This window comes from Thermosphaera aggregans (assembly GCF_014962245.1).
Lineage (GTDB): Archaea > Thermoproteota > Thermoprotei_A > Sulfolobales > Desulfurococcaceae > Thermosphaera > Thermosphaera chiliense.
This window is the reverse complement of the sequence record NZ_CP063144.1, coordinates 283828-341060: the sequence shown is the minus strand read 5'-3', so window position 1 is coordinate 341060 and position 57233 is coordinate 283828. Positions and strand designations below refer to the sequence as shown.

Genomic DNA, 57233 nt, shown 5'->3' with positions numbered 1-57233 from the left:
TTTGAGCAGGACGCCGAGGTAGTATGAGAGTACTGAGAGGTAGAAGGCTGCTACGAGAAAGTCCATGGGCAACCCGTTGCCATAGCGCTAGGTTAAACCGTGGGGGGCGGGGGCATCGGCTGGTAGACCACTGATACCACGTACGATATGGCAGCGAACACTGTAGTGCCCATTGCAAGCCAGAATGCAGCCCACACAGTATCCTCTATTATCCTCGCACCAGTCTTCTTAACCCTTATAAACGGTAGTGGAAGGCCTTTCAAAACCCAGCCGACAGCCCAGGAAAGCATGAAAACCACCCATGCTAACCCAACAATCGCCAGGGTAAGGTTTCTCACAAACTCCAGCATGTCCAAGCCTGACACCGTATGTATCGCATTTAGATTACGAGGCGGGTTGGGTGAAACTTACGGGATAAAATACTGTTTTCCAATCAAAGCTCTCAGGGAGATAGGTGTTGCTGATTGAGGATGTGGCCTAGGGTTGCGAGAATATACTGGGATCCATGGCGGAACATACCTGTTGTCAAGCCGAGGCAGGAGGAGATAGACCTTTACTACGTGGTGAGGCTGTCGGAGCCCGGGGACGCGCGCCCAGCCTTCCAGGGGGATCTTGAGAAGCTGGAGAAGGCTGTAACCCATGAGTACGGGAGCCCCGAGCTATACCGCAGGTTTTTCGAAAACCAGTTCGTGCTTTTAAACAAAACCCCTCACTGGGACCATATGTGGGAAGTGGTTGCCTCAGGCAACGTCCTCGGCCAGCTGTACTACGACCCGTTCCGGGAGAAGTGGAGGTTCAGGCTAACCTACTCGGGAGCCGTGCTCGCCCTCGAGGAGAAGCTTGTCAAGGATCAAAGGGTTGACGGCCCAGTCTACACGGGCAGGGTGGTGGAGGCCTCCGGGGTTAGCGACAACCAGGTCGTGGTGGTGGATTCCAGGAACAGGATTAGAGGCCTTGCTGAGAAGTACGGTGACAAGCTCGTGATCGTTAAAACATTCCACGACAAGTCAAGGCCAGTGGAGACCAGCGGGAGGGCGGCTAGCATTCAAGACGTGTTGAAGCATAACGAGGAGGGGTTGAAAACCCTCGAGGAATCTTCTAAGAGGTTTCTCGAAAAGCTTCACGCAAGGTACAGCCTGCCCGTGATAATATCTTACAGCGGCGGGAAGGACAGCCTGATAGCGCTGGACCTGACCGTTAAAGCCCTGGGCGGGGGTGAAATGGTTTTCAACGACACCGGGCTCGAGCTCCCGGAAACCATCAGTAATGTCGAGGAAGTCTCGGAGAGGTATGGGCTAAAGCTTCACGTAGCGTCCGCAGGGGACGTGTTCTGGCGGGGCGTTGAGGTCTTCGGCCCCCCGGGGAAGGATTACAGGTGGTGCTGCAAGATCGCGAAGCTGGTTCCAATAGCGAGGTTGACAAGGGCCCTGTGGCCTAATGGAGCGTTCAACATTGTCGGCCAGAGAGCTTACGAATCGCTCGACAGGGCTAAGAGCCCCAGGGTGTGGAGGAATAAGTGGATACCACACCTGGTGACAACATCCCCTATACAGTACTGGGGGCAGCTTTCCGGCTGGCTCTACATTTTCAAGTACAACCTCCCCTTCAACAAGCTCTACTTGAAGGGTTTCGACAGGCTGGGATGCTTCCTATGCCCCTCGAGCACTCTCGCAGAGTTCAAGGATGTTGAGGAAACATACCCCGAGCTCTGGGAGAGGTGGAGGAGGCTTCTCGAGTACTGGAGGAGGAGCTTGAACCAGCCTGAGGAGTGGGTTAAGCTTGGATTGTGGAGGTGGCTGACGCCTGCTTCAGCTAAGAAGAGGATTGCACGGCATGTTCAAGGATACAGTATTGACTGGAGGGATGAGTATAGGAGGAGGCTTCTCGCAAGCAGCGTCAACCTTGCACCCGTCTCGAAAACCCAGGGGGAGGAAGGGTTGAAACTATTTTTCAACAGGAAGGTTGTCAGCGACGGGTACAGGAGTGTTCTGAAAGCTAATACGGAGGGAATCGGCTTCTCATACGGGGAGGGAGATGGCGTGGTCGAGATCTCAACCCCTAACACTAATATTATTATAAAGGAAGATATGGTTGAGGCTAAGCCCTTCGCCCCTGGCGAAAGCCTTGAAGACCTTGTCGATGTTTTAAAAATAATCTACAGGATGTACGGCTGTGTTAAATGCGGGAGCTGCATACTGTGGGCTCCGAGAGGGGTTGCAAGGCTCACTCCCCAGGGACCAGTGCTCGAGAGCAGGGTTGACGAGAAGGTTAGGAGGCAGTATCTTGAATCCTGCCCTATAAGCGATCAGCTGGTTGAGAAGGTTGTTGTCCCGCTTATACTGGACAGCCCGAAAGCTTTCAAGAGGCCTTCGAGGAAGCGGTTGAAGTTCAGCTAAGGGCTATGCTGGCGGGGCGGGTAGGCCTGGCTCCTGCTTTAGGACTGCTTCTTCGCGTCAATGTACTTCTTCGCTTTCAAATACTTCTTCTCGCTCTCATAGATCTCGCTGAGAAGGTCGCCGCCGCTGCTGACCTTGGAGAGTATTCTAGCAGCCTCGGAGGCGCCGACGCCTCTTGCTGAGAGAGCTAGCAACGCTGTCTTCCCGTGCTTGTAGAGTATTATGGCTCTCTTGGCAAGGTCTTCGAGAAGGGCTTGCTCACTACTGGTCAACCTCTCACCTCTCCTAGCCTTGGCGATAACCTTTTTCTCCTCCTCCCCATCAGTCTTGACAAGGGCTAGCGTAGCGGTTTTGCACTTGGGGCAGACGTACTTCTCCATCTTTGCCAGCTCCCTAACCGTCCCGGATACCTCGTACCCGCATCTTATGCAGAGGAGTCTGGCACGCCTGTTGAAAAGCCTCTCAGCATACTGCTCCCTGTCTAGGGTTATGATGGAGGATGCGACCGGGATCTCGATGTATCCTAGGAGCTCCAGGTGTCCCTGCCCAAGCTTCTCGAAATACCTTGCCTCAACCCTTACATCCCCCCTCGCAATCCTCTCAGCCAGCTCTGCTGCTGAATCAATATCGTAGTCTTTAACCAGCACCTCCCTGAAGGCTTCATCACCTATCACGGTGTCTACAAAGGCTTCGAGCATTGTCTTGGAAACCCTTGTTTCACCAGGGGTTATCGCGCCGAACCTCTGCCCAACCTGGAATATCCTCCAGTAGAGAGCCTTCCCGTTCCTCGCAACCTGTTTGAGGAAGTCTCTATCAAGATAGCTCCCCAGCCTTGCCAGCGCCTCCTGGACAATCCCGGTCACCTCTCTCGGCGTGTGGTATCCTTTTATCCTTAAAACCAGCGTGTAGGGTGATGAGTATGATTCAACATCCACGTGTGGGAGCCGGTTCTTGAGAACGGTTGCCAGGATTTCCCTTAAAAGGTTGTTAACCTTGCTTCCACCGTAAACAGTGACGAGTACTGACCGCAACTCCTCCACGTAGTCCACGCATATCTTCTCCCAGCCGCAGAGGTCTTCGGCAACCTCAACCCTTGTCCTCCCCGGGGCGGAGGCCGCATAGTCGCCGGGTATTTCCCCATGGGTTTTCAAGTAAGTGATAAGCCTGCCCACCTCCTCGGCGACGTCGTATTCAACCGGTATGTTCTCCCCTTCCCAGTGGGGTATTAGGGCTTCCTCAATGCTTGCAGCTGTTTTCTCAACGTACAGCTTGGCCTCGGCGTCATCGTAGCCTACAACCCTCCACGCGTTGCCCCCGATTATGATGGTGTCGCCGGGGTTCACGTTTAAAACCACGTACTCCTCGTTTAAACTCCCAATCCTCCTGTTGCTCGCAGCCTCGACGACCATTACATCCCTGCTGGAGGGGATCATGGAGGTTTTGTAGAGGTAAATCCTTGTCTTCCTGGTGTGCCTGAGGATCCCGGCTTCTTCTCGGAGTATCCTCGTGTAAACCATGTAATCCACCAGCTTCTCATACTCCTCAGTTGTCAAATCCTTGTAGAGAGGGTGTTGCTTTATCTCGGTGTAGAAGCCCTCCTTGCTGAAGCCTTCTTTGAAGAGGAGTGATTCAACAGCCATGGCGTAGGCTAGGACGTCGAGAGGGGAATATATTATCTCTTCCTTCTCAATCGCTTTCTCAACCGTTCTCTTAGCGAGCACTAGGGATTCGAGGAAGTGTATGGTGTTATCCATGCTTAGGACAACGCCCTTGGACTCCCCCGTGAGCCTGTGCCCGCTTCTGCCAACTCTCTGCGTGAGCCTGGTAGCCTGCCTGGGCGACAGGTACTGGATTACGAGGTCTACGTGGCCTACGTCTATGCCGAGCTCCATGCTCGAGGTTGAAACCAGTGCTTTAACTTCACGCTTCTTAAAGGATGATTCAACGCTCTCTCTGTGGCTTCTCGAGAGGCTACCGTGGTGTACTTCAACCCTTAGCCCGGGGAGCCCGAGCTTCTCAGGGATGGTTTTCAACAGGGAGCCAAGCCTCTCCGCCAGGGATCTCGTGTTTACGAAGATTAACACTCCCGCGTGCTTCTCAACGAGCTCTATTATTCTCGCAATCCTCGCAGCCTGTTTCTCATCGCCGATAATATTTTTCACCTGGAAGCACAGGTCGCTGTTGCACTCTGGCACCTCTACTGTGATGCTCATCTTCTTAACCGTTGAGTCCTCTACAAGGCTTGGCTTCTCCCCCCATGCAAGGATCTCCCCGGCTCTCTCAGGGTTTGAAAGGGTTGCTGACAAGGCTATTTTCACAAGTCTCCTCCCAAGCTTCTTCTCGAGCAGGAAGCTTGTCGTGAAGGCGAGCAACCCTCTCTTGCTCTCGAGGAGCTCGTGGAACTCGTCGAAAACTATGAACCTGAGGTTTGCGAGGCTGGGGGCGAGCTTCTCGTTAACCATGATGTAGTTGAAGTTCTCCGGGGTTGTGACGAGTATGTGGGGCGGGTTTTCAAGAATGGCTTTCCTAACTGTTTCAGGGGTGTCGCCGTGTTTAAGCGAGATCTCGAGGCCGAAGCATTCTGCAAGCTTTTTCAAACGCTTCTCAATATCCCTGTTAAGCGCTCTAAGCGGGGTGATATATATGCATGCAATAGGCTTCAACCCCTGCTTAAGGATCGAGTACATCACAGGGATTACAGCAGCCTCGGTCTTACCGCTCCCGGTCGGGGCAACTATGAGCGTTGAAGAATTCCTGAGAGCAATGCTTTCAAAACTCCTCCTCTGAAGCTCGGTGAATCTCTCATAGCCAAGGCTTTTCAAGCACTCAGCAATCTTCCCAGGCATTTCAACATCCAAGCATACATATCCATATAACCCTTTTATCCTAATAAGGGCGAAGTTGGTGGCGGAAAAGCTCTCAGGCAGATCTCAGCAAAGTCAAAGCGTTTCCTGACTCCCACCCTACTCTTACTTGGGTTCCTCCATTCAATGGGATTTGAGCAACAATTTACTGGAATGAATGCGTGCCATGGAGTAGGATTAGGGTTGAGTATGAAAGCGTTAAACTGCCAGGGATATATGTTGACGAGCTTGCCGAAATTTGCGTGTTGCTAGGTATGTCCCTGCCTCAGCGCCTCTCGCTAATAGTACATGAAACCTACCTAGCCGTGAAGCAGGCAGATGAAAACGTGGACAGGAAAGCCGCCGAGAAGATTAAGGAGGAGGTTAAGTTGCAACCTAGCCCTTGGCAGTCCGGCCTCTACAGCACGTTCGAGCGGGGATGGAGAGGGGGGATAAGACCGCCTCCGTAACGGATGCATTAGGGTTCCCCCTAAACCATGCTATTAGCGGAAACCTCGGTTTTTCGGGAAAACCCATAGCGAAGCTCTTAAACCCACAGCGACAGAACAACAAGTAGAAGCAATTAGAAAAGACTAAAAGAATTGCGAATCCCTCCACCTGGAGCACTACGTAAAGTGCATTAACCTCTTCGCTGGTCATCCGCTGATGAAGGCAGGGACGAGTGCGGTAGATTACAGCGGGAAGTGCATGTTAACAGTAAGCGGGTTGAAATACATTTTAGCGAAATTTGACATGCCGATGGACTGGGCTTCACGCACAACGCTATATTCGACTACGTGCACGATCCTGTACCCTCGTTCCCAGGTGCGTGACGCGGAAGTACTACCAATCACCTTCTTTCACGCTTCTGCACTGGGTAGAGATTGTAAGGGCATGACCACCCTCTACGCTATAATAAGACACTACGACATCCACTACAGCGGAGAAGTCAGCGTTGCCTGGCTCCTGGACGGGTCGTTTTGGAGCGACAACTCCGGGCACATAGCGGTCGTAGTCCTCTTGGGAAACAAATACATCGGCATTCTAGATCCGGCCGGCAGGGTCATGCTCAAAGGCACACCTAGGGAATCGTTTACACGGTACAGTGAGGAACGGGAAGAACACGGCGGGATAAAAACGGCCAGGCTCTTCTATGTAGACCTGAACGGAAACATTAGAATAGACGTTGGGGACTTGCTGGAAAACATAATAGCTTTCATCGAAGCGAACTACTAAGCCTGGTGTGAATCACTTTTTATCGAAAAAGTGATTACTAATGGTCAGGGGGGATGCTTGGAGAATCAAGCCTGCGTGAAGACTACCCGTGAATGTATTGTGGCAATATTGTTTATCTCCTTTATCTTCCTCATGGGAGAGATATCGTTGTGGAGTGAGAACAACAAGCTGCAAAAAACTCTATATGATATTACACAGACATATGAAGACTACACCAGCTTCGATAGAGCACTGCAGAGGTTTTTAACACTTGAGGAAGTCCAAGCCACGAAGCAGTATGTAGAAGTGGCAGGTGTTTCAACCTATAGTGGTTGGGAGTCCTATGAGAGGCTCTACGAATGGGTTGTCTCAAATATTAAGTACGCTTACGACCCGGAAATCCCCGTTCCAGTATGTGAAAAGAGCTCGGAGTGCTACTTTGTCTATAGACAAAATTATGTTCAGCCACCCTCTTTTACACTGCGCCGTGGGCAGGGCGATTGTGAAGACATGGCCCTACTGTTATACGCAATGATGAAATACTATGATATTTACTATCTTGGGAAAGAATATCGCATCTGGCTAGCCGATATAGATTTTAAAAACTTCAAGAGCGGGCACGTCGCCGTAATAGTGCCAATGAAGGGAGGATATGTCGGAATATTAGACCCTGCAGGCAAGTTCGTAGACGTTGGCCCCGTAAAATATGTTCTCGAAAAATATGATGACTGGTGGAGTGATGAAGGAGGAATTAAAACAATTACTCTCTACAGAGTAGAAGTCTTGAGAGGAGAATATTACGAGGATGCCAGTGGATCGTTTGGAGACATAGTAGCATATATTATCAAGTCAGTTACATAGGTGTGGACGGGCCACTAGGAGAAGTATTAGCTTTCATCAGCGGACTATTAGAGTCGGTGCGGGGTGTTTTCACGTACTTAATGTCTTCCTCGTGCTGATAAAGGTTGAAAACCCTTTTACACATATGTGAGTCGCGGATGCCGCCACGTACATGACGGAACTTCATGGGAGTATACGTGTTGAAGTAGTGGGATTGTTCAACAAGCTTTTGAAAAGGTTCTAAAGCATTCGAAGAGGGTGAACTTAGGCGTTTTCCTACTGCATGGTTTCAAGTTTCTATAGGCTTCCTATTACTAATACCCCACGAAGTATTGACGCATGCTCAAATTGAAAAACGAAGTATCCAGCTGGTGTTCTAATTAGTATTCTGGGAGATCGTGAGGCGCTACTTGAAGAGGGTGGAGAGTCCGCGCCTATTCACATTAATCAACAGACAGGTATGGAACGTGATATATGCCTTCATAGAGCGTTATCTAAAAAAGAAAACGAGTCCAGATAACATAAGGCACTCCTACGCCTGACAGCTCTCCAAGATCAAAACCTTAAGGTGCTTAGGAGCCTGCTGGGTCACGGCGACTACAAACCCTTCAGGTATTACCTAGAGGAGAATCAAGAAGTGTTATCTCGGGTCCAGCACCCATGAGTACGTTGCGAATCTTAACTACTCGAGGGTTTCGAGCTCTGAGGAATCATCGATAACGAGGCCGGCCTGTACGAATACGCTGGATCTATAACTAAGATCTGACCGATGAAAGAGAGAATCACGCACCGAGGAAACACTTATACTAAAAACTCTATCACCATAAATTCGTCATGCAATCACTAGAGGTCTTGCTTTAAGGAAGCGATCACAGCATGGTTAACCTTCGGTGGTGTAGTCGATTTCCACCCGTCCCCTCTCAATGAAGCCCTCTATAACGGCTGCTACCACATCTTAAGTTCTTCGCTTCTTAGATAATACCACTCCTTTCTTCTTCAACCACGCGAGTACCTCAGGGAAGGTGGCGGGGCCTGCGGTCTTGGGTTCTTTCCACTCATTAGACACGAAGGTTATTACGAACCTTCTAATACCGCCTTAAGTATCCTCATACACCTTGATCTTGACTGGCACCACATCAATGTACTTCCTTACCCTAAAAATCCTGCAGCCCTTGTGCTTAAAACTCACAAAAGCATACTTCTTAGCATAGTTGAGAATGCTCTCCACATCACACTGATCATTCGCTCCCATACCTTATCACTCATTAAAACTAGAAGGATGGATAAAAGTTATCAATCCCAAGCATATATTATCCTGAACAATTACAATGTTTTAAACAGAACGGTTGTGCACGTGATTCAAGGGTTGAAAGGGATTAGGCTTTGAACACGAGGCTTGCATACGCTCTAATACTCGCCAACACCTTGTTCCCTATTATTCTTGAGCTCGCAAGCACCGCCAACCCTCTCCGCTTCTACGCTTCCCTGGCGAGAATACTTGTCTTAGCAACATACTTCACCATCCTTCTTCTAGCGTCCAGGAGGGTTTACGCAACCGTCCTGAACACTTTTTTACTTTCCCTGTTAACATATGATGGTTTTAAAACTCCCCTGGAACTCTTCTACGCGATCCCCTTGTCAATAGCTATTCTCTACTTCTCATGGTCTAAGAGGCTAGTGGTTTTAAGCCTGCGAAGAGAAGCTGAGGATTTTAGGAGCCTGCTCGCCTTGATCAAGGGGGTGCGGCGCCACGGTTCGGCTGGGTTGGCGCCCTTATTTCTTAGCTCAGCATCCGTCTCCCTCTCGCTGGTTGCTGTGGTGTATTATATTCTCGGAGCATCGGTCACGCCTCTGATGATTATTGCATGCCTACCCTTCTCCATGGTTACAGGGTTCTCACTGCTTTTAACCGAGTATTCTCCTCGGAGGACTGTTGAACTAGGCTTGGCATCCGGGCTGAGCACTCTAGCACTGATACCTCTCGTGCTTGAGGCTTCTCACCAAGCTGGTGGAGAAGAGGTCGTGTTAGCAGGCAGTAAGCCCTCCGCAATGTCCCTGAACCTTGGAAGAGCTCTAGCACAGCTTGAACACGGCCTCCCGGTTGACGAATACAAGGGTTTCCCCCAGAACTGGGTGAGCCGCAACCAGCCTTGCTGGTATTGGAGAAGGGTTCGGGGCGATATCAACCTGCCTCTTCAATCCATGATCAACACTCATGTAGTGATCGCAGGGGCCTCGGGGACAGGTAAGTCCCTCCTTGCTAGAAAGCTGTCAAGGGAGTTTTCAAGAATGGGGAAAACAGTCCTGATCATAGACCCGCACGGAGAGTACAAGCCCGAGGACGCAGGGCTTGCTGAAGCCAGGATTGTGGACGCATCAGAAATCTTCCTAAACCCTCTCGAGCTCGGGGGCTTAAGCCCCTTGGAGAAGTCTAAGGAGTTTTCCCAAACCCTTGCAACCCTGTTCGGTCTTGGACCGCTTCAAAGGATTGCACTGGAGGAGCTCCTGGTTAAAGCGTATTTGGAGAAGGGTATCGATGTCAACGATCCCTCGACATGGGGTTTGCCACCCCCCAGCCTGCAGGATCTTGAGAAAGCCTGTGCTGAACACTTAGATCCTCCAGAAGAGTTTGCACGGATATGCCCCTACGTGAAAATGCTTGCACGCTACTTCCCGAAACAGTCTCCTGTGCCGCTTGCCTCGCTACTAGACAAGCCGGTTATACTCAGACTTAACAATGTGGCCAGCGACTTCTCCCGGGCAATCCTTGTTGAAACCCTCCTCTACTCAATACTTTCAGCCATGTACGGCAGGAGGCTGGGGGACCTGGTTATAGTTGTCGACGAGGTCAGGGCTGTTCTCCCGGGCGGGGTTGGCGACAGGATATTGTCAAGGCTTTTTTCCGAGAGCAGGAAGTTCGGGATATCCCTAGTGGTCATTTCTCAGGATGTTAAAAGCATTCCGAGAATACTGCTCAGCAACGCTGGGTTGAAAATATTCTTCAACATTAACGAGCCCGAGAGCCTTGAGTACGCTGTTAAATCGGTAGCAGGTGTTTCAACAAGCGATAAGGAAATGGCTGTTTCAACAGCCCTGATGAACCTGAAAACCATGGAATACCTGGTCGATATTGCAGGTTTGAACAAGGTATTTATCGCCAAAAACCCCGTATCAACCCATAGATAAAACAAATCGTAATCATCTGTAACGGGTTTTCGATTCAAATACGCAGACTATTCTTCCATCTCTGCTCCGGGGAGCTGCATCAGGGTGGTGAGCTAAGCGAGATCCTGTTTTAATCTCTCGCCCGGCCCTTGAAAAAGCGAGCCCCTTTCCATGATTTCAATAATCCATTGGATACGCAGTCCCTGAACCCAGTGCTCACTATTTTGAATTAACACTTAATTTTACACTAGTTATTTGAAGCCACGGGTCCGGATTGAAAAAAGTAAGACTTCGAAACCATTTTAGAGAATATTCGCACTAAACAAGCCCATGAAGATTTTGTAAGAAAAAGTTTCGCGAAAAATTAAGTCTTCTTCCTCCTGGTTAGTGAAGCTGTTGCAACCACTCCAATAATTCCGAGTACAGTGATCATTGCGAGAATCATCTCGAGACCGGGGCCTGTGGTAGGCATTGGCGGGTTAGCTAGAGGCAACCAGTCAGCATTGTTTTCATCAATCTGGAACGGGCTGTCGCATACTCCATCACTATCGCCATCTTTGCAAGTATCGCTGAACCCTGTCCCGTACGGGTTGCCCCAGTAGTTTCCGCCGAGATAGTTGCCTCCAACAATATTCCTCTCAGCAACCCTAGTTGTATTCCAATAATTCCTGCCCGCATCCTCAAGAACTACGTTTATTGAATTATTGAGAATATTGTTGAATATCATGTTGTATCCTGACGAGGAACGCACGTATATGCCGCTAAAGGTGTTTAACGAGATAGTGTTGTTTACTATTATGGTTTTGTTTGAAGCTACCAGCTCGATGCCATCATCACCATTAGACGATATAGTATTACCCGATATCTCATTATAGTGTGAAGAATACAGGTAAATGCCGTCAAAAGTGTTTAACGATATAGTATTGTTCACTATTGTGATTTTGTATGAATTACTTAGGCGGATACCGTACACACTGTTTGACGATATAGTGTTACCGGATATTTCATTAAAGCTTGAGGAACCGATGGAAATGCCGTATTGGTTCAATAATATAGTGTTTCCTACTCCCTTGTTATTGCTTGAACCCGCCAGCTCGATGCCGTCTTCGCCATTAGATGATACAGTATTGCTTGATATCTCATTATAGTGTGAAGAATCCAGGTGGATACCGTCCACATCATTTGATTCTATAGTGTTGCCTATTATCGTGTTATTGCCTGAATCCCGCAGGTGGATACCGTCGCCGTTATTTAACGAGATAGTGTTACCGATTATGGTGTTAATGTATGAATCGCCGAGGCGGATGCCAAACACGGTGTTTAATGAGATAGTGTTACCGGATATTTCATTATAGCTTGAAGAATCCAGGTAGATGCCGACGTCATTAGATGTTATATTGTTACTTGTTATTTCGTTATGGTGTGAACCACGCAGGTAGATGCCGTTGTCATTTAGTGATATTACGTTATTCACTATTTTGCTTTCAGCTACATCAACCAGGTAGATTCCATAATTGTATTTGCTTATCTTTAGATTTCTTATGGTTACGTTGTATGCATTCATAACCCTTACTCCCTGTGCTCTCTGCCCGATTCCAAGACCCTCTATGCTGAACCCGTTCCCATCAAGTATGACCTCGTTTGCGAAGATACCGATGCAGTAGTCTTTCCCGGATTGTAGCCCGTAGATGTTGCCTGTGAGCACGTACACACCACTACTCCGTATGTCCTGGCATCCCTGAATCTCCAGTGCAGACACAGGCTGCCAGTGAGGCATTATCAAGAACAACATGAACAGTAAGAATACTAAGCCGGGAAACAGCCTCCTCATACTGCTCCCCAACAACCAGCTCAATACAAATACGGATTGAAAGCATTTAAGTCTTTAAGAGCGAATTTTAGACAAGCCATAACGCTTTAGTATCTCTGTGGATGAAACAGTTGTAGCTGAATGCTTACCCATCGTTTTCAGAGACTACTCTGCATGGTGCGGGATAGCCTGCGAGATGTTGGACGTGTTGCAGCATAGGGGTGTGAGCAAGGTCCGCTGAGATGATTAGGTGTTTGGTGGAGAACTCTGCAACGGGTTGAAACGTGAAAGCCTTGACTGCTCGAAACTATTCAGCCACGGGGCCCGAAGGGCTTTGGGATGCGAGAAGTTAGGAGCACCCTTGTTGAAAAGCTGGGAACCTGTTGATGAGTGCGCGGTGGAGATTGAGGAGTAGAAGGGTTAAACAAGGTATTTATTGCCAAAAACCCATATATCAACCCCTAGCCAGCTGTGGGTGGTTGGGATGCTTTTAGAGGAGGAAGAGGGAGAGGTTTTCGAAGCAGAGGAGGTGGAGGCTGAAGCTGTAGAGGAAGGGGAGGAGAAGGAGGTTGTTGAGATAAAGGTTGAGCTGCTTAAGCAAATGCTCAACATCAGTAAGATGTGGCGTAGAGTGCTTTCGGGAGAGGCAAGCATTGACGAGTTGAAGGAGACCGCTTCTTCAAGAGCCGTTTTAAAACCTGCCCCCCGCGCTCCGCGGGGCGGGAGGAAGAAGGCTTCAACCACTAAGGAGAAGTCAAAGTCCAGGAGGAAGGGGAGAAGCGGTAAGAAGCGGAAGGCTAGAAAGACTGGGAAGTAACATCCACTTTCTCGAAACCAATTGTTTTCAACGCCTCAATAATAGTGTTTAGCTCCACCCTTCTGTCGAAAACTATTTCAACACTGTCTCCCCCATTCCTCAGCAGTCTAAGCTTTTGGATAACCGTCCTTCCCTCAAGGGATTCCCTCGGATCCTTAGGGACGAATATGTAGTCCTCGAACCTTCTCCTGGAGTAGCTGTAGTATTCCTCGAAGCTTGCGACAATCCTGTACGCCTCGCTTAAATCCCTTGTCGAGCCCTTCACATCCTTGATAGCTGTTAGAAGCCTTAACGCGTCATCCCTGCTGAGCGTTACCCTCGCGCTCCTAGCTATGTCTATGACTACCTTAACCTCTTTCATGAATCCCACACTTAGGTTTAAAGTAGTGAAAGGGTTATAACTATAGGTTACCTTAGAAATAATTGCTGAGAGGTGTCTGCTTGTTCAGGGCTGTCTACTCTAATGCTTCGAAAATGAAGTATGTCGCGCAGGCTATCGCTAAAATCACTGATGAAGCACCATTCTACGCCACCCCCGACGCGCTTGAGGTTAAGGTTTTAAGCCCTGATAAAACCATGATGACCATTGTCAAAATCCCCGGGATCGCCTTCGACGAGTACAGTGTGGACGGGGAAGAATTCTTCGTGATCTCCTCAATGGATTTCAACAGGATTATAAGAAGGTGTACAAGGAACGATGTAATGGAGATGGAGCTGGATAAGGAGCATTCTGCTTTGAGAATCATATTCCGCGATAAGAAAACCGGTCTTGAAAGAACCTTCCTCCTGGAGACAAGGCCTAGGCCGCCTGAGCCTGTCCCCGAGATAAACATCGAGCTAGGCGTCACGGTTAAAATAGCCTCCGACGACTACAGGGAGCTGCTCGGCGATTTGAAAACCGTGGGCGAGACCGCTGTCTTCACAGTCCAGGAGGGGAAGCTTATTGTTAAAACAGGTGAGCAGCAGAAGGAGTATGAGGGTGTTTTCAGCGAGGGCAACCCGCTGATATACTTGTCGTCAACATCCCCCAGGGTTCAGGCTAAATACTCTGTCGACCTGCTCCAGGCAACCCTGAAGCCTATCTCGGCTGCTAAACAGGTCACAATATACTTCGATAATGACAAGCCGATGAAGATTGAGTACGAGATAGCTGGAGGCGGGACAATAATCTACTGGCTAACCCCGAGGGTTGAGTAGCTAAGCATTCTTTTTACCGGGCTTTTCGAGAAGACTGGTCAACTCATCTATTAAACGCTTCCTCTCCTCAACGCTAACCCCCGCCCTAGCCTGCGTAACCGGCTTCGCGGGGAGGGCGATCCTCCACGCGGGGGCTGGGCAAACACTCCTCTTAACGCACAGGATGCAGCAGTGAATATCGACTAGGACATCCTTGTAAAGCGTGCACTGCCTAACAGCCTCATACCTCCCGCAAACACTGCACCTCTCCCAGTAAATCGTCACTCCACAATCCCCCACTAAAGAGTAAGCTCTCCCTAGGTATAAATCACTTGCTCATTAAAAACTCATTTACCCGAATGATCGGGTTTGAAACCAAACCTGATTGCTTGGTTTCACGAACTAAAAACGCGGAATTTATAAAGGATTAAGTTGATTGTAATAATCAGGTGAAAATACGTATCTCAAAACTATAAGCATATTATTAATAGTAACATTCTTGTTAACTATTCTAACACCCGCAACATTAAACTCGTTGTCAATCGGTAGCGAGCCGAACAACGTCTATACTACCCCGTTGATCGCCGGACAGTACATGGTTGTTGGCGAAGTAGACGTGTGGACAAGCGTTGTGAATGATTCCCTAATCCTGCACGTGCTGTACAATATTACAGACCCGGCATGGTATCTCACGGAGGCTCATCTAGCAGTAGCCACAAGCCTGTACGACATACCTACGACCAGGACGGGCAACCCGATACCTGGCAGGTTCCCCTACAAGGCTTACGGATTATGGGATCAGAGCTATGAGTTCACTGTCAACCTGACCGAGATGTTCGGTATTGAGTGCCCATTTGAAACAACCCTCTACATAGCTGCTCACGCAGTGGTTGCTAAAGTAGACGAGTATGGTAGCATAGTTAAAACGGAGACAGCATGGGGTAATGGCACGAGGTTCACGAACAGAGGAAACTGGGGAATGTACTTCACGTATACGGTAAGCTGTGAGGCAGGCGGAATGTGCTACTTAAACGATGACGCTGAAACTTCATGGGCTTACGGGATGCCCTTCCCCGGTGCTAGCTGGGCAATGTACGTGGTATATAATGGTGGAGAAGTAACAACCGATTTGATAAGGGCTCAGCACTACGATGTTGGAGACGTTTACATCATGGTCAACGGGCAGAACATGGTTATCAGCATACAACTAGATGATGGTTACTCGATATCATACTATCACATACATGTTGCAACCAGCCTGGATGGAATACCCCAGAACAGGGCTGGGAACCCGCAGATCGGTTTATTCGAATACCAGGGCGAGTACACAGAGATAACGCCAAGCATTACGCTGTACTTACCACTGGACGAGGCAGAGCAGTCTGCGGAAACTCTCTACGTAGCAATACACGTGGGTGTAGCCACTTATACTTGCAGTAGTTAATGAGAAGTTGCGTCGTATAGAAAATTCTTTTTCCCCACACCCTATTACATCCCTTTGATAAATTCTCTTTCTCGAAAAAGTCAAAATGTTTTCTACTTAGATAAACCCTGGTCTCGGAGACGTTCTCAACAATAACGCCTTGGGGATGGGGCGAGATTGATTCGTGATCGGTGAGGTCACGGTTTAAAGCCTTCGAACTAGGCAATGCTACGATATGTTTAAAAAGTATATACTCATATATACATTACGGCTCGGTGTTTACTATGATTCACGAAATAATCTTCTACGGCAGAGGAGGTCAAGGAGCTGTCACCGCAGCCAACATACTGGTTGAAGCAGCAATGTACGAGGGCCTCAACGGCCAGGCATTCCCGTTCTTCGGTGCTGAGAGAAGGGGTGCACCTGTCACAGCTTTCGCAAGAGTAAGCGATAAGCCCATTCTCAAGCACGGAATGTTCAACACCGCGGACATCCTAGTAGTCTTCGACCACGGGTTGATCTCCTCGGGGGTTGTGAGCAGGGTTAGGCTGAGGAGAAACGGTGTCTTAATAGTTAACACGCCTGAGCAGGAGCTCGACCTGTCAAGGATCGCGGCTGAAGGAGGCTTCAAAGCCTACACGGTGGATGCTACAAGAATAGCACACGACTTGAAGCTGGTCATAGCCGGGTGGCCTGTCGTGAACACCGCGATGCTTGGAGCACTGGTGGGGGCTGTGAAGCTGGCGAGCATTGAAAACGTTAAGAAAGCAATCGTCAACTACTTCGGCGAGAAAGCTGGCGCTGTCAACGCGCAGGCAGCCGAGCGTGCTTACGGAGAGGTTAAGCTTGTGAAGGAGGTGTGAGCTAGTGAGTGTTGAAACAGTTAAACCCGTGCACGGGAAGCTACCTATCACAACACCGGCGAAAGGAGTGGCGGGCAAGACAGGGTTGTGGAGGACTGAGAGACCCGTTGTAGACAACGCTAAGTGCACCAGGTGTTTCACCTGCGAGATCTACTGCCCCGTGAACGTGATAAGGGTTGAGCCTGAAACCGGGGTCTCCATAGACCTGGAGTACTGCAAGGGCTGTGGCGTGTGCGCGGAAGTATGCCCTGTGAAAGCTATTTCAATGGTTCCCGAGGGAGGGTGAGAACATGGGTGTTAGGAAGGCTTTAACAGGCAACCACGCGATCTCCTACGCGGTCAAGCTTGTGAGGCCGGAGGTTATAGCAGCATACCCTATCACCCCGCAGACAAGCATTGTTGAGAAGCTCTCGGAAATGGTTGAGTCAGGCGAGCTTGACTCCGTGATGATAAGGGTTGAATCAGAGCACTCAGCGCTTGCCGCGTGCTACGGGGCAGCGCTGGCAGGGGCGAGGGCTTTCACTGCTACGAGCAGCCAGGGACTGCTCTACATGCACGAGGTTGTCCACTGGGTTTCAAGAGCCAGAATACCGATGGTGATGGCTATTGTGTCGAGAACTATTAACACCCCGTGGAATATCTGGCCCGACCACAGCGACTTCATGGATCAGAGGGATGCGGGCTGGGTAATGGCTTACGCAATGGATAATCAGGAAGCCCTCGACCTAACCATTCAGGCTTTCAAAATAGGCGAGGACCCCGAGGTCTACCTGCCGGTTATGGTGGGTATTGAAGGCTTCATACTAGGGCACACCACGATGCCTGTTGAAATACCTGACGAGGAGCTTGTGAGGGAGTGGCTTGGACCTCGTAGGCAACCATACGTTGTCGACGGCGGCTCCCCAATAGGTGTTGGAGGCTTGACAATGCCCGAGGAGACCGAGGACATATTCTACGGCATCCAGGAATCCATGGAGAGCGCTAAGAGAGTTATCGAGAGGGTTGACAAGGAGTATGGGAGGCTTTTCGGGAGAAGCTACGGCGGGCTAACCCAGTGCTACAGGTGTGAGGACGCTGACTACATAGCGGTGGCAATGGGTGCTTGGAGCGGGGATTTAATGGAGGCTGTGAACGCTTTAAGGGAGCAGGGCTACAGGGCAGGGGTTGTAAGGATAAGGTTCTACAGGCCCTTCCCCCACGAGGAGATATGGAGGTATGCGGGCAGGGCTAAGGGCGTGATAGTTTTCGACAGGTCGATCAGCTTCGGCGGCTGGGGACCAATATTCACCGACCTGGTCACAGGCCTCGCAACATACACTGACAAGCTCCCAGCTCTAAGCAATGTCGTGACAGGGATCGCGGGAGTAAACATCACCAGTGAGGATTTCGAGAGGATTGTTAAAAGATTCATTGAAACTGTTGAGAAGGGCGGTAAGCCCGTTTTCTTCGAATGGTTTAAGAAGAGGTGATAGCATGTCCCAGCAGAGACCCAAACCCCCAATACCCTACAACATGAGGGATGCATTCCTACCAGGCGACGCAGCCTGCTCCGGATGCCCCATACCCATGGGTTGGAAAACAGTTCACGCCGCTCTAGGCGGGAAAGTAATCTACGTCATACCGGCATGCTGCTCCTCCGTTGTCGTGGGAACATACCCGGGTCAGTCGCTGAACGCAACCATAGTGCACGTGCCCTTCGCGGCAGCCGCCGCGGTGGCCTCAGGCATTGCTGAGGCCTTGGAGAAGAGGGGGATCACGGATGTCCACGTCGTAGCGTGGGCTGGGGACGGCGGCACAGCGGACATCGGCATGGCTACTTTGAGCGGGGCTGCGGAGAGGAACAACAACATGATCTACGTAATGTATGATAATGAGGCTTACATGAACACGGGGATTCAGAGAAGCTCTTCAACACCGAGGGGTGCGTGGACCACTACAACCCCTGTGTCAGGGAAGGCTGAGCAGAAGAAGGATGTTGCGAGAATCATGATAGCTCACAACATACCCTACGTTGCAACCGCGAGCATAGCCTACCCGCACGACTTCTACAGCAAGCTGCAGAGGGCTAAGAGCATTAAAGGATTCAAGTTCATACACCTCCACGCCCCCTGCCCTGTTGGATGGAGGTTTGAACCCCAGTACACTGTCAAGATGGCGAGGCTGGCTGTTGAAACAGGCTTGTGGATACTGTACGAGTATCAGAATGGTAAGATAACCCTGTCAGGGCCGAGCAGGCCCTACATGGACCCGTCTAAGAGGAAGCCTGTTGAAGAGTACGTTAAGATGCAGGGAAGGTTTAGGAACATAACGCCTGAGGCTCTTGAAGAGATAAAGAGAAGCGTTGAATTGAACTGGGAGTGGGTTAAGAAGTTCATGTGAAGCAGTAGTGTTCTCAAATACTCTTTTTCAACAACCACATCCTTAGCGCGCCTCCAGGATGGTTTGCCAGGATTCTCCTACGCAATCTTAAAATGTTTCAAGTTATCGGCATAAGTTTTGACAAGGCTATTATAGCTATGGTGAAAGCCACCATTATCCCTATGAGAACATGGGGCTTCAGCTTCAACCCTACGTCGCTTTCCTCGTAGAATCTAACCAGTCCCGCTGCTGAAAGCAGTGCAGGCCCCTCCTTCTTCCTAGACTTCTTGCTCAACCCGCTCAGCCTCCCCTCTTATTTAATTCTTACATGCTTAAATAATTATGGTGTTGGCATGAGGATTAGGGATGCGCAGGAGCTTATAAAGGATAAATACTTCGAGAGGGATTCTGCACGGGGGTTGTTCGCTACCTTCACATGGTTTAGCGAGGAGGTTGGGGAGCTTGCCGAAGCCCTTCTCAAAATGGATCACAAGCTTATCGAGGAGGAGGTTGCGGATGTACTGGCATGGCTCCTTAGCATTGCAAACCTGGTGAATGTTGACGTTGAGGATGCTTTCAAGAAGAAATACGTTGCTAAGGGGACTTGACAGCCTTCACAATTTTAACCGCTAGCTCAGGGTCTCTCTCCACAATGGTCCCTGTCACAAGCACGTCCGCGCCGGATCTAACCATCTCCCTCGCCTGCTCGGGAGACCTTATACCTCCTCCGACAATAGTGATGAGGCTCGTGTACTTCTTAACCATGGCTGGGAATGACAGGGGAACGGTCTGCTGAGACCCGCTTCCAGCCTCCAAATATATGTACTTGAACCCCATCATCTCGCCTGCTAGAGCATAGGCTAAAACCACCTCAGGCTTCCCAACAGGTATTGGCTGAACCCTACCCATGTGCGATACCGCGGTGTCAGGGTATACTACTATGTAGCCTGTTGGAAGCGGTTCAAGCCCGTACTTCTTGACAAGGGGTGCTGCGACAACCTGGGCCATCATCAGGTAGTATGGCTCGTTAGAGTTCATTAAAACCATGAACAATACTGCATCGGCACGCGGGGTTAAGCAGTTGATGTTTCCGGGGAAAACTATGACGGGGAGCCCCGTCTCCTTTAAAACCCCGGCTACCTCGCCAGCCTCCTCAGGGGTGACGCCTATGCTCCCGCCTATTAGGAAGGCGTCGGTGCCTGCTTCAGCCATAAGCCTCGCTGTCTTCTCAAGCCCCTCCCTTGTGAAAGGCTTGTCAGGGTCTACCAGGGTGAAGTGGAGTTTCTCACCTCTCGCTATCTTGCCGGAGATGTATTCATGAACCCTCCTCAACCCCACCAGCCTCCTCCGCGCCGCCCTCCTCTGTCTTAGGCTTCTCGAAAGTAACCTGGACTTTGCCCTCCTCGAACAGGTCTATAAACTTGTTGTAAACGTCAACAGCCTGGTAGAGATCAGGGACTGGGTTGGGATACTCTGCCCTCAGCCCGCATCGCCCACAGCTTATCTTAGCAATCTTGAACCCTGCCTCCTCAGCCTTGGAGAACTCTACTGAAAGAGATACTGACCCGCAGTTAGGGCATTGGAACACGCTTGGGATTCTCACTATCCTCTTCTGAATCTTCCTCCTCTTCTTCCTCCTACCCATTTAATACACCGCTCGCTGATCTCTAATCACTCCTGTAAAGTATATAATGCTTTCCTCAGCGTGGGGGATAGGTTTTTCTCAAGTATTTCGAAAACAATCCTTACACAATCCTCAGCGCTGAGCGAAACCTCCCTCTTCTTACCCAGCTTAGCGGCTAGCTCCAGCCCTACCAGGTGTTTACAGGCAGGCGTCTTCTTAGTGGAGGCAGTCCTGATCATGAAGTCCTTGCAGCTGCAGAAGCTTCTTGGAACAAGGAGGTAGTCGCCTCTCGGCCCAGTGTAAACCCATATGAAGCCGTTGCTGGAGCCTTGTTTACAGGATAGTTTGACAAACCTTTTCTCGTAAACCTCGGCCAGGATGCTCTTAGCCTCAGGGCTCTCCGGGGTGATCGACTCCAAGTATTTAGCAGTATCCTTTACGTCCAAAGTATCATCCAGCCTGAAGCGTTGAGTATGGGCCCGCGGGGATTTGAACCCCGGGTCACGGGGAGTTCCGCCTTCAGCGGCTTCTCCAACAGGTCCCGAACCCCGCATCCTAGTCCAAGCTAGACGACGGGCCCGTCTACTAATCGTTATTAGTGTAGAAGGGTTTTTAACGCTTTAACCGTGGGAAGAATGTTTTTTAAAAAAACTAGACGCGGGGCTTCACTGCTTCAATGCTTCCCCGAATCTTTCGAGAAACACTATCTCGCTCAGAGGCTTCCTCTCCTTTGCCACAGGCTGCTCTCCCGGCCAGCCTATTGCGAACAAGCCTATTGGGACATAGTTTTCAGGAGCCCCCACGAGCTCCAGCACCTCGTTAACATTCCTTAAAGTCTGAATCCAAACGGCTCCCAGCCCTGTGCAGTGGAGGGCGAGCCAGAAGTACATGGCAGCGAGGGACCCGTCCACCATGTGTGAAACAGGCGACTCATCCTTGCTCGCTAGGACGAGCACTGCTACCTTAGCGTTAAGCAAGGGCTTGGAATACCTGAGGATTTTAGCAAGAGCTTCAATCCTGGAGCGCTCCCGTATCACTATGAACCTCCAGGGCTGCTTGTTGCCCGCGCTCGGCGCGTACCTGGCAGTATCGATCGCTTTCAACACGAGCTCTAAAGGCACTTCTTCATCCTTGAAAACCCTGATGCTACGCCTCTTGAGAAGCGGTTCGAAGCATGCATTGCTCAACCAACACCACCAATTACTAATACTACTGCTTGAAGATAATTAACCATGTCCTTCTACCCAAACCTCTTTTTTAGAAAACCATTCTAGCTCTAACGGGGACTCTCCTTAGAATTTTCAGGTTTAGATCAATTAGTTCGCGGTGAAGCCTCTCTCCCGCCTCCCTAAAGCCTTGAATAATTCTAATGAACGGGTTGCTGACGGTTGTCAAACGGAGCTGCACGTTCTGATAAATATTTATGTTTAAACATATAATTCTGTCCGACTCTATGTTCCAGCATAAGTAGTTTTGCAAAGCCCTTGATGTAATCCGGGCTTTGTACATATTTTCATCCTTTCATATATATTTTATTATACTTGAATCCCTTTTAACTCTTCCCATACTCTTTAAACAAGATCTGGAAGGGGTTGAAAGTGTTGGAGCAGGCTGTCTAGTGGGGTTGAGAAGAGCCCACTATTTTCTTAAGGTTCTCGGGGAAGGGGGGCTTGACAACTCCTTTCTCGGTTATTATGGCTGTTACGAGATCCGGGTCGGTTATGTCGAAAGCGTAGTTTAAGGCCGAGGCCTCCTCCAGGGTTATCAGCCTCCCCATGACATACTTCACCTCTGCCGGGTTCCTCTCCTCTATGACCACGTCCTCGATCCTGCTGTTCAAGTCTATCGTGCTTGTCGGCGCTGCTACGTAGAAGGGGATGTTGTTTCTCCTGGCAGCTAAGGCTATCATGTATGTTCCAATCTTGTTTACAACATAGCCCTCCCTGGTAATCCTGTCCGCTCCAACTATGACGAGGTCTACCATTCCCTTCCTCATGAGGAAGCCCGCGGTATTGTCCGTGATCAGGGTTACCGGTATCCCCTCCTTCACCAGCTCCCAGACCGTTAGCCTCGCCCCCTGGAGGACGGGCCTGGTCTCTGTTGCGTAAACCCTTATCCTCTTCCCCTTATACCATGCTACTCTCATAACAGCCTCTGCTGTTCCAAGAGCAGAGGTCGCGAGGGCTCCCGCGTTGCAGTGTGTCAGGATTGAAGCATTGTCGGGGACCAGCTGGGAGCCGTGCTCACCGATCAAGTAGTTCGAGTATATGTCCTCCTCCATAATCTTCAGAGCCTCCCTTGTCACGTCCTCCGCAGCCTCCAGCGGGGTTGCTCCAGCGCTCATTCCCGCGAGCAGTTTCTCCCTAACCCTTGTGAGAGCGTGGAACAGGTTGTGAGCTGTTGGCCTCGTGGCCCAGAGTACTGAGACTGCTTCAAGCGTTTTAGAGTAGAACTCCTCCCTGGGCTTACCTGTCAAGGTCCAGGCGTAGGATGCTACCGCCAGGGCTGCCGCAACACCTATTGCCGGAGCCCCCCTTATCTCCAGGTCTATGATTGCCTTTGCAACCCTCACAGGGTCGCTGCTACACTCCACCTCCTCCGAGTGGGGTAGTTTCAAAGTGTTTATCCAGCATGTTTTCCTCGAGGATTCATCCCACCATACAGCTCTAATCTTAATAGGGTATGGTATGTTCATGAAGCATCATCACGGGTTTAAAATAATTTTACAGCAATATAAACGTGGGATTTCATCCCTTAAGCAAGGGGTTGGGTTTGGAGCAACAGGTCACTATCTACTTCGACGAGGGCTCGTGCAACGGGGTTGTCAGGGAGGGGAAGGTTGTCGACGAGCTTGACGGTAAATGGTTTGGAAGGAGAGATGGGGATGTGCTTGTTCTCAGCCTGGTGGAGATAGCGTACCTCCTGCTCGGCGGGAAGGCTGTTGTAAGAGTCGGCGGAGAGGAGGCTTCAGACCTGAACGCTCTTGTCAGCCTGCGGCACGAGTGCTTCGCAGAGTTCTTCTGGCCCATGCTCACCGTTTACAAGGATTTAAGGGACAGGGGGAGGCGGGTTAGGCCCCTGGGCGGTAACAGCTTCCTGGTTAAGGATAAGCTGGGCGATGTGAGAGTGGTGTACGTGCTGGAGGAGAAGGCGTTGGAGAGTACTGAGAGCCTTGTCAAATACGTTGAGGCTGCTAGGAGCAACTCGCTCCAAGCCGTCTTCGCAATCGTGAGCCTCCAGGGTGATTTAACATACTACGAGGTTTCAAGGATCAGCCCTGTGGTGGGTTAGAATGGTCTCGGATATTCTCAACCCTCCGCGCGGCATGAGGGATTTAACAGGGCCTGAAGCCTGGCTGCACGAGTACTTGGTGAACACTTTCAAGAAGACTGCTGTTTCAACAGGCTTCGAACCCGTTGTCACCCCGACCGTGGAGTATTTCAAGCTGTTCGAGGCTAAGAGCGGTGAGGAAGTTAGGAACTCGATGTATGTTTTCCAGGACAAGGCTGGGAGGCTTCTAGCGCTGAGGCCTGAGGTAACCGCTAGCGTGGTGAGGGCTTACCTGAAAGAACTGAGGAGTGAGCCTAAGCCTTTGAAGCTCTACTACGTTGCCCAGTGCTTCAGGTATGAGGAGCCCCAGCACGCCAGGTACAGGGAGTTCTGGCAGGCTGGTCTCGAAGTGATCGGCGACCCCGATGTCAACGCTGACTTGTCAGCCGCGTTCACCGCTAGCGTCTTCCTCGACGAGATCGGTGTCGGGCACGAGTATGTCGTGGGAAGTGTAGCAGTGCACAGAGGGTTGATGAAGGGTTTAGGAATCCCTGAGGACGCCCAGGACCACGTCCTCCACTTAATAGACAAGGGCTTGGTTGACAAGGCGCTGGAGGAGGCTTCAAAGCACTCGAGCAGGGGTGACCCAGGCCTTCTCAAAGAACTCTTGAACACCCCTCTTGACAGGCTGGAGGGCTTCATAAACGATGCCAGGGAGCTGCTGGGAGGGGATTACGAGAGGGTTTTGAAAGAGCATGCGAGGCTCCTGGAGTTCACCGATGCGTTGAGAAGCCTCGGCTACAGGGTAGAGTACAGCCCCTCCCTTGTCAGGGGGCTGGCATACTACACAGGCCTCATATTCGAGTACAAGACTAAGGCGCTTGGGGTGAGCATAGGCGGCGGGGGAAGATATGACGGGCTGACCATGGTTTACGGGGGAGTGTTCGAGCACTCCACAGGCCTAGCGCTAGGCCTTGACAGGATAGCCCTGGCGCTGCAGGGCGTGAAAACCCCGGGAACCGGGGGCGGGGTCGCTGTGATCCTGTCGAGCAAGGTGCCGGTGTCAGAGGGCTACAGGGTTGCGGGAGCCCTGGTTAAAGCAGGCTTCAAGACAACTGTTTACAGATCCCCCGGCTTCTCCAAGCCGCTGGGGCATGCCGCTAGGAAAGGCTACGCCAGGGCGGTGATCATCGGGGAGAGGGAGCTTAAGGAAGGGTTGGCTACTGTGAAAAACCTTGAAACAGGGGCTCAGTCAATAATCAAGCTCCAGGAGCTCCTTGAAAACCCGGTTAAACACCTTGCCTAAGAATGCGTGGCCAAGGAGTGAACGCTTCGTAACCTTTAAAGCTAGCCTTCAAGGGTGTTAGTGCAGGAACTCGTGAGATGCTTTAAAGCAGGGATTATTTGAAAAACTTGAGAGTTGAGGGAGGGCTTCCTCAATCCTCAGGCATCATTAGGTATTTTGATGCTTCCTCGTTCAGCTTCTTCCTCGACTCCGCGTATCTTCTCCATTCCTCATGCACTATTATGTCTCCTCCCCCGCTCTTCCTGGCTGACTTGTCTATTTTAACTATCGCTGGGACAGGGGTCATCATGCCTAGGAGTATTGCCTCGCCAACGTTCAGGCTTGGAAGCAGCTCTAGGAGCTCGTCGCTTAGGGTTTCGCTCGCGCTCTGAACATATCTCTGGTCCCCGGGCTCAACAAGCCTTAGAATTATCTTGTTGTTCGTCTGGCTTAAAGCATCCTCGTCAAGCTTCTTAGGCCGCTGGCTCACCAAGCACAAGCCTACGCCGAACTTCCTGCCCTCCCTGGCTATTTTACCGGCAATACTCTTCGTCAAGGTCCCCCTGTCCGAGGGGAGGAGGATGTGGGCTTCCTCAATGACTGCGAGAACCGGTACAGGATAGCCCTTTTCCCGGCCGCTTGAAACGTGCTCCTTCCTCTCCCTAAGGAGCCAGTTGAGGTAGTGGTGGACTACGACGTCCGCAACCTCCTCGGAGACACCGCCAAGCTTGAAAATGTTTGCCTTACCGGGTACTATGGCTTCCTCAAGGTTTATAGGTGCTGTCGGCGTGATAACTTTCCCACTATACTCTTCCAGGAAGTCTTCAAGCTTTTCTAAAACCTCGGAGAGAGATTGGTCCGCCGATTTCTTACGCCTCTTCTCATCACCCTTACCCCTCTTCTCATCGTCGATACGTTGTTCAAGAGCCTCCTTGAGCTTGTCTAGGAACTCTTCAGGCCTCTGATACCTGGTATTCTCTACCTCCCTATAGGCCTGCCTGAGGAATCTTCTCTGTTTGTGAGCCTTCTCATCCAGGTGGAGTAACCTGTAGAACTCGTGCAGGGTTAGGCGGGCAGGGTGGATCTTAGGCTCAACGAAATACGTGCCCTCCTCTCCTGCAACCCATCCATACTCGTTGTGCATGTCGAATAGTACTACTGTCCCGCCTAGTTCATTTACAATCCTGTCAACCAGGACTCCTACAGTGTTGGATTTTCCAGCCCCTGTAATAGCCAGTATTGCAAGGTGTCTTGAAACTATCGCGTTCACATCCACCGATACTGGGACGTCCCTGTGGTTTACAAGAACCCCTATCCTCACCTTCCCTCTCACATCCTTCGAGAAAATATGCCTCAGAGTATCCGCGTCAGCCTTGTACACGGGCGCCCCGGGTCTCGGCGGGTATGAAGGGGTTTCAACAACACCTGAGTTAACCAGTGTGTCAACCCAGCTGAGTATCCTAGCCCTCCCGATGATGTATTCCGCCATTTCACCCCCGTATAGCTGAGCCTTGCTCACATAATCCGGCTTAACCTGTTCCATAGATAGTAGCGGGTTGCCTATGAGTGATTCTTCAACCATTCCCAGGGCAAGCCTCTCGCTCCCGTTGCTACTGTATGATACTAGAACGTATTCTCCAACCCTCGGGGGCTCCGAGGCTGTGAAGGATACCTTGGAGTGCGAGGTTTCACCTATAATGTTTCCAAGTTTGATCCTTCCCCCGCTCACAGATCTCCCACCACTCTCCTCTGGTTTAATCGATCTCGACATACCACTCACCCAATACCTCTCTCCCCGTTAAAGAAGGGAGTATGCCGAGTGAAAAAGCGATCTGGTTTAAATCCTGCCTCGTCACCTTGACAAGCTTATCAACCTGGATAAGCGGATACGGATACCCATTGTAGGATTCGCCCGCAAGCATGTCCATCACACTCTTAACTACTTCGCGAGCAGTGCTTGCTGAAACCGCTGAGCCTTTTCTGAAAGGTATTTCAAGCTTGAGCACGGGCCCGTCCTGGACAAGCCTAACATAGGTGAGTATGATGCCGATGCTTTCAAAGTAATCCCTTACATGCTTCTTCAATACACCCTCTGATGGAAGAGTTTTAATAGTCTCCACCTCCTCCACTATTAACGGCTTGGAAAACCCTGGTGTACGCGTGTAGTTGCTGAAAACCGCCATATCGGTTGGCCCCGATAATCTCCCCTCGAAGGCTTTCCCGACCCTGGTAGTCTTCAGCTTTCTCAAATACTCCTTGCTCCTACTTCTCTTGGACACGTAAACCAATCCCCAGCCCTCTACCATGGACTTATCCAGCAGAAGCCTCAGCGAAAGAAGCTTCTCTACAAAGACTGTGAAAGCGGATGCCGCCTCAAACACGCTGTCATCAATGTCAGTGAACCCTATCCCTCCTTTCTTAACCTCTTTAAGGATTGACCTAGAGATGAAGGGGTCGCCGAAGTACCGGTCTGCCTCCTCCAGCTCCAACGCCTGCTCCCTTATCTTATCTAAAAGAACTACTACTTCGTCAAGCCCTATCAACCTCTCCACCGCCTCTATCCCCCTCCTAATACCTATTCTCGTAAGAGGGTCTGGGTTTATGAGAAGGGATATTATGCTACCGTCTATGAGTACCAGCTTGCTTATGGATGCGAGAGCTATCTTCGCCTCGCATATCTCTCTGAAAGCTCTGACAAGCCCGTCAGCATTCGCCGCTGTCACAACATCCACGTCCCCTATGTACTTATGCCTAACCGATGACTGGTGCCTGGAGAGAGCGTATGCTTTCACACCGTAGATGCTGGTGTCGCGAAGCTCCATGCTTAGCGCGCTCCCGTCAACTGCTGTTATGGATTCAGGCTGGTTTACAGTAGGGGTGTACTCAACCCAGTTCTCCTCCGCCATCGCCCTGTACTCATCACTGCTTAACTGCTGGATTGCCCAGGCTATCTCATCCTTCTTCCTCAACGCAAGCTCTAACAGGTATTCCCTCAAGCCTCCTCCCTCTCCACTCTTGAGTACTCTGTATCCTCCTCTTTTCTCACCGCATACACTACATCCGCCGCATCCCTAACCTCAACATCGTGTGTTACCACTATTAACTGAGGGATTCCTTCACCACCCCTGAACTTTTTCAACAGATTGATTAGCTCGCGCCGCCTCTCCTGGTCTAAATACTCGGTTGGCTCGTCTAAAGCCAGGAAGCCTATTCTCCCTCGTGTAACTATCTGGTGAAGCGCGAGAAGCCCCAGTATGCTTATGGCTACTTTCTCCCCACCGCTCAACTGGGGAACCCCGAGAACCCTCCCCCTTGCCCCGGCTAACTCTACTTGGAGCTCGTAGTTTTCATCAAGCCTTACCGAGTAGAAACGCAGGTTGAACACATCGCTCCAGCTCTCCATCATTTTCGAAATTAAGTCGACATAGTATCTTCTAAGATACCTGGGAACACCGTCCTTGTGGAATATCTTCTCCCTTAAGTAATTGATGATCATGGCTTTCCTTATCGCTTTATTAATTTCTTTAACCAGGTTCCTCAGGTCTTCAAGCTCCTTCTCAACCTTTTCAAGCTCGCTAGTGTAGAGTTTAACATGCTCCGTGCTCACTTCAATAATCCTTTTCAACTCCTCCAGCTTCTTACCAGCTTCCTCAAGCTCCTTGAGGGTTTTCTCCACGCTCTCCAGCCTGGCCTGAACCTCGACCCGTGCCTTCTCAAGCTCCTTGAGCCGTGCACTTATCTCCTCGACCTGTTTCCTGAAATCCCTTATATCCGCCTCCAGCTTCTCCTTCTCAACGCCTAGCTTAGCAAGATCTAGCTCAGCTTGTGTAGCCTTCTTAAGCTCCTCCTGCAGTATCTGGACAATTTCTTCACGACTCCTCACAGCTAACCCGAGCTCCCCGGCAAGCTCTGTTGATAAACGGGTGAACTCGTTGCTCAACCCTTCTATCTCCTTGTTCAAACCCTCAACCTCTCCTTTGAGCTGACTATACGTGTTTACGTCGAAGTTTGCTACAAGGCTTCTCCAGTTGGACAGGTGGCTTCTATACTTGTTCAAGGCTTCCTCAAGCTGTCTAACCCTTGCCGAGAGTTGCTCAGCCACTGCCTTAACCTGCTTCTTCCTCTCTCCCAGCCTCTCCAGCTCAGCCTTCCTCCCAGCTACTTCCTTCAATGCTTCAACAACCTGTTTCAAACCCTCCAGCTCGACACTAGCCTGGGACTGCCTCGTCCTCAGCAACGTAATCCTGGACTCGAGATCCCTCAGCTCCTTCTCCAGCTCGCTGAGGTGTTTTCTGAAATCAGCAAGTATCTCCTCCTTCCTCCTCCCTTCCAGGGGCCTCTTGCACACGGGGCACTCGGGCTGGGGGCTGGTTTCGAGAAGCTCTATGCTTTTCTCAACCTGCTGCTTCAAGGCTTGCTTACTAGCCTCTTCCCTCACGGTTTTCTCCAGCTCAGCGGTCAGGCTGGCAAGCTCTTCCTCAGTCTTCCTCAGCAGTTCTTCAAGTTTCTCAACGCTTTCCTCAGCTATGAGCGGCTCAATCCTTGAAAGCTGACTCCCCCTTACAACATCCCTGATTCTTTCCCGGAGCTTCCTGATCTCGCTTACAAGCCTGCGCTCCTGCCCCTCTATGCTCCCCAGCTCCTGGTTTAATGCGTTAAGTTTTTCAAGAGCACTGGTTTTCTCGCTCTCCAGGCTCCTGACCGCTTCCTCTAGTTTCACGAGAGACCCGTGCTCAGCCTCGAGCTTTTCAAGCTCGCCCCGGACTTTCTCAAGGGCTTTAAGCTGCTCCTCCCTGGCTTTGAGAACCTCCCTCTTACTCTTCTCCTCCCCGTGGATCTTGATCAGGCTGTTAACCCGCTCCTTGAAGGATGGGGTTTTTACAAGCTTCTCCTTCTCCCGAATCTCTCGTTCAACCCATGCAAGCCTTTCCTCATAATCCGCTATCCTTGAGAGGAGGGATTGCAAGTTCCCCCTCAGGCTTGACGCTGTCGCATTGATCTCGGAGAGTTTATTACTCAGGGATTCCTTCTCAGCCCTCGCCTTCTCCAGCTCTAACGCCTTCTCCTCAAGCCTCTCCTCCCTTATCCTCCTCCTAGCCTCCTGTATTTTACGCTCATACTCGCTCTTCTTCTGCACATACTCCTCCCTTCTCTCCAGGAGCCCACTATGCTTTCTCAAAACCTGCTCGCGAATGTTCTCAACCGTTCTCTCAACATTGGCTCCCGGGCATACTTGGTAGGGGGTGCTGGTCTCGGGGCAGTACTCCCGGAGTTTCTCGCTTATTTTTTCATACAGGTCAAGCCCTAGAAGCTTGTCAAGTATCTCCTTCCTTTCAGAAGGGCTGAGGGATGCGAAAACCTTTGTCAGCTCTCCCTGGTTTACCAGCACTATCCCGTCAAGCTTTGAGGTCTCTATCCCCAGTATCTCAGCTAGCTTCGCGTTTACATCGGTTGCTCTATCCGCTATCACTTTACCCTTTCCCTCCCTCAACTCCCAGAGCATTGCTTTCTCCGATGCGCCTGAAGGGATCAGCCTCTCAACCCTGTATGTTTTACCCTCGTGTTTAAACTCAAGTATTACTTTCGCACTACTGTGTTTTAGGTTTACGAGTTGTTCCTTCCTCCTGATCCTCCATCCATTACCTGTTAAAGCATAGTATATTGCTTCTAGAATGCTTGACTTGCCCGCCCCGTTAGGTCCAACAATAGTGTTTACTCCTTTCTCAAACACCACCTCTGTCTTATTGTGGCTGAGGAATCCTTCAAGAACTACTTTCTGAAGAATTAGCGTGGATGATTCCGCACCAGCCTTGTCCAGGTCTCGTGAACCGGTTTGATCAAGAACCTGTGTAGTTGCACCCATAGGTCTCACCTTTTAAAGTAGTCCGTGATCCTGGATGGTTTGTGAGCACTGGGCTCGCTTACCCTACCGGGCTTTGCCTCCTCTAGTTTAACGTATTCATCCGGTATCCCGATCCTGCTCCAGAAGGTTGCCCTAGCCAATTCCTCTATAATCTGCTCCACCGCTTCCTCATCACCCTGCTTGAAGGCTTCTTTCAAGCCTTCCACATGCTCTGCTAGTTTTTTAGCCTCATCAGGGGAGATCCCTAGCTCCCTGGCCAGGAAGTCCGCGAGCGTGTCGAGCTCTCCTCTTGCTTGCTGTGTTATCCTGCTTGCTTTCTCAAAGGTTTCCTTCACGAGTTCCCTCACGAACTTGTGGAATATGAGTTCCAGCCCGCCTTGGAGCCTCCTCTTCTTCTCATCGACTATGAAGCCTTCTATCCTCTCGAGGCTTACCATATCCCCTGCCTTCACGAATATCTTGACGTACAGTATTCCCTTGTTACCCGGGTTAACCTGCTTCGCAAGCCTTGCCAATGCTTCAGCTATCTTAGGCTTCCACTCCGACTCAGCCACGCCTGTCTCCACGTATTCGAAAGGCGTTGCCTCCACTTTAACCGTGTGCACGACAGGCTCCTCAGGGGTGAGGTCAACTATGTAGAATCCCTTACCATTCCTCCTGGCTTCCTCAACCTCGTCAATGTCGAAAATATCTATGCTCCCCGGGTACGCTATCACCTGGCTCCTGCCATCGATAACTCTCTTCTCGATTATTCTCCGGTGGAGATGGCCCATTGCAACATACCTTGGTGTTACAGGGATGTTGCTTATACTGAGACCTTTCTCCAGTGGGAAGTAGTTTTCAATGTTTTGATGCATTATCAGCACGTCGTACTTGCCCAAGGCCCTATCCATTCCCTGAATGTACTTGTACAGGGCTTGCCTACTCTGTTCACTATTTTTGACGTTGAAGTAGTTGAGCCCTGCGAAAACATACTCCCTCCCATCCTTCAAAGCCTTCTCAGCGAAGAATATCTCCTTCCCCGGCGTGTACACGTTGCTGAAGAGCCTGAGAAGCTCTATTGGTGAGTCATCTCTTTGCGGCCACCTGTCGTGATCGCCTGGAACAATGAAGACTGGTTTACCCTCACTAGTTATCCTGCCAACAATGTCTATAGCCCTTTTCAAAACCCTGTTAGGAAGGTGGTGTTTATCATCAAAGAAGTCTCCAGCGAAAATAAACGCGTCAACATGCTCTTTAAGCGCTTGCTCAACAGCCTGCTCAAAGTGATCGATAAACTGCCTCATGGTCTCAGAGATGTTGTAAAGAGTTTTCCCAAGATGAGTATCAGCAAAGTGTGCAACAAGCATTTCCAATCCCTAATTACTAATAAGTTATAAAGAGGTTCTGATAAAAACAAACCCTCCAGCCAAAAACCCCTATCCATAAACCCTTCCTCTCCCAGTCCTTTCTTCTATAACTGCTTCAAACTCTATGGAACATACAGAGTAGATCCCCGTCTCTAGGTTTTTCCAACCATTTTCAACCCATGTTTATGAGAAATTTTGTTTTTCCTATTTCATCTAAGTCTTTTCTAATTGCTTCAATAGAATAATTGAACTCATAATAGCAAAGATCGCTATCTAATAGTCTTCTCCAGCGAGTCTGTCGTCGATCTCTACATCGTAAAAACCCAACAACCAATACATCCTAACACTAGCCATCACAGGAAGAAGGGCGTGATGAGAAAAGGATTAAGCCTCAGATTAGAGGGTTATTTCGTATTCAAAGATTATGGTGACGTCTCCACTGTTATAACTTATACTCCCAAATTTAAATTTGACATGATCGCCAGGAAGGAACTCATTTCCAAGTTTCAACTCCACTATTGCATATTCTCCTGGACGTGTTGGAAACGGTGACACGGTTATATCTCCACTCCTTCTTATCGTTGATTGATCAACCCATATTGCTCCCACATACTTCAAAGTGTTGTTATCATTCCACACTTCAACTCGGATAAAGTTTAAAGGCATGTAACTATCCGCAATATTGGCTACGATAAGAGTGATATTCCATCCATCTTCTGTTTTTTCAACAAAGTAGTTGTATAATTTAACTAAAGGCTTCGTGGTTTTTGTGAACCGAGCCTCTGGATTGGGGACAAAGGTTTCATACATATTGTCATTTATCATAAATTTCACAACGGTAGTTTCAAACAAGTTGGATGATGAAAGATTGAGAGCGATGCGTGTTGATTCTCCTGGGAGAATAACTATTGGACTCCATGGTCTCGTCTCATCTGAGAGGCTACAACTCTCCCATATCAAGCCATTGGGGTCTGTTTTACGTGATATAGAAATGAACCACATTTCAGGACTGGCAAATTTTGTTATAACGAGAGGAACAACTCCTTTATTCTCCACAGTGAAAGTATATCTGAGATAATTCCACGAGGGATCTTCAACGAGTTTAACATCTTCCACTCTCACTTCAAACATGGGTTCAACCAATCCTGTTGTTTCAAAGTATCCAGATATTAGTGGAAAAGTTTTCTCATATTTTCTTCCATCAGCAAAATGAAACACAACATTAACATGATCTCCCTCTGTAACATTCATTATCAAAGCTTTAATTACCACACCTATCTTTGAACCAGCAGGTATCACAAATACATCCATATTGGTTCCATTGAAAGATACGGAGAAAGGTTGTTTCCCGTTCACAGTTACACTCTCAATTTCAACATCCTTATACTTGTTTTCAATCACCATCGCAAAGATCCAATTATACTCAATCCAATTATACTCATACCAATCCACATTTTCAACATACGCATAAACAATACCAAAGCCATCCTCGTTCACGGGACTGATGGTCACTGTCCCAGTCTCGGTCTCAGTGTAGGGTGTACTAGTCGTTGTTGATGGGGAACCACCAGCACTTCCACTGGGCGTGAAACCCATGGTTAAGATCAGCACGGGTGTAATAACACTCACTATAACTAAGACCACTATGATTAAGAGTAAATCCTTCCTCTGCACGGACAACCCGCCCAATAATTACTGGAGGTAGAGGAAGTATTTATCTTTCAATCTATTTTTATGGCTTCGAAGAAGATGGGACACGCTAATCAACAAGACAGATCTTTCAGTCTCTTATGATTGCTTCAATTCTCATATTAATAGAATATTGAAGATACGATCCTTTCAGTCTTTTTTGATTGCTTCTGGTCATTGTTTTGATTGAGTGGGGTTATGGGGTTTTCTACGGGTTTTCCGGAAAACCAGGGCTCCCCGTTGACAAGCCGTCCGCGACGCCCTGCTGGAACCGGGGGGTTCTAGTCCATGGCGGGAGCCCTTCTCGCGGTCGATTTTCCGGACGGTTTCTGCGGGGCAAGGGCGGTGGGGGCTTGGGTGTCTTTGTTTATAAGCCGGTGTAGTTAATCCTATGATTAGGATTCACGCGTGGAGGCGTTTCCTATGGTTAGTGTTAGAGTTGAGAAGATAGGGGATTATGAATGGGTTATCCCTAGAGGAGCTAAGCCGTGCATGCTCACCGATGCCTTGGTGTTCGCTGACGAGTACTTGATTAAGAAGATGCATGAGGATTTAACCCTGGAGCAGGCTGCTAACGTGGCATGCCTCCCCGGGATCAGGCTGAAGTCTTACGTGATGCCTGACGGGCACCAGGGCTACGGGTTCCCAATAGGCGGCGTGGCGGGGTTCGACATGGAGGAGGGTGTGATAAGCCCTGGTGGAGTAGGCTACGATATAAACTGCGGGGTCAGGGTGTTGAGGACTGAGATGGATGAGGAGGATGTGAGGCCGAGGCTTAAAGAGATTGTGGAGGCGTTGTTCAGGAACGTGCCAAGCGGTGTTGGCTCAACAGGGCATTTAAGGCTTAGCGTGAGCGACCTGGACGAGGTTTTAAACCACGGTGTTAAATGGGCGGTGGAGCACGGGTTCGGATGGGAAAGGGATATGGAGCATATTGAGGAAAGAGGGAGCATGAGGGATGCCGACGCGAGCAAGGTCAGCAGGGTTGCTAAGCAGAGGGGGCATGAGCAGCTTGGAACACTCGGAGCTGGAAACCACTTCCTCGAAATACAGGTGGTTGACGAGATCTACGACCCCGAGGCTGCTAAAACCCTGGGTATAACCCGGGTGGGGCAGGTAACCCTCATGATCCACACCGGGAGCAGGGGGCTGGGCCACCAGGTTGCGAGCGACTACCTGGTAACCATGGAGAGGGCTATGAGGAAGTACGGGATACAGGTCCCTGACAGGGAGCTTGCCGCAGTACCCTTCAACTCGCCCGAGGGCCAGGACTACTTCAAAGCTATGGCCGCGGCCGCGAACTTCGCCTGGACTAACAGGCAGATCATAACCCACTGGGTTAGGGAGAGCTTCAAGCAGGTTTTCAAGAAGCCCCCGGAGGAGCTGGGTCTCGAAATAATATACGACGTAGCCCACAATATAGCTAAGAAGGAGGAGCACGTGGTCAACGGGGAGAAGTACAGGGTTGTAGTCCACAGGAAGGGGGCCACGAGGGCCTTCCCGCCGGGACACCCCGACATACCCGCGGACTACAGGAGCATAGGCCAGCCCGTATTAATACCTGGTAGCATGGGCACGGCCAGCTACATACTGGTTGGGACAGCCCAGGGGGCGAGGACATGGTTCAGCGCCCCGCACGGAGCGGGCAGGTGGCTGAGCAGGGGTGAGGCGATAAGATCCTACAGCCCTGAGAAAATAACCGAGGAGCTTGCGAGGAAGGGTGTTGTGCTGAGGGCTGCGACTAAAAGAGTGATCAGTGAGGAAGCCCCCGGAGCCTACAAGGACGTGGACAAGGTGGTGTTGACAGCGCACAAGGTAGGGATTGCTAGAATGGTTGTAAGGATGCGCCCAATAGGAGTTGTTAAAGGATAGTCAGGGATAAGTAGGCAAGCCAGCCCAGGGTTAAAGCCAATCCTGTTTTCTTCACGGATGAAACCATTAAACCCCCGCCTGAGGCTGAGGCAACGGCCACCGACCCCACAATGCTCGAGTATACCAGCGGCGCCACGGCACCGGGCGGCTGGCATGGCGGGCCCGTGAACCCTTTCAGCATGTAGGCCATGAAGGATAGGAGGAGCCCTGTGAAAACCGCGTAGAACAGGTAGAGCCTCGACCTCTCCCCACACCACTTCCTCGACTGGGCAATGTGTCTTGAAAACCTGGAGACGGTGGAGGCAAGCGCCCTCGGGAACCCGCTGTACTCCAGAGGGGTTGACAGCAGGGTTATGAGCCTCCTAGCCAGCGGCGGGAGGGGCAGTGTGTCAGCCATGGTTGAAGCGTTGAACCCGTTCAGCATTGCAATCCCAAGGAGCTTGTGAACCAGGTTTCTCGACGAGTAGAAGCCCGCTGTAAGGGATGCGTCAACCGGGACCCCTAGGGCGAGGCCTGAAACAGCCTCCTCGGCTAGGAGGACGGCCTCAGCCTCAACTCCTTGGGAAGCCCTAACCCTCTCCCTCAAGAAAGCGTGGAGTGTTAAGGCGAGAGCAGTGTGAAGCACGAGGCCTTGAAGCCCTGTGAGGGCGAGGAGGGCTGTTGCTACCACTGCAAGGTCGGCCGCAGCCATGTATGGCGGTTCAGGGGATAGGATGGTTTCGGAAACCCTTCTAGCAATCAAGTATCCTGCAACGCTTGTGAAGACGGTTGCGGCAACAGATACTGCAGGGTTCAGGGAAACCCCTGGGAGAAGCGTGAAAACTGTAAGGGTTAGGACGATTATGAGGAAGCCTTCGTAGAAAGCATCGATATGTGTGAAAAGGCTTGAAACCCTTGCCCAGTGCTTCTCCAGCTCCTCGCTAAGATACTTCTCTACAAGGCTCATGGTCCCCCCTGTTGACACTAAAACCTCCCCGTACTCCCTGAGAAGCCTTGACACTGTTGGGGAAGGAGTGAGCTCGGCGAGGCTTCTGAGCGAGGTGTAAGGGTCTCCCGAAGCCTTCTCCAGGAACACGTAGAGCCTGGCAAGGGATGCGTAGTCTCCTGGGACGCGGATTCTTCTACTAGCCGAGTGCTCGAACAAGTCCATGATCCTGAGGCCCGTGGACTCGAAGGAGGCCAGTGTTGTCAGGAAGTCGAGAAAGCCCTCCTCCAAGCCTCTAGCACTGATCCTGCTCAGCGACTTCTCCAAACACCACGCCCTCCTCAAGCCTTCCACGCGAGATAGTGCTCCAGGAGCTTCTCGGATAGCTTTGAGTGGTGGAAAACCTGCTTGGAGACACAATCCTCCAGGAAGGAAGCCTTCTCCTCAAGCACCCGTAGAACCCTCTCCTTATCGCCGTATCCCTGAAGCCTCTCGGATAGGTGTGCTAAAACCCTGGGTGTTAAAGACCCGCAGGACCCTGGTGTAGAGCAGAGCTCACGGATCTCCGATCCCTCCCCGAGCTCGCACAAGGCTGAAACCCTTCTAACCCCCTGGTTGTTGGAAACCATCACTATTGCTGAAATATTCCTGAGAAGGCTACGCGGTATGGATATAGGGGGTGCTGTCAGCCTCTCCACGACAGACCTCGGGTTGTCGGCGTGAATGGTTGTTAACACTCCATGGCCGAGCCTGGATGCCTGGACGAGCAACCTGGCTTCAACCCCTCTCACCTCGCCGACAACTATGTAGTCAGGCCTCCTCCTGAGCGCGAACCTTAACAGGTCGTAGGAGGTTATGCTGGCTCCCTGCTTACCGGCTAAATGCCTCTCAACAAGCGGGTCCCAGAGGCCTGTAGAACCGCTCAGCTCCGGGGTGTCCTCGATGGTGACAACCCTTCTTGAAGGAGGTACGAGGGTTAGCAGTGCCTGGAGGAGGGTTGTCTTCCCGGCTCCAACACTCCCAGCCACGATCACCCAGCCCTTCGACTCGAGGATGAGCCAGAGGTATGCTGCAACAGCCGTGTTTAAAACACCCTCCGCTATCAGCCTGGTGATGGTTACAGGGGCTCCGGGCCTCCTCCTAACCACTATGCTACTACCGCTCCTCGAGACCTCGTCGCCGAAGGTTAGGCTAACCCTTAAACCCTCCCTTGTCAAACCCTCCGCTATTGGGTTGTGCAGGGATATATGCCTCCCCGATCTCCTCGCGAGAGAGAGGACCAGCTTGTCGACGAGGCTGCTGCTCACGGTGATGTTGGAGGGGAGCCACCCGTACCAGCTGTACTTGGAGTGGATGACGTGGATCCTCCCGGTCTTCCTGTCTAAGCTGACCTCCTCAACGCTCTCATCCATTGTGAAAGGGTATAAGGGGCCGTAGCCGCTGGCGATCTTCGAGTAGTTGTAAACCACCTCCGCTCCGGGAAGCCCTGCATCCTTGAAGCCTGCTTCAACGCTGAGCACTAGCCTGGATACTTGTTCAATAACAGCAGGGGTTATAGGCGGCTCCTCGACAACATACTTCAGCAAGCCACCGTTCCTGACAATCCTTGCCTTAATGTTGAAGGGGAGCTCGTACTCCTCCAGGATTAAGCCTTCAACACCCTCCTCGAGAGAGTAGCCTGTTAAATACTCCTCTACAATCCTCTTCACAACCCTGAGGGAAGCGTCTGCAAGCCCTCCTTTTCCCGCTGGGGTGGGGAAGGAGGTTGGAAGGATGGTTTTAAGGTTTTGAAAAAACCTTTGAAGCATGTGCAAGCCTGCCCCGCTGCGAGGCTACTTGAATACTTCGAACAGCTTCGACGGCTGCCCGTCGTAGTATATTCTAAGGTAGAGGGGTTGTGAAGCATTTATGTTAGCGGTTATGTTGCTAACTACTATGGCTACCTTACCGCCAGCTGGAATGCTGACTCCACTGATATTTGTTTCGTTAATGGGTTTCCCGTTCTGAATGAGAACAACCTTCTCAACCCTGACAGTCTTCAACCCGGTGTTCAAAACCTCCGCGTACAGCTCTTTCACAGAGCCATAGTCGTAGAGGGCTACGTACACTGCTTCAACCCCTCCGCTACTACCGCCCCCGGCTAGGTAGCCGTAGACGTAGTTGTAGAGTAGGACTCCCCCAGCGATCGTTAACGCGAGCAGCAGAGCTGTTGCAACCAGGCCGGACACAGCCTTCACGCCTGACACCATTCTTGAGGAAATGCTTGAAAGAGTTCAACGTGTAAAAATTTAAAAACACGGAGGGCTCGGGGGAGGGTGAAAGTTTTCCCGGGCCAGCTTGATCAGCACTTGTTCACAACAGTGTCAGGAAGCCTGCCCTGCTTGATGAACCCGGCAACTGATTCGGCAACAAACCTCGCCGTCTCCGCCAAGGCCTCCCAGGAGAATCCTCCAAGGTGAGGGGTTAGTACGGTGTTTTCAAGCCTAGGCAGCGGGCTGTCCTGCGGGAGGGGCTCCGTCTCGAAGACGTCGAGGGCCGCGTAGATCTCTCCCTGAGCAAGCCTTTCCGCAAGAGCTTTCTCATCAACTATAGGCCCTCTCGCAGTGTTGACAAGCAGGGCTCCTTTCTTCATCCTGAATACCCTGTCCCTGTTTATCAGCCTCCTTGTCTCAGGGGTCAGCGCAACGGTTATTGCCACCACGTCGCTGGTCTCGACAAGCTGGTCTAGATCCATTCTCTGAGCCTCGAGCGCGTGCTCTATCTCGGGCTTAGCCCTCCTATCCCAGTAGACTATTCTCGCCCCGAAGGGCTTGAGCCTCCTGGCCAGCGAGGCCCCTATCCTCCCCATCCCCACTATTCCAACCTGCTTACCGCTCAGCGTTCTCCCAATCAGTGTCTGAGGGGTCCCGGCAGTCCACTTCCCTTCTCTAACATACCTGTCGCCTCTGACAATGTTCCTGTAGTGTGCAAGTATTAGAGCCATGATATGGTCTGCAACAGTCTCCGCTATGTAGTCCGGGGCGTTGGCTACGCATACCCCTCGCTGCGTGGCAGCCTCTATGTCAACCTTGTCGAGCCCTGAGCCCTGAACCATGATCAGCCTCAGCATCTCAGCCTTCTCGATCAAGTCCCTGGGCACAGTGTTCCACGGGGCTGCCACCAGGACTACTGCATCCCTCAGCTCCTTCTCAAGCCACTCCGGGGGCGCCTGCCTCCCAGGGTAGTATGAGTAGGGGATGCCTTCTTTTTCAAGGATTTCGAGGCCGTTCCTAGGGGGTTCAAACATATATACTGCCTTCATGAGTCAACACTCCTCGAGGAAGCCACATGAATACTTTATTGGAGACTGGATATTTAAAGCAGTGGGGAAGCTACTTCCTTACAGCCCTGGGGACGGTTAGCTCCTTGACAAGCCTTTCATGAAAAGCCAGGAACTCGCTGAGAGTGCTCAGGGATAGGTCGTATGCGGCGGAGACAATGTTCTGTCCCGGGTAAGTGGCGATCATGGTTACAGGCAGGTTAGAGCTCGCTACAGCCCCGGCTACCTTGTCGTAGAGGGATTCATCACTGTAGAATACTATGTAGTCGTAGAATCCTCTAACCTCTCTTGAAAACATCTTGTCAAGCCTGTCCCCCACGCTGTTTCTGAGAACAGTGTTGTCAACCCTACTGTTCTTCTTAACCAGGTAGACCTCTCCAGCCACAACCCTGTCGCTCGGGTTGAAGGCTATTTCAAGCCTGTCCCTCCTACCCGCGATCTTGGCGAAGGGGTAGTATAGCAGGGAGTGCCTTGGGACTGTGGTGAGCAGTAGGTAAACCCTGTGCTTGCCTGGGAGGACGTACCTGGCCTTGAAGCCTACGATGTATCCGAGCCACTGGTACTCCTTGCTTGAAGGGTTGAAGTGCTTTTCAAGAGCTAGCACCACATCCCTCAGCAACACTATCAGCCTACGCCTCTGCCTGAAAAACCATATGGCTGAGGCCGCGCCGAGGATCGCTATCAGAATTATCACGCCGTAAAGCGAGAGCAAGTCTTCAATGCTCACCCAACCACCTCGACAAGGCTTTCAAGCTTCTTAACATCCTCGAAGCTCTCCGTGGGCTTTCCGAGATAGTTTATGAGGACGAGGGGTTTTTTAATAGAGGAGAGTTTTTCAATGAAAGCCTTCTGCTGCTGCTCCACCCCCATTCTCCGAGCCATTTCAGCGGGGAGGATCTTGTTGAGCACGAGGGCTTTAGCGGGAGCCCCGAGCCTCTTCTCCAGGAAGCTAACAGTCTCCTCCATCTCGTAAACCGGCAGAGGCTCCGGGGTTGCAACCACTACGTAGGAGGTTCTCGCAGGATTCTTCAACACGTCCATGAGGTTTGAGTACCGCTGCTTCATCTCGAGGAGAATAGACAGGGCCTTATCCCTTGCCTCAGCCTCCCTCCCCGTGGTTCTCGCGATAACGTATCTCAGGGAGACAATCCTCTCCCTAACCTTGATCAGCTTGTCAAGCCAGACCATGTAGAGCAGTGGGAGGTAGAGGGTTCTAAGGGTGACGCCTGTGGGAGGCGTGTCAACCACTATGAAGCTGTAGTCCCGGCTGGAGTATACGCTGTCTAAAACCCTTAGGAAAACCTCCTCCTCAACACCCGGCATGTACTTGACAACGTCCACCACGCTGTCAACGTTTAAGACTGTGAGGGATGGTAGAAGGTATTTGAGCATGCTGGAGTACTGGTCAGCCTGTCTGGCAACCTCCTTTTCAACATCCAGCTGCCTCACAGCCAGGTTTTCCCCGAGCACGTGCTCCCTGTCGACAACCTCCTCCCCAATGTACTTTGCCAGGTGTTTGGCCGGGTCGAGGCTTAGAACCAGCGTCCTCCCCAGCCTCGCAAGCGCTGCGCCGAGGAGGAGGGATACTGTGGTCTTGCCGACACCCCCCTTCCCTATCACAACCACCACGTGCGGGCAGCAGGAGTATGGCTTGATAAGGTCTTGAAGCACTACCACTCACCTCCCAGCGACGACATTAAATCCCCTAGCACATCCTCCCCTCTGAACCCCCGGGACTCCAGTATCGACACCTCCTCCTTAACAGCCTCCAGGAGCTCAAGGGAGAGGAAGACAGGGATTGTTTTAACGCCTACCAGGGGGCCGAAGAGCATTGTGAGGAATGCGTTCTCCAGCTCAACATACTCAGCCTGCAACGCCTCCACGCTCTGCTCGAGTATTGCCTGGTTAAACCCTTTGATGAAAAGGAGTAGCTCCCTGAGAAAGCTCCTTATCTTTTCCAAAACCATTAGCAAGCACCGATGAGAATTATGTTGAAAAAAGGTTTATTAAGAAAGGACTTATGCTTTCACGCTGGCATGCCTCAGGGATTTAACGAACAGCAGTATCAGGGCGATATCCAGCGCTAGAGACACAGCTACTATGAGACCTGTAGTAGCAATATAGAGTGCTGGCAGGCTTGGCACAACGAGGAGGAGCCAGATGAAGAGTGCTGATGTAACCGTCACCCAGAGGAACACTGCCGGGGCCATGATCAGGAGGCTGACCTTACCCCTGACCTTCAAGACCGCGTAAACCCATAAAGCCTCGGTGAGCAGTGCTATTGCCGCGAGCAACTGGTTTGTCCCTGCGAATGCTGGCCATATCAGCTGGTAGGCATATATCAGCCTGCCTGTCAACGGGTCCGTGACCTGCGGCAGAGCCATTACCGCTCCAAGCAGTATCGGTATCAGGGATGCAATCCACCTGTTGGCTATCACCTTGTGAACGCCGGGCTTCCTGGGCTTAACCCAGTCGAACAGCTCCACCCATGCAAACCTTGCCAGCCTGTTAGCAGTGTCGAGCGTTGTCAGCACGAATGCTGAGAGAGCCCATGCGGCAAAGGTTGAGAATCCTTTGTACAGGGCTGGGAAGTTCTCAACCCCTAGGAGCTCGACCACATGAGCGCTTGCACTAGGCCGTAGGATGTGTAGAACCTGGCGGTTCCAGCCAGGTTTAACACCGTGGGCGTGGCCGTCACGTTAAGCCCGGAGTTCAGGAGCGTGGCGGTTGTTAAGCCAGCGTTGGATGCGAAGGCTGTGAAATCCCAGACTATGGCGGCCGGAAGTATTACAGCAAGGGATGAGACAGCTCCCTCCGTCAACATTCCACCATACCCTACGAGGAGGGCGTCGAGCTCGTTGGCAAGCTGCTTAGACGTTGTCCCCGAACCTACTACGGAGTGGAAGCCTGACAGCGCTCCACACGCGATCGTCAAGGGGACTGTGGGCCAGAACCATGCTATGTCAGCCCTCGCTGCCTCGCCGATCGCCCCGATAGTGGCTCCCTTAGCGACGAAGCTGGTTATCAAGGGGCCGGTCAGCCCTATGAGAGGTATTGCTAGAGGGGCTAGGATCGCCAGGGCTACGAAGCCCCACAGCAGGTATGCGTTCAAGTAGTCCCTAGGCTGGAGCAGGAACCATACCGGTAGCGACGCCGCGATGAAGCTGTAGGCCGCAAGTATAACAACCCATGTCTGATACGGGACGGGCGCGTCCCCAGGCATGACTAGCTGGGTGTAGTAGCTAGCATATATCAGCACCACCTCGAGGACGAGCGCTATGACGGTTGCCTTCTTAACGTTGACCCCGAACCTGTACACCATCACGCCGAACAATAAGGCTAGAGGCATGTAGAAGACTGCAACCGTGGCTGCTGAGGGAACGCTTATGAATGTTGATGACGCAACGCTGAGGAATGCTGCGAGAACCAGGATCAGGGCGAACCAGGTGTACGCTAGGAATACATACCTCGCCTTCTTCCCCATCGTGGACTCTGAAATACTCATCACCGATAAGCCGCCGTACCTGACGCTCGACATTATTGCAAGGTAGTCGTGGACTGCACCGATGAAGACGTTGCCGAACAGCACCCATATGAGCGGGAGCCCCCAGCCCCAGTTAAGCGCGAGCGCTGGACCGGTGATAGGCCCCGCCCCGGCGATCGATGCGAAGTGGTGGCCGTATAGAACGTACTTATTGGCTGGAACATAGTCGACGCCGTCGAACTTGGTCAGCGCAGGGGTCGGCCTGTTAGGGTCTGCCTTTGTGACCCGTTGCTCAAGTATCTTCTTCCCGTAGAAGACGTATGCCAGCACGTAGATAACGAGAACGATCACGAGGATGAGGATCGGGTACATTAACACAACACCTCCTACTTCTGCTCCAGCTTAACCCCTGTCTTAGCCTCTACGAACTTGCTAATAGCTGATGGAACCTCTCCAAGCCACAGGTATGGTCCAACAAGTATTAAGATGAAGCCTGCAACACCTGCTGCAATCGCTATATCCCCTTTCACGACTCCACCGGTTGATATATAGGCGTAGAATATTATTGCTATGGCGATGATGGTTATGAGTAATCCCAAGACCTCCTTGGGGCTCACGTAATCCACCTCTCCAAGTAGGTAATTTATCCACACGTAGTATAAATATCTCTCGTTAAAACCGGTTGGATGTAGAGGTTTTCAAGCCCTGGTTTAAGCGGCAGGCTCTTGAAGCAGCGTGCGGGGCTGGGAACCCGTGCTTTTGTTTTTAAAGAGTATTACTGGATAATAGATCAGAGTTTACAGGTATTTAGGGGTTTGCCTAAAATGTCTAACAGCGTTGAGGGCGTTGAGAAGTACAGGGCTATAAGCCCCGCTGAGTTTTTCTACAAGTACAGGGAGATCGCCGGCTTCTCCAACCCTGTTAGAGCACTCTATCAGACTGTGAGGGAGCTTTACGAGAACGCTTTAGACGCTACCGATGCTCACGGAATACTCCCCGATGTCAAGATAGCTATCAGGAAGGTTGACGAGATCCAAGAGTACTACAGGGTTACCGTTGAAGACAACGGGATAGGGCTGCCCCCGGACGTGGTTCCAAACGCTTTTGGAAAAGTATTGTTCAGCAGCAAGTATGTTTTGAAGCAGACCCGGGGGATGTACGGGCTCGGTGTTAAAATGGCTGTGCTCTACGGGCAGATGACAACTGGCAGGCCTGTTGAAGTAATCACGAGCAAGCAGGGGTTTAAGAGGATATACTATTTCAAGCTGAGGATAGATGTGAACAGGAACGAGCCGGTGATCCTTGAGAAGGGGACGTGGAGGAAGACCAGGGACTGGCATGGGACAATAGTGTCTATAACGCTCGAGGGCGACTGGGCCAGGGCTAAGCCGAAGATCATGGAGTACCTGCAACGCTCAGTAGTGGTCACCCCTTACGCGAACATCATATTCATAACCCCGGAGAACGAGATAGTCTACTACCCCCGGGCGATAAGCATCCTGCCCAGGCCCCCGGTGGAGGTTAAGCCACACCCCTTCGGCGTCGACCTCGAGATGTTGAAGCAGATGAGGGATTTGAACACGTCGGAGACCGTTAAAGACCTGTTGATCAAGAACTTCCAGAGCGTTGGGGAGTCAACAGCCACTGAGGTTTTAAGCAGGGCCGGGGTCGATCCTTCGAAGCCGGCGGGCTCCCTGAGCGAGGATGAGCTGCTCAGGATTGTGAACGCTATCAAGGGGTTTGAAAACCTCAGGCCCCCCTCAGCCAAGGCTATTTCGCCGCTGGGGAGGGAGATTATTGTTGCAGGCTTATCCAGGATGTTCAAGCCGGAGTTCGTTGAAGCCGTGACGAGAAGGCCGCAGGTCTACCACGGCCACCCGTTCATCGTGGAGGCGGGGGTTGCTTACGGGGGAGGCACGCCCCTGGGCGAGGCGGATAAGCCTGTAATACTTAGGTATGCTAACAAGATACCGCTCCTCTACGACGAGGGCAGTGATGTGACAACCTTCGTCGTCAAGGAGGATATTAACTGGGCTAACTACTCGATAGTTTTCCCAGCACCTCTCGTGGTCCTGGTGCACGTGTGCAGCACTAAGATACCTTTCAAAGGAGTTGGCAAGGAGAGCATTGCCGACGTGCCCGAGATCAGGAGGGAGATAAGGCTTGCCTTAATGGAGGTTTTACGCAAGCTGAAGATATACCTGGTGAGGAAGGCTAGGGAGGAGGAGGTTAAGAGGAGGGTTGTCCTCCTCGCCAAGTATATTCCCGAGATAGCTAGAAGCCTCCACACGATCGTGAGAGGGGAGGACGGGATCAACCAGGATATCCTCGAGCAGAGGCTTGCTGAAATAGTTGCTAAAAGGGCTGGGATACCGCTGGAGGAGGTTGTCAAGAGCCTTGAAACAGTCGAAATAGGTACTTGAGGGAGGGGTTTATGGTTACCAAGGCGGACCTGCAGGCAAGGGCAAGGGCTAGCGAGCTTATGAGGAGGAGGTTTCTCGAAATATCCCAGCTAATCCTTAAAGGAGAGAGGCCTGTTCTCGTAATGCCTAAGAGAACACTCTCCAACACCATCTACGACCACAGGCACAAGCTACTACTGCTCGGTCCCGAGACGTTGAAGAGGAGTTTCACCGATGTCAACGAGGCAAGGAAGTTCATGCAGACAATGCTGATGGCTTCGATAATCTACGACTCCCTGGTCAACAACGAGTACCCTACGATACGTGACCTCTACTACAGGGGTAAACACACCATCTCCTACAGGGATATTGACGGGAAGGTGGTGCATGAGAACAGCTGGGAGGAGCAGAAGGAGTCTGACAGCGTTATAAGAGATCTTGAAGTCTTCCTCAACGTTTTAAGAGAGGAGCTGCTCATCCTCAGCAAGGAGAAGGGGAAGGTTGTCGGGAACCTGGTGATCAGGAGCGGCGACGACACCATAGACTTGAGCAGGATGGGGCATGGAGCCTACTCGATCGAGCCCACGCCGGACCTGATAGAGTTCAAGGATGTTGACGCCGAGTACGTGCTCGTGGTGGAGAAGGATGCTGTGTTCCAACAGCTCCACAGGTATGGTTTCTGGAGGAAGAACAAGGCGGTACTGGTTACCAGCGCCGGGCAGCCGGACAGGGCTACCAGGAGGTTTGTGAGAAGGCTTAGCGAGGAGTTGAAGCTCCCCGTGTACGTGCTCGCCGACAGCGACCCCTACGGGTACTACATCTACAGTGTTTTCAAAATAGGCAGTATAACCCTGTCCTACGAGAGCGAGAGGCTTGCAACCCCTGGGGCGAAGTTCATAGGGGTGATGATGACCGATGTCTTCGGGGACGCCCCGTTCAGCGAGGTATTGGCAAGGCTTGACAAGGGCTTCCCAGGGATTTCGAAATCATCCCTGGCAAGGCTTCACGGTAAGAAAGCCTATCTCGATGAGAAGGAGAGGAGGAACTATATTATCAAGGCTAAGCAGAAGGATGTTGAGAGAGCTGTCGAGCTCGTCGGCTACGAGGTAGCCGAAGTCTGCATGGACGAGGGTGATTTGAAGAGCAAGGTTAAGAAGAGGAAGGAGGGGTTGACAGGCTACCCTTGGTTCAGGAGCCCCGAATGGGTTAGGGAGCTCTGCATATTCTTCAAAACCCTCAGCAAGCTCGAGATCGAGGCAATGGCTAGTAAGGGGCTTAAATTCCTAGCAGACAGCTACATCCCGGAGAAGATTGAGACGAAGGATTGGATAGACTAGGGTTAAAACCCTTTAAACACAAAGATTTAAGCGATGATGAGGAAAACGGGCTTGACGCGGAAGGGATGAGAAAACCTGTCTCATCTGAACCTGTTAAACAGGTTTTTCAAAACGAGCAGTGCTTGCACACAGTACAGGGAGAGCGTGGTTGATAGAATACTCGGGAGAATCCTGGGTAAGACATCGTCTGCAATGAGGATGAAGGATGAAGCCTGGATGAGGCATGCCAATCCCTGGAGCTTCGCAACCAGGCCCCCCACTATTCTTCACAATTGCCTGCTGGTCTCGCGCGTGGATAGGCTGTTCTTCCTAATCCCCTTAGCGGTGATCGCGGCGTGGACGTTTCTAAACCCCAGGGTTTTCCCAAAGCCCCGTTCAACCCGCAACCGGGCTAGCAAGGGTGTTTTCGGCGAGAGGATAATGGTGAGCAGGAGAGAGTACTGTGTTGAAATACCAGAGCACCATGTGAAGGCCGCATTCGCCTTGACAATGCTAAGCCTTGCAGGAGCCATCCTCCTGTTCTACGGGATAGTGGCGCTCGAGCCCTTGACCACCGTGGCAGGCTGCATCACCGCGTGTTTTGGCATGCTCTGGTATGTTGACAGAATGGTCTGGCTGTTCGAGGATTTGAAGGATCACCCGGTTTCCAAGAACTGGGTTTACTGAGTGCTGAAGCACTGTAGCTTGTTATTAAAGCGGGTTCAGAATAAATACTAAATAATGGTTGATCCCTGTGAGCACTGTCGAGCTGGTTGTACATCCAACATGCTTCTCAAGCTACAGGCTGCTGAAAACACTCAGCGAGAAAGGCTTGTTAAACCGTTTAAGAATCCTGGTAGCTGATAAGCCAGGGGTTGGTTTCGAGAAGAAGGCTTGGAGCGTGCCCTGGCTCCTGGTTAACGGTGAGCCAGCCGCGGCAGATCCTTTGGAGCCGTGGGAGGTTGAAGCCGTGCTGGAGGGGAGAGGTCTCCAGCCCCCCGGAGACCTTGCAGAGTCCTTCATGACGAGCGTGATGCACAGCTCCTACGCCTCCAGCCTCGTGGTGCTGTGGGGGTCGCTGGAGCCTGTGCTTGACAAGGGTTTCGCCAAGGCTGTTTACAGGGCTCCTCTCACCCATGTAGACGTTGACAAAGCCCTTGAAAAGGTGAGGGAGAAGGCTGGGGAACTTTACGATGAATGGGTTGACAAGCTTAGGAGAACCCTGGCAGTAGCCTTCACTAGAGAGCTCTACTGGTTCTCCAACAGGAAGCTTACAGCAGACAGCCTGGTGCAGGCATCGAGGCCAGAGGTGATCGGGGCATGGCTCCTCGCCAAGGCAAGCATTGGGAGAGTGGGGCTTCCCCCGAACCCGCTCGGCGCTGGAGCTGTTAACGCCGGAGAGATTTCGAGCTTTATATCCAAGGGTGCTAAGGGAATACTGAACAAGGTTGAGAACGAGGCTGAAGCACTATTCAACGACAAAGAGTACTGGCTGATGATAAGCCGGCTGAAGAGCGGGAGCTGGTGAAAAAGGAGACTGACCACCCCGGAAGCCAGGGGGCTGTAAAGCAACTATAATCACGCACACCAGGGTCAGAGTCAACTACTCACCCACGTTGAGCTCAGCTTGTAGAATACTGGGCTATACCAAAAACACCGGCACTGGTCCAGCGCCTCCACAAGCCAACTCAGCAGGAAGTTCGCTGGAAAATCGATCGCGGATAGGGGTCTAGTCATGGATCTAAAAATTTTGTTTCAAGCAGGGCTTAACGGACGGCACATCAACGAGAACCCCCGGTTTTCCGGAAAAACAGCCGCAAACCTTAAAAACCCCAGCCATCAAAACAACGACTAGAAGCAATAAGAAAAGACTGAAAGTTCATCAACATATCCACATTCCTCATGCTCCTCAAACGAAGCAATAAGAAAAGACTGAAAGATATTCTATGGCACTGATAACAAAAACGAATATACTTGAAGCAATAAGAAAAGACTGAAAGCGACAATCCCTCGCTCTACATTGTTCCCGAGAGATTCGAAGCAATAAGAAAAGACTGAAAGTAAGAAAACACTGAATTCACGTGTTGTAAGATTGAGAAGCAATAAGAAAAGACTGAAAGATAACAGTTTTCCAGCAATTGCTTCACATATTACAAGGAAGCAATAAGAAAAGACTGAAAGTAATAGTATACATTACTGCGAGTTCTATGCGCCTCAAGAAGCAATAAGAAAAGACTGAAAGTGCCGATGACGTGTTCTCCGGCAATCATTATAAGCCGGGGCCAGCATTATCTCTCTACATGTTGGAGGCTCCTATACACATACCCGGTTCAGCCGTTCTAGTAGTGGATTACGGGGGACAGTACGCTCACTTAATAGCTAGGAGGCTGAGGGAGCTAGGGGTTCCGGCGGTTGTTACCCCGTACACCAGGGTTGGGGGCGTGGACTTGTCTAAATACTCTGCGGTAGTCTTATCGGGTAGTCAGAGGAGTGTTCTCGAGGCTGACCCGGCAGTGCTGGACTCAGCCCGGAGAGTACTAGGGGATGCTGAGACACCGGTGCTGGGCGTTTGCTTCGGCCACCAGCTCATCGCTAGAATCCTGGGAGGCGTTGTCGAGAAGGGGTGTGGAGAGTATGGTAGGGTTATGGTTAGGCTGGTTGAGCGGGATGAGCTTTTCAACGGCTGGGGAGGGGAGGAGTATGTGTGGATGAGCCACGGGGACTGCGTGTCCAAGCCTCCCCCGGGGAGCAGGGTTCTAGCAGTCTCCGAGAACGGGATCGTTGCGGCCTTGAAGATAGTGCTGGGTGGGAGAGTTGTTTACACTGTACAGTTCCACCCAGAGGTGTCGCACACGGTTAAAGGGTTGAAGCTCCTGGACAATTTCGCACGCTTCGCAGGGGTTGAGAGGAAATGGGTTAGGGACTACTACTATTCTCTAACGGTGGTTGAGCTCGAGAAGTACAAGGGTGTTGAAGGACCCGTGGTTGCCGCGGTCAGCGGGGGCGTTGACTCAACAGTGGCTGCAGCTCTCGCTAGGAGAGTGCTCGGAGATAGGGTTGTACCGGTGCTGGTTGACCACGGGCTTTTCCGCGAGGGGGAGGTTGAGGAGGTTGTTGAAAACCTGGCTAAGGCAGGGCTGAAGCCTCTCGTACTGGATGAGAAGGAGAGGTTCCTGTCAAGGCTTGAAGGGGTTGCCGACTGCGAGGAGAGGAGGAGGATCATAGGCGAGGAGTTTGCTAAAGTATTCGACCAGGTTATGGAGGAGCAGGGGGCAAGGGTTTTCATCCAGGGGACAACCTACCCGGATATTGTTGAGAGCGGGGGGACAGGGGTTGCTGACAGGATTAAGTCACACCACAATGTTGCAGGACTACCCTTGTGGTTTAGGGAGAAGTACCTTGTAGCTGAGCCTTTGAAACACCTGTATAAGGATGAGGTCAGGGAGGTCGCCAGGATGCTGGGAGTCCCAGAATACTTTGTTAAAAGGCAGCCGTTCCCAGGTCCAGGGCTGGCTGTTAGGGTTGTAGGGGTTTTCACCAGGCGGAAGCTGGAGATATGTAGGAGGGCTTCCGCAGTGGTTGAGCAAGTGCTGAGGAGGCATGGACTGCTCGACAAGGTTTGGCAAGCCTTCGCGGTCGTGGGTGATGACAAGTGGGTGGGGGTTAAAGGGGATGCGAGAAGGGTTGGCTACGTCGTGATCGTGAGGATTGTTGAAAGCAGTGACGCGATGACAGCTGACTACTTCAAGCTACCTTACAGTATTCTAGACGAGGTTTCCAGGGAGATCACGAGAAGCATTGAGGATGTAACCATGGTTGCCTACGCTGTAACAACCAAGCCCCCTAGCACGATCGAGCCTTGCTGAAAACCAGGGTGAGGCTGCGTGGAGGTTGTCTACATACCCTGGAGCAAAGCGGTTGAGTACTGCTACAAGCTAGCTTCAACCCTTCTAGACGCTGGCGAATCCCCTGATACAGTGGTGGCTGTTTCCAGGGGAGGGCTTGTCCCTGCTAGAATAGTTAGCGACGTGCTAGGGGTTGACGAGCTCGTGGTTTTAAGATCCAGGCTCTGGGGGATAGGCGGGCGTGTGAGGGAGGAGCCTGAGATCAAGGCTCACGAGGAGCTGGCCCCGGCGGGCAAGAACATTCTCGTCGTGGATGAGGTAGTGGATACTGGTGCAACACTGACCAGGATTGTTAGGCTGCTGAAAGGGCTGGGGGCGGCTGAGGTTAAAACAGCCGTGATACACTACAAGGCGAGCAGCAGTTTCAAACCAAACTACTATGTTGAAAGAGTTGAGAAATGGGCCTGGATATTCTACCCGTGGAGCTTCAGCGAAACACTCTACGGCCTCGCCAAGCAGGGAGGCGGGGATGTTTACGAGAACGCTTTCAAAACACTGAGAGACATAGGAGCAAGCGAGCTCTACATGGACCCATTAAGGATAAAGGCATCGCTGAAAAAGTATGTTGACAAGGTTGAAAAACCTACTTGAGACACGGTTCCTTACAGCGACCATGCCAGAGCTGTGCATCGAGAAGCTTGAAGAAGTATAGGAGTGAAGCAGTGAGGAAAAGAAGCAAGCGGTTAATCCTTAATATTACATATTTTCTGATCGCTTCAAGTCGTTGATTTGATGACAGGATATTAAAATTTTCTATGGGTTTCCCGGGAAACCAGGGTTCCCCGTTGACGAGCTGTCCGCGCAACCCTGCTGGAACCGGGGGGTTCTAGTCCATGCGGATGGTTTTCCAAGCGGCTTCCACAGGGCAAGGATTGGCCCTTATTTTGCAGCCTAAACGTCTTTTTCTCCGAATACTTCACCCACACGGTATAGAAGATTTTCCCAGACTTTCAGATTCGTGAAAAGCGGGTTGAAAGATTAGCGTAGCAGGTTTTCTACTTCTATTACTCGGACTCCTAGTGCTTCAAGTGCTTCCTCTATGAACCTGTAGCATTCTCCGAAAGCGTTTCTCTTCGAGTACACTATTACCGCGTCTATGTCGCGCAGCCTAGCCAGCTTCATCAGCCTTGCCAAGCCGTTTCTCTCCTGCCCTGTGTAGTCAATGTCTCTAATCACCTCTACAATCCTCCACTTAAACCTCACCGCTACCTTCTCGCAACGCCTCACCTCCTCCTTAACAGGGATGAGTTGGGAGATCGTGAAGGAGGGGGTATGATCTTCTCGCCTGACACGTGCCTGTAGACATATATTGCAACCCTGGAGGCTTTAACCCCGGGGTCGCGGAGAACGGGCTGGAGGGCTTTAAGCTCGTAAGCCGGTATCAGCCACCTCCTCCTCATCCTTACAGCCCCAATCCTGCCTTCCCTAATCCACCTTCTAACAGTCCTGTCGATAACCCCGAGTAAACGCGCAACCTCCCTGGTTGAGAAGTATGATTTTCCCAAGGCTACTTCACGCTTATCTATAAAAATATATGTTTTAACGGACATTTATCCTTTAATTCCCGAAATAGTCGGCAAAGAATCGTCTACAATAGAATATACCTGTTGATGAAATTTAAAAAGCATCCGCCGGTAGAAAAATAAATATTTGCAGGTGGTTATATAGTGGGAGATGCCTCCACACGGCAGCCAACACTTCTCGAAGCTCTCTTAAAACCTGTTGAATCCAAGCTGGCCGAGGAGTTCAAGACTGTTCTCGAAGAGTTGGCATCGTTAACACACTACATGAATACTTCCCGAGACGTGCTCGAGTTCACCGTTAGGCTTACACCTTCGAGCAGGGATGCACCACAGCCTTCACTATGGACTAGTAGAAGCCCGTGCAACATGATAAGCGGCAGGTATGAGCCGGACACCAGGGAAATGATCATCTATGTGGACCGCTTGCTGATGGATCAGGAGTGGTTCAACCTGGAAAACAAGGCTAGGATGACCCTGTGGTATCTTCTAATACGCCACCTCCAGCACACCGCGCCCCACCTAACCATCAGCGGGCTGGTGACTGAATCCGCTGACAAGCCTACGGCATGGGAGGTGGAGGCGTGCGTGCTGAGCACTATGTTGTCGAACACGGGCTATTACCGGTTAATCACCACCGGTCATAGGATTGTCTACACTAGATCGTTCCCCCTCCTAGAACTATACACGGAGAGTCCTCTGAAAAGCGAGAGAACCCCGCTCTTCCACAGAGTGAACCAGCTGGCCGGCACGCTTTCACGGGATATTGAGAAGCTGAGGTATTTCATCGCTGGGAAGCCTGTTTCGAGAAAGCTGGCTAACGACATCGGCTTAGAATGGACCCTGTATGTTAAAACACTAATGTTCTGCAATAACGCAGTTATTTTAGAAAACGTTGGAGGCGCCATATCCCTAGTCTACTCTAACACGACTTACGAGTACTATTGCAACGACGTGGAGATAGTGCTTGAGGAACCCGTCGAGGTGAACACAGCCTTGCTTGAGGAAATAATACTCCATCCAGGAGGGGCTGAGCCAATTGTAGAATTCATCAGCGGCGGCGAAGCAGTAAGGGTTAAGGCAAGCGTCAGGCAGGGCTATGGGGATGAAGAACCCCTAGTCTTCAGCAACCTGGGGGAAGCGCTCGCCAAGATCTCGGAGGCTAAGATACCTGTGAAACTCCCCAAGCCAGTGTGCCGGAATCTAGGAATGTGGGATAGACTGTCCTACCCGCTACCCAGGCTGATAGTCTATGGGGAGGTGTACCGACTTGCCAGCATAAGCCTGCTGCTCTCCCCCGGCTCATGCCCCGATTACAATGCTGAAGGAAGCCCTTAAAAGCAGCTACGAGTAGGGTTGGACACAGCCGATACGCGGTCAATGAAGACAACACGCCTGCAGAGGGTTCAGGGATTTCAATATGTTAACGCCGAGGCTTCTACGACCGATAAATCTACCGACACAAGTAAACCTGTGATAACGCTCCTAGAGCTAGAGGAAACCTCGAAGACCCTTGGAGCGTGGAACTTATTAGAATTAATTAATCCCCTGCGAGGACGGGGAGTAAAGAGGATTGGGAAGCCCTGGGTCTGTAGAATCTTCAAGCAGGTTGATAAGCTTTAACATGTTAGACTCCGAAACCAGTTTCTGAAAACAGCACGAACTAGCACTATCTGTAGAACCTTCTACTCTCCGGCTAAAATGCTTAAAATCCTTACAACTGTTCGTAACAAGAAGTATATCATAAGCAACAATAACCTTAATCAACCCTGTGTGAATACAGATTATATCGAGATGGGTAACCCATGCTTAAAGTTATACCGAAGAGTATTACCGTAAAAAACTTCAAGTGCTTAAGAGATGAACACATTCCTTTAACCAGTGTAAACATAGTTGTAGGTCCTAACAGTAGCGGGAAAACAAGCCTCATAGAAGCCCTATACCTTTTCAAACTAGTGCTTAACCATGTGCAAAACCGCGTCCCCAACCCCTTCCTCTACTGGTGGAGTTACAGAGACGCCGTGTGGAATCACGATGAAAAACTCAATATAGAGCTAGGCATGGAATTCTCAACTACCTGGAAACCCGAGAAAAACGAGTGGGAAGCCCTGAAGGAGGATTGGGGAGGTGAAATCCTAGAACTTAGTAAAGTTAATTACAGGATCACTTTTTCGGGCCGCGGCGGCTTTAAAATACTCGAGGAAAAACTCAGTATACCCACAATGAATCTCGAGTTAGTATGTCGTGAAGGAAACTGCACATTTAGCTATGAAGATGTAAAATGCGGTATTGACCTACACAAGCATGGATACAGGTATGTCTTGGAGTTTATACACGATTCCTTCAGGTTACACTCTTATGAGGACCGTGAAGACTGGAAAACTATTATCGAGGACGTCATATCCGTTTTGGAAGATCACATTCTCCTCTTAAACCTGATTCCGGAGGAGCTGTTTGAGTCGAAACTTAATAAATCGCCTCCCGTGACTGAAATAGCTACTGCTCTCGTAAGTCTCTACATTTTATTGGATAGAATGGTTATTCTATCTCCGGAGGCTTCGTTTAGAGCTCGCGAACCGGCACGGGTAACTAGGGTTGTGATTCCCTCTCCTTTCGGCGAGGATTTAGCTCCTTTCCTGTTAACCAGGTATGGTGGTAGAGTACCGGAGGCTGTCAGGTCTTCTATTAGCTACATACTTGATTCCCCCGATATTGATGTAAGGGTTGTTCCTACCACCGATGGTAGGGTGTTTCTAGAGGTTGTAGAGGGCGGGACAAGGTTTAATCCTCCATCTATTTCCAACGGGTTGCTCAAGGTTTTGATCATAGAGTTGGCTCTCGACATAGGTAGTCCTATTATTGTTGTTGACGAGTTTGAGAATTCTCTCCATATCAAGGCAATACACAGGCTTCTAGACGATGTTAGAAACAGTGATAGCGTGTTTATTGCGACAACTCATTCCCCAGCAGTCATAGACCTCGTGAAACCTGGTGAAATCATTGTTATGGAGAAAAAAGGTTTTGAAGCCCACCATAAACGCTTCGAAGACCCGGAGGCTTTAGCTAAGAGGTTGAAAGAACTCGGCGTTACCTTGGGTGAGTATCTTGCATACATTGCTCCATAGAGTCAAGGTGTTTGCAGAGGATAGTTACGGGGAAGAAGCTCTACGTATTTTATTCTCCAAGCTATACGAGCTTGGGAGGATCAGCGCGGAAGTACATGTTAAAGTTATGCCGGGACGGTGCAATGCTAAACTCAACCGTGTGATTGAAGCTTCCTGTCACGAGTACGATAAGGTCGTACTTTTAATCGATGGTGATGGAGACCCTGAGACAGCTGAACGCAGGGAAGAAGACCATTTACCGAGAGAACAAGGTCTTGGAGCTAAAGTAGAATTAGTAGTTAATGACTACGAGATAGAGGAGTGGATTCTGCACGCACTCTACAACGAGAAACCGGGTGGCAGAAAACCTAGTGAAAGACTTAAGGAGCTGACTAATGGATGGTATCGGAAGAGGTTCCTTCCAAAGCTCATAGAGAAGATTGTAGATGATAGTGAAGCCCTGGACAAGCTTCTTCGCTACAAGGCGGTTAGGAAACTCGTTAACGCTATATCATCGGTGCAATACTAACATAGTCATGCACCGAGGTTAAAGTTGAACCCTGGAGGTCTGTTTCTACAAGAGGTATACAATACGGCTGGATCAACCCCTGTAGAAACAGCCATGTCCATGCGCTATTGCAATATATTTGAACGTCGCGCTTCCTCTCGAAAACCCTATCTTCAACAGGTTTAACGGGAGAACCAGGCTAAACCATAGTAGACGGGGGCGAATCCCTCTTAAGCTTAAGAATCCCCTCCCAAGAAGGCTTGTGTAGAGAAGACCTTATTTAAATTCTCATATGAATTATGAATATGCTTCTAAAGTTATAAGACACGGAGCCTTACCAGGTATTGACAAGTGTTTTTAACAGGGTGCAGGGCCTTGTACAGTGACTGTATTATGATGGTTAAGCGGGTGCTTGGAAATCACAGAGAAGGAGAGTTAATTCGCGATAAATTCTTATTCACCCTCTTCTCGCGCTACAGCAAGTTCCATGAGAAAACCAGGGGTAAGCGAGTAGTCGGCTTTGAAAAGTCCCGTAGTTTACATAGACGGGTCCGTGGAGGCCATACTCTATACGCTGTGTTGGAGGATGGCTCCCGGGTTGACTGGTCTTATAGGAAAGCGTGCGAGGAGTATGCTAGTTTAGGCTCTTCTAAATCCAGGATTAACGATGTGATTAGAGCGTTTAGAGAAGAGGTGGAGCCGGATATTGGGAGCTTATCAAGTCTAGGATGCAGCCGGATGGCACTATACTAGCAGATGATGGTAGATGCTACAAGAGAAATGAGGTAGAAGTACACCATGAAGGCAAGTCATTCAAGGACATACTAGAGGGGTTCTTGAGACAGGAGGGCCTCCGCCTCGAAGACATTAAGCTAGAAGACATAGGTGAGGG

General features: G+C 50.9%; 62 protein-coding genes, 1 tRNA gene and 1 CRISPR repeat array (2 of these 64 only partly in view). Of the genes, 31 read left to right on the top strand and 32 right to left on the bottom strand.

Going from position 1 to position 57233, the window contains the following annotated elements:
* On the bottom strand, positions 1-72 hold the beginning of the coding sequence (locus tag IMZ38_RS01960) for a hypothetical protein (RefSeq protein ID WP_193436517.1). The gene continues 1302 nt to the left of window position 1, outside the view; the window shows 72 of its 1374 coding nt (coding positions 1-72); the start codon lies at positions 70-72; its stop codon lies off the left edge, out of view.
* A gap of 20 nt (positions 73-92) precedes the next feature.
* Positions 93-350 carry a DNA import protein CedA1 gene (cedA1, locus tag IMZ38_RS01955; RefSeq protein WP_193436875.1) on the bottom strand — a complete coding sequence of 86 codons (258 nt, stop codon included), beginning with the start codon at positions 348-350 and terminating at the stop codon, positions 93-95.
* Positions 351-470: 120 nt separating this feature from the next.
* Here cedA1 and IMZ38_RS01950 point away from each other — a divergent pair, with 120 nt between their 5' ends.
* The gene (locus tag IMZ38_RS01950; protein ID WP_193436874.1) at positions 471-2396 is read left to right on the top strand and encodes a phosphoadenosine phosphosulfate reductase domain-containing protein; all 1926 of its coding nucleotides are present in this window, start codon (positions 471-473) and stop codon (positions 2394-2396) included.
* Positions 2397-2434: 38 nt separating this feature from the next.
* Here the strand turns inward: IMZ38_RS01950 and IMZ38_RS01945 are convergent, their stop codons facing one another.
* Complete coding sequence (locus IMZ38_RS01945; RefSeq protein WP_227410899.1) at positions 2435-5254, bottom strand: DEAD/DEAH box helicase; 2820 nt, start codon at positions 5252-5254, stop codon at positions 2435-2437.
* A 167-nt stretch (positions 5255-5421) separates the two neighbouring features.
* Here IMZ38_RS01945 and IMZ38_RS01940 point away from each other — a divergent pair, with 167 nt between their 5' ends.
* The 3 genes from IMZ38_RS01940 (at position 5422) to IMZ38_RS01930 (ending at position 7315) form a co-directional block, all read left to right on the top strand.
* Entirely contained in the window at positions 5422-5709 is a 288-nt protein-coding gene (locus IMZ38_RS01940) for a hypothetical protein (RefSeq protein ID WP_193436516.1), read from the top strand.
* 424 nt (positions 5710-6133) lie between these two features.
* Positions 6134-6475, top strand: a complete 342-nt coding sequence (locus IMZ38_RS01935) for a hypothetical protein (protein WP_193436515.1) — start codon at positions 6134-6136, stop codon at positions 6473-6475.
* Positions 6476-6505: 30 nt separating this feature from the next.
* Entirely contained in the window at positions 6506-7315 is an 810-nt protein-coding gene (locus IMZ38_RS01930; RefSeq protein ID WP_193436514.1) for a transglutaminase-like domain-containing protein, read from the top strand.
* A 1075-nt stretch (positions 7316-8390) separates the two neighbouring features.
* Here the strand turns inward: IMZ38_RS01930 and IMZ38_RS01925 are convergent.
* Complete coding sequence (locus tag IMZ38_RS01925) at positions 8391-8546, bottom strand: hypothetical protein (RefSeq protein ID WP_193436513.1); 156 nt, start codon at positions 8544-8546, stop codon at positions 8391-8393.
* Positions 8547-8677: 131 nt separating this feature from the next.
* Between IMZ38_RS01925 and IMZ38_RS01920 the strand changes: the two genes are divergently transcribed.
* Positions 8678-10480 carry an ATP-binding protein gene (locus IMZ38_RS01920; protein WP_193436512.1) on the top strand — a complete coding sequence of 601 codons (1803 nt, stop codon included), beginning with the start codon at positions 8678-8680 and terminating at the stop codon, positions 10478-10480.
* Positions 10481-10823: 343 nt separating this feature from the next.
* On the opposite strand, the gene IMZ38_RS01915 is transcribed toward IMZ38_RS01920, so the two are convergent.
* Positions 10824-12314, bottom strand: coding sequence for a right-handed parallel beta-helix repeat-containing protein (locus IMZ38_RS01915; protein ID WP_193436511.1), 1491 nt, complete (start codon positions 12312-12314; stop codon positions 10824-10826).
* Between the two features lie 73 nt (positions 12315-12387).
* Between IMZ38_RS01915 and IMZ38_RS07350 the strand changes: the two genes are divergently transcribed.
* The 3 genes from IMZ38_RS07350 to IMZ38_RS01905 all read left to right on the top strand — a co-directional run bounded on the left by IMZ38_RS07350 (position 12388) and on the right by IMZ38_RS01905 (position 13086).
* Positions 12388-12510, top strand: coding sequence for a hypothetical protein (locus tag IMZ38_RS07350; RefSeq protein ID WP_264409085.1), 123 nt, complete (start codon positions 12388-12390; stop codon positions 12508-12510).
* 9 nt (positions 12511-12519) lie between these two features.
* A complete protein-coding gene (locus tag IMZ38_RS01910) occupies positions 12520-12684 on the top strand; it encodes a hypothetical protein (protein ID WP_193436510.1) in 165 nt (54 codons plus the stop codon).
* 69 nt (positions 12685-12753) lie between these two features.
* Complete coding sequence (locus IMZ38_RS01905) at positions 12754-13086, top strand: hypothetical protein (protein ID WP_193436509.1); 333 nt, start codon at positions 12754-12756, stop codon at positions 13084-13086.
* Here IMZ38_RS01905 and IMZ38_RS01900 read toward each other — a convergent pair.
* Positions 13067-13447: a hypothetical protein gene (locus IMZ38_RS01900; protein ID WP_193436508.1), complete on the bottom strand. Its 381-nt coding sequence runs from the start codon at positions 13445-13447 to the stop codon at positions 13067-13069. The genes IMZ38_RS01905 and IMZ38_RS01900 overlap by 20 nt on opposite strands.
* Positions 13448-13527: 80 nt before the next feature.
* On the opposite strand from IMZ38_RS01900, the gene IMZ38_RS01895 reads away from it, so the two are divergent.
* A complete protein-coding gene (locus tag IMZ38_RS01895) occupies positions 13528-14283 on the top strand; it encodes a DNA polymerase sliding clamp (RefSeq protein ID WP_193436507.1) in 756 nt (251 codons plus the stop codon).
* On the opposite strand, the gene IMZ38_RS01890 is transcribed toward IMZ38_RS01895, so the two are convergent.
* Positions 14284-14547, bottom strand: a complete 264-nt coding sequence (locus IMZ38_RS01890) for a hypothetical protein (RefSeq protein WP_193436506.1) — start codon at positions 14545-14547, stop codon at positions 14284-14286.
* A 250-nt stretch (positions 14548-14797) separates the two neighbouring features.
* On the opposite strand from IMZ38_RS01890, the gene IMZ38_RS01885 reads away from it, so the two are divergent.
* The 5 genes from IMZ38_RS01885 (at position 14798) to IMZ38_RS01865 (ending at position 18927) form a co-directional block, all read left to right on the top strand.
* Positions 14798-15706 (top strand): hypothetical protein, encoded by a 909-nt coding sequence (locus IMZ38_RS01885; RefSeq protein WP_193436505.1) that lies wholly within the window; start codon positions 14798-14800, stop codon positions 15704-15706.
* A 263-nt stretch (positions 15707-15969) separates the two neighbouring features.
* Positions 15970-16548, top strand: a complete 579-nt coding sequence (locus IMZ38_RS01880) for a 2-oxoacid:acceptor oxidoreductase family protein (RefSeq protein WP_193436504.1) — start codon at positions 15970-15972, stop codon at positions 16546-16548.
* A 4-nt stretch (positions 16549-16552) separates the two neighbouring features.
* Positions 16553-16834: a 4Fe-4S binding protein gene (locus IMZ38_RS01875; protein ID WP_193436503.1), complete on the top strand. Its 282-nt coding sequence runs from the start codon at positions 16553-16555 to the stop codon at positions 16832-16834.
* 4 nt (positions 16835-16838) lie between these two features.
* The gene (locus tag IMZ38_RS01870) at positions 16839-18017 is read left to right on the top strand and encodes a transketolase C-terminal domain-containing protein (protein WP_193436502.1); all 1179 of its coding nucleotides are present in this window, start codon (positions 16839-16841) and stop codon (positions 18015-18017) included.
* 4 nt (positions 18018-18021) lie between these two features.
* Positions 18022-18927 carry a 3-methyl-2-oxobutanoate dehydrogenase subunit beta gene (locus IMZ38_RS01865; protein ID WP_193436501.1) on the top strand — a complete coding sequence of 302 codons (906 nt, stop codon included), beginning with the start codon at positions 18022-18024 and terminating at the stop codon, positions 18925-18927.
* Between the two features lie 97 nt (positions 18928-19024).
* On the opposite strand, the gene IMZ38_RS01860 is transcribed toward IMZ38_RS01865, so the two are convergent.
* Entirely contained in the window at positions 19025-19201 is a 177-nt protein-coding gene (locus IMZ38_RS01860; RefSeq protein ID WP_193436500.1) for a preprotein translocase subunit Sec61beta, read from the bottom strand.
* 58 nt (positions 19202-19259) lie between these two features.
* Between IMZ38_RS01860 and IMZ38_RS01855 the strand changes: the two genes are divergently transcribed.
* Entirely contained in the window at positions 19260-19514 is a 255-nt protein-coding gene (locus tag IMZ38_RS01855) for a MazG nucleotide pyrophosphohydrolase domain-containing protein (protein ID WP_193436499.1), read from the top strand.
* On the opposite strand, the gene IMZ38_RS01850 is transcribed toward IMZ38_RS01855, so the two are convergent.
* The 7 genes from IMZ38_RS01850 to mtnA all read right to left on the bottom strand — a co-directional run bounded on the left by IMZ38_RS01850 (position 19501) and on the right by mtnA (position 23225).
* Complete coding sequence (locus IMZ38_RS01850) at positions 19501-20238, bottom strand: phosphoglycerol geranylgeranyltransferase (RefSeq protein WP_193436872.1); 738 nt, start codon at positions 20236-20238, stop codon at positions 19501-19503. The two genes, IMZ38_RS01855 and IMZ38_RS01850, sit on opposite strands and share 14 nt — an antisense overlap.
* Entirely contained in the window at positions 20222-20551 is a 330-nt protein-coding gene (locus IMZ38_RS01845) for a hypothetical protein (RefSeq protein WP_193436498.1), read from the bottom strand. Before IMZ38_RS01845 ends, IMZ38_RS01850 begins: the two co-directional genes overlap by 17 nt.
* 26 nt (positions 20552-20577) lie before the next feature.
* The gene (locus IMZ38_RS01840) at positions 20578-20976 is read right to left on the bottom strand and encodes a metal-binding protein (protein WP_227410898.1); all 399 of its coding nucleotides are present in this window, start codon (positions 20974-20976) and stop codon (positions 20578-20580) included.
* 28 nt (positions 20977-21004) lie between these two features.
* Positions 21005-21110, bottom strand: a tRNA-Pro gene (locus IMZ38_RS01835).
* A gap of 85 nt (positions 21111-21195) precedes the next feature.
* Positions 21196-21717: a nitroreductase family protein gene (locus tag IMZ38_RS01830; RefSeq protein WP_193436497.1), complete on the bottom strand. Its 522-nt coding sequence runs from the start codon at positions 21715-21717 to the stop codon at positions 21196-21198.
* A gap of 70 nt (positions 21718-21787) precedes the next feature.
* Positions 21788-21937: a hypothetical protein gene (locus IMZ38_RS01825; protein WP_193436496.1), complete on the bottom strand. Its 150-nt coding sequence runs from the start codon at positions 21935-21937 to the stop codon at positions 21788-21790.
* Positions 21938-22145: 208 nt separating this feature from the next.
* The gene (mtnA, locus tag IMZ38_RS01820) at positions 22146-23225 is read right to left on the bottom strand and encodes an S-methyl-5-thioribose-1-phosphate isomerase (protein ID WP_193436495.1); all 1080 of its coding nucleotides are present in this window, start codon (positions 23223-23225) and stop codon (positions 22146-22148) included.
* Between the two features lie 77 nt (positions 23226-23302).
* Here mtnA and IMZ38_RS01815 point away from each other — a divergent pair, with 77 nt between their 5' ends.
* On the top strand, positions 23303-23821 hold the full coding sequence (locus IMZ38_RS01815; protein ID WP_193436494.1) for an endonuclease: 519 nt from the start codon (positions 23303-23305) through the stop codon (positions 23819-23821).
* Position 23822: 1 nt separating this feature from the next.
* Positions 23823-25106 carry a histidine--tRNA ligase gene (hisS, locus tag IMZ38_RS01810; RefSeq protein WP_193436493.1) on the top strand — a complete coding sequence of 428 codons (1284 nt, stop codon included), beginning with the start codon at positions 23823-23825 and terminating at the stop codon, positions 25104-25106.
* Between the two features lie 130 nt (positions 25107-25236).
* On the opposite strand, the gene IMZ38_RS01805 is transcribed toward hisS, so the two are convergent.
* The 5 genes from IMZ38_RS01805 to IMZ38_RS01785 all read right to left on the bottom strand — a co-directional run bounded on the left by IMZ38_RS01805 (position 25237) and on the right by IMZ38_RS01785 (position 33971).
* Positions 25237-26856 (bottom strand): ATP-binding protein, encoded by a 1620-nt coding sequence (locus IMZ38_RS01805; protein ID WP_193436492.1) that lies wholly within the window; start codon positions 26854-26856, stop codon positions 25237-25239.
* The gene (locus tag IMZ38_RS01800; RefSeq protein ID WP_193436491.1) at positions 26840-28081 is read right to left on the bottom strand and encodes a DNA double-strand break repair nuclease NurA; all 1242 of its coding nucleotides are present in this window, start codon (positions 28079-28081) and stop codon (positions 26840-26842) included. Before IMZ38_RS01800 ends, IMZ38_RS01805 begins: the two co-directional genes overlap by 17 nt.
* Positions 28078-30948 carry an AAA family ATPase gene (locus tag IMZ38_RS01795; RefSeq protein ID WP_193436490.1) on the bottom strand — a complete coding sequence of 957 codons (2871 nt, stop codon included), beginning with the start codon at positions 30946-30948 and terminating at the stop codon, positions 28078-28080. Before IMZ38_RS01795 ends, IMZ38_RS01800 begins: the two co-directional genes overlap by 4 nt.
* Before the next feature lie 5 nt (positions 30949-30953).
* Positions 30954-32297: a metallophosphoesterase family protein gene (locus IMZ38_RS01790; RefSeq protein ID WP_193436489.1), complete on the bottom strand. Its 1344-nt coding sequence runs from the start codon at positions 32295-32297 to the stop codon at positions 30954-30956.
* A 396-nt stretch (positions 32298-32693) separates the two neighbouring features.
* Positions 32694-33971 (bottom strand): hypothetical protein, encoded by a 1278-nt coding sequence (locus tag IMZ38_RS01785; protein ID WP_193436488.1) that lies wholly within the window; start codon positions 33969-33971, stop codon positions 32694-32696.
* Between the two features lie 438 nt (positions 33972-34409).
* On the opposite strand from IMZ38_RS01785, the gene IMZ38_RS01780 reads away from it, so the two are divergent.
* Positions 34410-35858, top strand: a complete 1449-nt coding sequence (locus IMZ38_RS01780; RefSeq protein WP_193436487.1) for an RtcB family protein — start codon at positions 34410-34412, stop codon at positions 35856-35858.
* Here the strand turns inward: IMZ38_RS01780 and IMZ38_RS01775 are convergent.
* From IMZ38_RS01775 to IMZ38_RS01735, 10 genes are all read right to left on the bottom strand, one after another.
* The gene (locus IMZ38_RS01775; protein ID WP_193436486.1) at positions 35848-37110 is read right to left on the bottom strand and encodes a hypothetical protein; all 1263 of its coding nucleotides are present in this window, start codon (positions 37108-37110) and stop codon (positions 35848-35850) included. The two genes, IMZ38_RS01780 and IMZ38_RS01775, sit on opposite strands and share 11 nt — an antisense overlap.
* A gap of 14 nt (positions 37111-37124) precedes the next feature.
* Positions 37125-38591, bottom strand: a complete 1467-nt coding sequence (locus IMZ38_RS01770; protein WP_227410943.1) for a type II/IV secretion system ATPase subunit — start codon at positions 38589-38591, stop codon at positions 37125-37127.
* A gap of 24 nt (positions 38592-38615) precedes the next feature.
* Positions 38616-39020: a hypothetical protein gene (locus IMZ38_RS01765; protein WP_193436484.1), complete on the bottom strand. Its 405-nt coding sequence runs from the start codon at positions 39018-39020 to the stop codon at positions 38616-38618.
* 104 nt (positions 39021-39124) lie between these two features.
* Positions 39125-40084 (bottom strand): 2-hydroxyacid dehydrogenase, encoded by a 960-nt coding sequence (locus IMZ38_RS01760; RefSeq protein ID WP_193436483.1) that lies wholly within the window; start codon positions 40082-40084, stop codon positions 39125-39127.
* 70 nt (positions 40085-40154) lie between these two features.
* Complete coding sequence (locus tag IMZ38_RS01755) at positions 40155-40829, bottom strand: hypothetical protein (RefSeq protein ID WP_193436482.1); 675 nt, start codon at positions 40827-40829, stop codon at positions 40155-40157.
* On the bottom strand, positions 40826-41773 hold the full coding sequence (locus IMZ38_RS01750; RefSeq protein ID WP_193436481.1) for an ArsA family ATPase: 948 nt from the start codon (positions 41771-41773) through the stop codon (positions 40826-40828). Before IMZ38_RS01750 ends, IMZ38_RS01755 begins: the two co-directional genes overlap by 4 nt.
* Positions 41773-42069, bottom strand: coding sequence for a DUF7990 family protein (locus IMZ38_RS01745; RefSeq protein WP_465250824.1), 297 nt, complete (start codon positions 42067-42069; stop codon positions 41773-41775). The genes IMZ38_RS01750 and IMZ38_RS01745 overlap by 1 nt, the downstream gene beginning before the upstream one ends.
* 51 nt (positions 42070-42120) lie before the next feature.
* Entirely contained in the window at positions 42121-42720 is a 600-nt protein-coding gene (locus tag IMZ38_RS07295; RefSeq protein ID WP_227410897.1) for a carbon starvation CstA family protein, read from the bottom strand.
* Positions 42705-43958, bottom strand: a complete 1254-nt coding sequence (locus tag IMZ38_RS01740; RefSeq protein WP_227410896.1) for a carbon starvation CstA family protein — start codon at positions 43956-43958, stop codon at positions 42705-42707. Before IMZ38_RS01740 ends, IMZ38_RS07295 begins: the two co-directional genes overlap by 16 nt.
* A 14-nt stretch (positions 43959-43972) precedes the next feature.
* Entirely contained in the window at positions 43973-44203 is a 231-nt protein-coding gene (locus IMZ38_RS01735; RefSeq protein ID WP_193436479.1) for a hypothetical protein, read from the bottom strand.
* Between the two features lie 207 nt (positions 44204-44410).
* Here IMZ38_RS01735 and IMZ38_RS01730 point away from each other — a divergent pair, with 207 nt between their 5' ends.
* From IMZ38_RS01730 to IMZ38_RS01700, 7 genes are all read left to right on the top strand, one after another.
* Positions 44411-46009 (top strand): DNA topoisomerase VI subunit B, encoded by a 1599-nt coding sequence (locus tag IMZ38_RS01730; RefSeq protein WP_193436870.1) that lies wholly within the window; start codon positions 44411-44413, stop codon positions 46007-46009.
* Between the two features lie 11 nt (positions 46010-46020).
* Positions 46021-47325: a DNA topoisomerase IV subunit A gene (locus IMZ38_RS01725; RefSeq protein ID WP_193436478.1), complete on the top strand. Its 1305-nt coding sequence runs from the start codon at positions 46021-46023 to the stop codon at positions 47323-47325.
* Complete coding sequence (locus IMZ38_RS01720) at positions 47313-47477, top strand: hypothetical protein (RefSeq protein ID WP_193436477.1); 165 nt, start codon at positions 47313-47315, stop codon at positions 47475-47477. The genes IMZ38_RS01725 and IMZ38_RS01720 overlap by 13 nt, the downstream gene beginning before the upstream one ends.
* Entirely contained in the window at positions 47470-47991 is a 522-nt protein-coding gene (locus tag IMZ38_RS01715; protein ID WP_193436476.1) for a DUF6653 family protein, read from the top strand. The genes IMZ38_RS01720 and IMZ38_RS01715 overlap by 8 nt, the downstream gene beginning before the upstream one ends.
* A gap of 67 nt (positions 47992-48058) precedes the next feature.
* The gene (locus tag IMZ38_RS01710; RefSeq protein WP_193436475.1) at positions 48059-48832 is read left to right on the top strand and encodes a hypothetical protein; all 774 of its coding nucleotides are present in this window, start codon (positions 48059-48061) and stop codon (positions 48830-48832) included.
* Between the two features lie 326 nt (positions 48833-49158).
* Positions 49159-49546: direct repeats of the CRISPR family, unit length 24 nt; unit sequence GAAGCAATAAGAAAAGACTGAAAG.
* A 58-nt stretch (positions 49547-49604) separates the two neighbouring features.
* Positions 49605-51170 (top strand): glutamine-hydrolyzing GMP synthase, encoded by a 1566-nt coding sequence (gene guaA, locus IMZ38_RS01705; RefSeq protein ID WP_193436474.1) that lies wholly within the window; start codon positions 49605-49607, stop codon positions 51168-51170.
* A gap of 18 nt (positions 51171-51188) precedes the next feature.
* The gene (locus IMZ38_RS01700) at positions 51189-51800 is read left to right on the top strand and encodes a phosphoribosyltransferase (RefSeq protein ID WP_193436473.1); all 612 of its coding nucleotides are present in this window, start codon (positions 51189-51191) and stop codon (positions 51798-51800) included.
* A gap of 387 nt (positions 51801-52187) precedes the next feature.
* Here IMZ38_RS01700 and IMZ38_RS01695 read toward each other — a convergent pair whose 3' ends face one another.
* The gene (locus IMZ38_RS01695) at positions 52188-52412 is read right to left on the bottom strand and encodes a recombinase family protein (protein WP_193436472.1); all 225 of its coding nucleotides are present in this window, start codon (positions 52410-52412) and stop codon (positions 52188-52190) included.
* 20 nt (positions 52413-52432) lie between these two features.
* A complete protein-coding gene (locus IMZ38_RS01690) occupies positions 52433-52759 on the bottom strand; it encodes an excisionase family DNA-binding protein (RefSeq protein ID WP_193436471.1) in 327 nt (108 codons plus the stop codon).
* Between the two features lie 117 nt (positions 52760-52876).
* On the opposite strand from IMZ38_RS01690, the gene IMZ38_RS01685 reads away from it, so the two are divergent.
* The 6 genes from IMZ38_RS01685 to IMZ38_RS01660 all read left to right on the top strand — a co-directional run.
* Complete coding sequence (locus tag IMZ38_RS01685; protein WP_193436470.1) at positions 52877-54067, top strand: hypothetical protein; 1191 nt, start codon at positions 52877-52879, stop codon at positions 54065-54067.
* An 18-nt stretch (positions 54068-54085) separates the two neighbouring features.
* Positions 54086-54352 (top strand): hypothetical protein, encoded by a 267-nt coding sequence (locus tag IMZ38_RS01680; RefSeq protein ID WP_193436469.1) that lies wholly within the window; start codon positions 54086-54088, stop codon positions 54350-54352.
* A gap of 182 nt (positions 54353-54534) precedes the next feature.
* Complete coding sequence (locus tag IMZ38_RS01675; RefSeq protein ID WP_193436468.1) at positions 54535-55854, top strand: AAA family ATPase; 1320 nt, start codon at positions 54535-54537, stop codon at positions 55852-55854.
* Entirely contained in the window at positions 55835-56362 is a 528-nt protein-coding gene (locus IMZ38_RS01670; RefSeq protein ID WP_193436467.1) for a hypothetical protein, read from the top strand. Before IMZ38_RS01675 ends, IMZ38_RS01670 begins: the two co-directional genes overlap by 20 nt.
* A gap of 354 nt (positions 56363-56716) precedes the next feature.
* On the top strand, positions 56717-57094 hold the full coding sequence (locus IMZ38_RS01665) for a hypothetical protein (RefSeq protein WP_193436466.1): 378 nt from the start codon (positions 56717-56719) through the stop codon (positions 57092-57094).
* A protein-coding gene (locus IMZ38_RS01660) for a hypothetical protein (RefSeq protein ID WP_193436465.1) crosses the window boundary here: on the top strand, positions 57070-57233 show its 5' portion. Its footprint extends 121 nt past the window's final position; only the first 164 of its 285 coding nucleotides appear in the window; the start codon lies at positions 57070-57072; its stop codon lies beyond the right edge, outside the window. Before IMZ38_RS01665 ends, IMZ38_RS01660 begins: the two co-directional genes overlap by 25 nt.

Coding starts and splice junctions, on each gene's coding strand:
- IMZ38_RS01870 (WP_193436502.1), top strand. CDS start 16,839: ATGGGTGTTAGGAAGGCTTTAACAGGCAACCACGCGATCTCCTACGCG.
- IMZ38_RS01865 (WP_193436501.1), top strand. CDS start 18,022: ATGTCCCAGCAGAGACCCAAACCCCCAATACCCTACAACATGAGGGAT.
- IMZ38_RS01770 (WP_227410943.1), bottom strand. CDS start 38,591: ATGCTTCAAAGGTTTTTTCAAAACCTTAAAACCATCCTTCCAACCTCC.
- IMZ38_RS01925 (WP_193436513.1), bottom strand. CDS start 8,546: ATGGGAGCGAATGATCAGTGTGATGTGGAGAGCATTCTCAACTATGCT.
- IMZ38_RS01780 (WP_193436487.1), top strand. CDS start 34,410: ATGGTTAGTGTTAGAGTTGAGAAGATAGGGGATTATGAATGGGTTATC.
- IMZ38_RS01690 (WP_193436471.1), bottom strand. CDS start 52,759: ATGTCCGTTAAAACATATATTTTTATAGATAAGCGTGAAGTAGCCTTG.
- IMZ38_RS01745 (WP_465250824.1), bottom strand. CDS start 42,069: ATGGTTTTGGAAAAGATAAGGAGCTTTCTCAGGGAGCTACTCCTTTTC.
- cedA1 (WP_193436875.1), bottom strand. CDS start 350: ATGCTGGAGTTTGTGAGAAACCTTACCCTGGCGATTGTTGGGTTAGCA.
- IMZ38_RS01675 (WP_193436468.1), top strand. CDS start 54,535: ATGCTTAAAGTTATACCGAAGAGTATTACCGTAAAAAACTTCAAGTGC.
- IMZ38_RS01900 (WP_193436508.1), bottom strand. CDS start 13,447: ATGAAAGAGGTTAAGGTAGTCATAGACATAGCTAGGAGCGCGAGGGTA.
- IMZ38_RS01790 (WP_193436489.1), bottom strand. CDS start 32,297: ATGCTTGTTGCACACTTTGCTGATACTCATCTTGGGAAAACTCTTTAC.
- IMZ38_RS01805 (WP_193436492.1), bottom strand. CDS start 26,856: ATGTCGAGATCGATTAAACCAGAGGAGAGTGGTGGGAGATCTGTGAGC.
- IMZ38_RS01725 (WP_193436478.1), top strand. CDS start 46,021: ATGGTTACCAAGGCGGACCTGCAGGCAAGGGCAAGGGCTAGCGAGCTT.
- IMZ38_RS01730 (WP_193436870.1), top strand. CDS start 44,411: ATGTCTAACAGCGTTGAGGGCGTTGAGAAGTACAGGGCTATAAGCCCC.
- IMZ38_RS01880 (WP_193436504.1), top strand. CDS start 15,970: ATGATTCACGAAATAATCTTCTACGGCAGAGGAGGTCAAGGAGCTGTC.
- IMZ38_RS01795 (WP_193436490.1), bottom strand. CDS start 30,948: ATGGGTGCAACTACACAGGTTCTTGATCAAACCGGTTCACGAGACCTG.
- IMZ38_RS01950 (WP_193436874.1), top strand. CDS start 471: ATGTGGCCTAGGGTTGCGAGAATATACTGGGATCCATGGCGGAACATA.
- IMZ38_RS01760 (WP_193436483.1), bottom strand. CDS start 40,084: ATGAAGGCAGTATATATGTTTGAACCCCCTAGGAACGGCCTCGAAATC.
- IMZ38_RS01935 (WP_193436515.1), top strand. CDS start 6,134: ATGACCACCCTCTACGCTATAATAAGACACTACGACATCCACTACAGC.
- hisS (WP_193436493.1), top strand. CDS start 23,823: ATGGTCTCGGATATTCTCAACCCTCCGCGCGGCATGAGGGATTTAACA.
- IMZ38_RS01905 (WP_193436509.1), top strand. CDS start 12,754: ATGCTTTTAGAGGAGGAAGAGGGAGAGGTTTTCGAAGCAGAGGAGGTG.
- guaA (WP_193436474.1), top strand. CDS start 49,605: ATGTTGGAGGCTCCTATACACATACCCGGTTCAGCCGTTCTAGTAGTG.
- mtnA (WP_193436495.1), bottom strand. CDS start 23,225: ATGAACATACCATACCCTATTAAGATTAGAGCTGTATGGTGGGATGAA.
- IMZ38_RS01740 (WP_227410896.1), bottom strand. CDS start 43,958: ATGTACCCGATCCTCATCCTCGTGATCGTTCTCGTTATCTACGTGCTG.
- IMZ38_RS01855 (WP_193436499.1), top strand. CDS start 19,260: ATGAGGATTAGGGATGCGCAGGAGCTTATAAAGGATAAATACTTCGAG.
- IMZ38_RS01845 (WP_193436498.1), bottom strand. CDS start 20,551: ATGGGTAGGAGGAAGAAGAGGAGGAAGATTCAGAAGAGGATAGTGAGA.